The organism is Carboxylicivirga longa (assembly GCF_050589825.1).
GTDB lineage: Bacteria > Bacteroidota > Bacteroidia > Bacteroidales > Marinilabiliaceae > Carboxylicivirga > Carboxylicivirga longa.
This window is the reverse complement of sequence record NZ_JBNGOZ010000016.1, coordinates 1-57671: the sequence shown is the minus strand read 5'-3', so window position 1 is coordinate 57671 and position 57671 is coordinate 1. Positions and strand designations below refer to the sequence as shown.

General features: G+C 45.5%; 38 protein-coding genes and 2 riboswitches (1 of these 40 running past the window's edge). Of the genes, 21 read left to right on the top strand and 17 right to left on the bottom strand.

What is annotated here, in order from left to right; translation table 11 throughout:
• Positions 1 to 134, bottom strand: partial view of a mechanosensitive ion channel family protein gene (locus tag ACRD7A_RS13915; protein ID WP_430811792.1) — the start only. The gene continues 1729 nt to the left of window position 1, outside the view; the window shows 134 of its 1863 coding nt (coding positions 1–134); the start codon lies at positions 132 to 134; the stop codon falls past the left edge of the window.
• Between the two features lie 177 nt (positions 135 to 311).
• Between ACRD7A_RS13915 and ACRD7A_RS13910 the strand changes: the two genes are divergently transcribed.
• The gene (locus tag ACRD7A_RS13910; protein WP_430811793.1) at positions 312 to 3584 is read left to right on the top strand and encodes a UvrD-helicase domain-containing protein; all 3273 of its coding nucleotides are present in this window, start codon (positions 312 to 314) and stop codon (positions 3582 to 3584) included.
• An 84-nt stretch (positions 3585 to 3668) separates the two neighbouring features.
• Here ACRD7A_RS13910 and ACRD7A_RS13905 read toward each other — a convergent pair whose 3' ends face one another.
• From ACRD7A_RS13905 to ACRD7A_RS13885, 5 genes are all read right to left on the bottom strand, one after another.
• Positions 3669 to 5999, bottom strand: a complete 2331-nt coding sequence (locus ACRD7A_RS13905) for a glycoside hydrolase family 20 protein (RefSeq protein ID WP_430811794.1) — start codon at positions 5997 to 5999, stop codon at positions 3669 to 3671.
• Between the two features lie 375 nt (positions 6000 to 6374).
• The gene (locus tag ACRD7A_RS13900) at positions 6375 to 7703 is read right to left on the bottom strand and encodes a serine hydrolase domain-containing protein (protein ID WP_430811795.1); all 1329 of its coding nucleotides are present in this window, start codon (positions 7701 to 7703) and stop codon (positions 6375 to 6377) included.
• 109 nt (positions 7704 to 7812) lie between these two features.
• Positions 7813 to 8400 (bottom strand): thioredoxin family protein, encoded by a 588-nt coding sequence (locus ACRD7A_RS13895; RefSeq protein ID WP_430811796.1) that lies wholly within the window; start codon positions 8398 to 8400, stop codon positions 7813 to 7815.
• Positions 8397 to 8888 carry a TlpA disulfide reductase family protein gene (locus ACRD7A_RS13890; RefSeq protein ID WP_430817951.1) on the bottom strand — a complete coding sequence of 164 codons (492 nt, stop codon included), beginning with the start codon at positions 8886 to 8888 and terminating at the stop codon, positions 8397 to 8399. Before ACRD7A_RS13890 ends, ACRD7A_RS13895 begins: the two co-directional genes overlap by 4 nt.
• A gap of 44 nt (positions 8889 to 8932) precedes the next feature.
• On the bottom strand, positions 8933 to 10093 hold the full coding sequence (locus ACRD7A_RS13885; protein WP_430811798.1) for a lipoprotein N-acyltransferase Lnb domain-containing protein: 1161 nt from the start codon (positions 10091 to 10093) through the stop codon (positions 8933 to 8935).
• Between the two features lie 207 nt (positions 10094 to 10300).
• Here ACRD7A_RS13885 and ACRD7A_RS13880 point away from each other — a divergent pair, with 207 nt between their 5' ends.
• The 10 genes from ACRD7A_RS13880 to ACRD7A_RS13835 all read left to right on the top strand — a co-directional run bounded on the left by ACRD7A_RS13880 (position 10301) and on the right by ACRD7A_RS13835 (position 28698).
• The gene (locus ACRD7A_RS13880) at positions 10301 to 12784 is read left to right on the top strand and encodes a hypothetical protein (protein WP_430811799.1); all 2484 of its coding nucleotides are present in this window, start codon (positions 10301 to 10303) and stop codon (positions 12782 to 12784) included.
• Positions 12785 to 12842: 58 nt separating this feature from the next.
• A riboswitch (cobalamin riboswitch) is annotated at positions 12843 to 13056 on the top strand.
• 293 nt (positions 13057 to 13349) lie between these two features.
• Positions 13350 to 16124, top strand: a complete 2775-nt coding sequence (locus tag ACRD7A_RS13875) for a DUF5074 domain-containing protein (protein WP_430811800.1) — start codon at positions 13350 to 13352, stop codon at positions 16122 to 16124.
• Between the two features lie 419 nt (positions 16125 to 16543).
• Positions 16544 to 16756, top strand: a riboswitch (cobalamin riboswitch).
• Positions 16757 to 16861: 105 nt separating this feature from the next.
• A complete protein-coding gene (locus ACRD7A_RS13870; protein WP_430811801.1) occupies positions 16862 to 18901 on the top strand; it encodes a TonB-dependent receptor in 2040 nt (679 codons plus the stop codon).
• A complete protein-coding gene (locus ACRD7A_RS13865; protein ID WP_430811802.1) occupies positions 18898 to 20049 on the top strand; it encodes a YncE family protein in 1152 nt (383 codons plus the stop codon). Before ACRD7A_RS13870 ends, ACRD7A_RS13865 begins: the two co-directional genes overlap by 4 nt.
• A 149-nt stretch (positions 20050 to 20198) precedes the next feature.
• A complete protein-coding gene (locus ACRD7A_RS13860; protein ID WP_430811803.1) occupies positions 20199 to 21479 on the top strand; it encodes a hypothetical protein in 1281 nt (426 codons plus the stop codon).
• 33 nt (positions 21480 to 21512) lie between these two features.
• A complete protein-coding gene (locus ACRD7A_RS13855; RefSeq protein ID WP_430811804.1) occupies positions 21513 to 22952 on the top strand; it encodes a DUF5074 domain-containing protein in 1440 nt (479 codons plus the stop codon).
• A 128-nt stretch (positions 22953 to 23080) separates the two neighbouring features.
• A complete protein-coding gene (locus tag ACRD7A_RS13850; RefSeq protein WP_430811805.1) occupies positions 23081 to 24304 on the top strand; it encodes a DUF5074 domain-containing protein in 1224 nt (407 codons plus the stop codon).
• A 75-nt stretch (positions 24305 to 24379) separates the two neighbouring features.
• Positions 24380 to 25702 carry a DUF5074 domain-containing protein gene (locus ACRD7A_RS13845; protein WP_430811806.1) on the top strand — a complete coding sequence of 441 codons (1323 nt, stop codon included), beginning with the start codon at positions 24380 to 24382 and terminating at the stop codon, positions 25700 to 25702.
• Positions 25703 to 26385: 683 nt separating this feature from the next.
• Complete coding sequence (locus ACRD7A_RS13840; protein WP_430811807.1) at positions 26386 to 27942, top strand: BCCT family transporter; 1557 nt, start codon at positions 26386 to 26388, stop codon at positions 27940 to 27942.
• A 216-nt stretch (positions 27943 to 28158) separates the two neighbouring features.
• Complete coding sequence (locus ACRD7A_RS13835) at positions 28159 to 28698, top strand: hypothetical protein (RefSeq protein WP_430811808.1); 540 nt, start codon at positions 28159 to 28161, stop codon at positions 28696 to 28698.
• Between the two features lie 116 nt (positions 28699 to 28814).
• On the opposite strand, the gene ACRD7A_RS13830 is transcribed toward ACRD7A_RS13835, so the two are convergent.
• Positions 28815 to 30251, bottom strand: coding sequence for a hypothetical protein (locus ACRD7A_RS13830; protein ID WP_430811809.1), 1437 nt, complete (start codon positions 30249 to 30251; stop codon positions 28815 to 28817).
• A gap of 118 nt (positions 30252 to 30369) precedes the next feature.
• Here ACRD7A_RS13830 and ACRD7A_RS13825 point away from each other — a divergent pair, with 118 nt between their 5' ends.
• The gene (locus ACRD7A_RS13825) at positions 30370 to 31764 is read left to right on the top strand and encodes an MATE family efflux transporter (protein ID WP_430811810.1); all 1395 of its coding nucleotides are present in this window, start codon (positions 30370 to 30372) and stop codon (positions 31762 to 31764) included.
• A 136-nt stretch (positions 31765 to 31900) separates the two neighbouring features.
• On the opposite strand, the gene ACRD7A_RS13820 is transcribed toward ACRD7A_RS13825, so the two are convergent.
• A complete protein-coding gene (locus ACRD7A_RS13820; protein WP_430811811.1) occupies positions 31901 to 33205 on the bottom strand; it encodes a carboxypeptidase-like regulatory domain-containing protein in 1305 nt (434 codons plus the stop codon).
• Positions 33206 to 33334: 129 nt separating this feature from the next.
• On the opposite strand from ACRD7A_RS13820, the gene pepF reads away from it, so the two are divergent.
• Complete coding sequence (gene pepF / locus ACRD7A_RS13815) at positions 33335 to 35212, top strand: oligoendopeptidase F (RefSeq protein ID WP_430811812.1); 1878 nt, start codon at positions 33335 to 33337, stop codon at positions 35210 to 35212.
• A 75-nt stretch (positions 35213 to 35287) separates the two neighbouring features.
• Here pepF and ACRD7A_RS13810 read toward each other — a convergent pair whose 3' ends face one another.
• Positions 35288 to 35677 carry a hypothetical protein gene (locus tag ACRD7A_RS13810; protein ID WP_430811813.1) on the bottom strand — a complete coding sequence of 130 codons (390 nt, stop codon included), beginning with the start codon at positions 35675 to 35677 and terminating at the stop codon, positions 35288 to 35290.
• 134 nt (positions 35678 to 35811) lie between these two features.
• Here ACRD7A_RS13810 and ACRD7A_RS13805 point away from each other — a divergent pair, with 134 nt between their 5' ends.
• Together ACRD7A_RS13805 and ACRD7A_RS13800 are read left to right on the top strand one after the other, a co-directional pair.
• Positions 35812 to 36261, top strand: a complete 450-nt coding sequence (locus tag ACRD7A_RS13805; RefSeq protein ID WP_430811814.1) for an FKBP-type peptidyl-prolyl cis-trans isomerase — start codon at positions 35812 to 35814, stop codon at positions 36259 to 36261.
• A 10-nt stretch (positions 36262 to 36271) separates the two neighbouring features.
• Entirely contained in the window at positions 36272 to 37129 is an 858-nt protein-coding gene (locus ACRD7A_RS13800; protein ID WP_430811815.1) for an FKBP-type peptidyl-prolyl cis-trans isomerase, read from the top strand.
• Positions 37130 to 37337: 208 nt separating this feature from the next.
• On the opposite strand, the gene ACRD7A_RS13795 is transcribed toward ACRD7A_RS13800, so the two are convergent.
• Both ACRD7A_RS13795 and prmA read right to left on the bottom strand, forming a co-directional pair.
• The gene (locus ACRD7A_RS13795; protein ID WP_430811816.1) at positions 37338 to 41849 is read right to left on the bottom strand and encodes a hypothetical protein; all 4512 of its coding nucleotides are present in this window, start codon (positions 41847 to 41849) and stop codon (positions 37338 to 37340) included.
• A gap of 43 nt (positions 41850 to 41892) precedes the next feature.
• A complete protein-coding gene (prmA, locus tag ACRD7A_RS13790; protein WP_430811817.1) occupies positions 41893 to 42732 on the bottom strand; it encodes a 50S ribosomal protein L11 methyltransferase in 840 nt (279 codons plus the stop codon).
• Positions 42733 to 42823: 91 nt separating this feature from the next.
• Here prmA and ACRD7A_RS13785 point away from each other — a divergent pair, with 91 nt between their 5' ends.
• From ACRD7A_RS13785 to ACRD7A_RS13775, 3 genes are all read left to right on the top strand, one after another.
• Positions 42824 to 45097: a sensor histidine kinase gene (locus ACRD7A_RS13785; protein ID WP_430811818.1), complete on the top strand. Its 2274-nt coding sequence runs from the start codon at positions 42824 to 42826 to the stop codon at positions 45095 to 45097.
• A gap of 102 nt (positions 45098 to 45199) precedes the next feature.
• Positions 45200 to 45895 (top strand): 16S rRNA (uracil(1498)-N(3))-methyltransferase, encoded by a 696-nt coding sequence (locus ACRD7A_RS13780; RefSeq protein WP_430811819.1) that lies wholly within the window; start codon positions 45200 to 45202, stop codon positions 45893 to 45895.
• On the top strand, positions 45888 to 47216 hold the full coding sequence (locus tag ACRD7A_RS13775) for a zinc-dependent peptidase (protein WP_430811820.1): 1329 nt from the start codon (positions 45888 to 45890) through the stop codon (positions 47214 to 47216). Before ACRD7A_RS13780 ends, ACRD7A_RS13775 begins: the two co-directional genes overlap by 8 nt.
• A 10-nt stretch (positions 47217 to 47226) precedes the next feature.
• Here the strand turns inward: ACRD7A_RS13775 and ACRD7A_RS13770 are convergent, their stop codons facing one another.
• Positions 47227 to 47625 carry an RrF2 family transcriptional regulator gene (locus ACRD7A_RS13770; protein ID WP_430811821.1) on the bottom strand — a complete coding sequence of 133 codons (399 nt, stop codon included), beginning with the start codon at positions 47623 to 47625 and terminating at the stop codon, positions 47227 to 47229.
• A gap of 106 nt (positions 47626 to 47731) precedes the next feature.
• Positions 47732 to 49378: a diphosphate--fructose-6-phosphate 1-phosphotransferase gene (locus tag ACRD7A_RS13765; protein ID WP_430811822.1), complete on the bottom strand. Its 1647-nt coding sequence runs from the start codon at positions 49376 to 49378 to the stop codon at positions 47732 to 47734.
• A 323-nt stretch (positions 49379 to 49701) separates the two neighbouring features.
• Here ACRD7A_RS13765 and ACRD7A_RS13760 point away from each other — a divergent pair, with 323 nt between their 5' ends.
• Positions 49702 to 50916, top strand: coding sequence for a 6-phosphofructokinase (locus ACRD7A_RS13760; protein ID WP_430811823.1), 1215 nt, complete (start codon positions 49702 to 49704; stop codon positions 50914 to 50916).
• A gap of 227 nt (positions 50917 to 51143) precedes the next feature.
• Positions 51144 to 52139 carry a glycosyltransferase family 2 protein gene (locus ACRD7A_RS13755; RefSeq protein ID WP_430811824.1) on the top strand — a complete coding sequence of 332 codons (996 nt, stop codon included), beginning with the start codon at positions 51144 to 51146 and terminating at the stop codon, positions 52137 to 52139.
• A gap of 2 nt (positions 52140 to 52141) precedes the next feature.
• On the opposite strand, the gene ACRD7A_RS13750 is transcribed toward ACRD7A_RS13755, so the two are convergent.
• Together ACRD7A_RS13750 and ACRD7A_RS13745 are read right to left on the bottom strand one after the other, a co-directional pair.
• Complete coding sequence (locus ACRD7A_RS13750; protein WP_430811825.1) at positions 52142 to 52348, bottom strand: hypothetical protein; 207 nt, start codon at positions 52346 to 52348, stop codon at positions 52142 to 52144.
• 61 nt (positions 52349 to 52409) lie between these two features.
• The gene (locus tag ACRD7A_RS13745) at positions 52410 to 53003 is read right to left on the bottom strand and encodes an RNA polymerase sigma factor (protein ID WP_430811826.1); all 594 of its coding nucleotides are present in this window, start codon (positions 53001 to 53003) and stop codon (positions 52410 to 52412) included.
• Between the two features lie 200 nt (positions 53004 to 53203).
• On the opposite strand from ACRD7A_RS13745, the gene uvrA reads away from it, so the two are divergent.
• Positions 53204 to 56002 (top strand): excinuclease ABC subunit UvrA, encoded by a 2799-nt coding sequence (gene uvrA / locus ACRD7A_RS13740; protein ID WP_430811827.1) that lies wholly within the window; start codon positions 53204 to 53206, stop codon positions 56000 to 56002.
• A 35-nt stretch (positions 56003 to 56037) separates the two neighbouring features.
• Here the strand turns inward: uvrA and ACRD7A_RS13735 are convergent, their stop codons facing one another.
• The gene (locus ACRD7A_RS13735; RefSeq protein WP_430811828.1) at positions 56038 to 56499 is read right to left on the bottom strand and encodes a hypothetical protein; all 462 of its coding nucleotides are present in this window, start codon (positions 56497 to 56499) and stop codon (positions 56038 to 56040) included.
• 5 nt (positions 56500 to 56504) lie between these two features.
• Positions 56505 to 57431: a hypothetical protein gene (locus tag ACRD7A_RS13730; protein WP_430811829.1), complete on the bottom strand. Its 927-nt coding sequence runs from the start codon at positions 57429 to 57431 to the stop codon at positions 56505 to 56507.
• Positions 57432 to 57671 lie beyond the last annotated feature (240 nt).

Below are 57671 nucleotides of genomic sequence, written 5' to 3'. Positions count from 1 at the left end.
TCACGCAGTTGCTGCTGATAGTTCAACAGTAAGAGGCTATCATCATTATTACGTAAGCTGTCGTTTTGTGCATGCATTGCCACACTTAGTAAAAGCAAAAGCGCCAGTAGGCCATGTTTTTGGTGTAACACCATAATAAAAGGATTAGATCAATAAAAAACCTTGATCAATTTAATACTATTTAGCACATTTTACTGCCTTCACCCATAGAAAATAGGATGACCAAAGTGATGAAAAGCAATAGAATCCCACAACGGCAGGCTTCACAATCCCAACAAAAAACGTATTTTTGATAGCAAATACCAACGCGCATGTCAGAATTAAAAATATACCGGGCATCAGCCGGCTCGGGTAAAACCTATACCCTTTCGGGTGAGTTTATCAAGCTCTTATTCAGCGACCCCTTAAGCTACAGAAGCATCCTGGCCGTTACCTTTACCAACAAGGCTACGGGAGAGATGAAAAACCGCATACTGGAGAATCTCTATGCACTGGCCACGGCTCCCAAGCCTGACTATCTGGAGGATTTAATGAAGCTGCACCAAAAACCGGAAGCCTACATCCGTAAAGTGGCCAAAAGCCTGCTGATCAATATACTTAATGACTTCTCCAAATTTTCGATCAACACCATCGACAGCTTCTTTCAAAAGGTAATACGCTCCTTTGCCTACGAAGCCAACCTACCTGCAAACTTTAAGGTAGAGCTGGATGCCGATCGTATACTGGCGCAGGCTGTCGATAACCTGTTGCGCGAGCTGGAAATGAAGGGCAATGAGGAGCTCAAAGAGTGGCTTATTAAGCACACCCTATCTAAAATTGAGGAAGGCAAAGACTGGAATATTGCCCAGGAGCTGAACACCCTGGGACGCGAGGTATTTAAAGAAGAGTTCCAGAGTTTGTCGCCCGAAGCGCTGCAAAAGCTGCGTGATAAAAAACTACTGAACAGTTATCGGCAGACACTGCGAGCTATAAGCAATGCCTTTGAAGAAAGCGTAGAGAAGGCTGCTCAAAAAGGTATTGACGCACTCAAGTCACACGCCATCAGCTGGGACATTCTGCAGGGTAAATCACGATCGCCCCTGAAAAAATTTGAAAAACTGGTGAATGCCACCAAGGCCGCCGACTACCTGGAAATTGCCAAGCTGGCTCCCTTGGCCAATCACCCGGAAGATTGCTTTCACAAAAAAAATACTGAGTCGGACAACAGCCTCATTATCGATTGCTTTAATAATGGACTGAACGAAGCGTTGCTGGAGCTGAAGCGCTTATTCACCCACGAAAAAACCAACTATTTCAGTGCCAAAGCCATTCTGTCCAACCTGAATGCCCTGGGCATCATTACCGACATTGCCCTTAAGGTAAATGAGCTGGCACGCAACGAAAACCTGTTTCTGTTGGCCGACGCCAATCGCCTGCTTCATCAGATTATTGATGAGAACGACACCCCGTTTATCTATGAGAAAACAGGCACACGCTATCAGCATTATATGATTGATGAGTTTCAGGACACTTCTCGTCTGCAATGGAATAACTTTAAGCCCTTGCTGCAAAACAGCGTGAGCAACGGCAATATGGCCATGCTGGTGGGCGATGTGAAACAATCGATTTACCGTTGGCGCAACTCGGACTGGAAACTGCTAAGCGATCAGGTTAATAAGGATTTTATTCACCATGGCATTGAGGCCAAGACGCTGGATACCAACTGGCGGAGCTCTGAAAACGTAATCACCTTCAACAACATTGTGTTTTCCGGCGCCGCTCGCATGTTACAGCACGAGTTTATTAATTCATCGAAAGAAGCAGTGGATGAACAGGATCTTCCGGCCGAACTACTTACGAAAATAAGCACGGCCTACGATGATACTATTCAACAGGTGTCAGCCAAAGCCTTGGGCTCGGGTGGCTTTATACATGTTGACTTTGTGGAAGGGAAAAATACCGAGTTCAGAACCAACGCCACCAAGGCAGCTGTAATACAGGTGGAGCGCCTGCTTGATGAAGGTTATAACTACGAAGATATCTGCATTCTGGTGCGACGCAAAACCGAGGGGCAGGAAATAACAGAGGCACTGCTTTCGGGGCTTCATTCGCCTACCGGACGCAAGCACCCTGTTATCTCCAACGAAACACTGCTGCTAAGCAGCTCTCCGGCTGTTAACCTGGTGATGCAGCAACTTAAATACATACAGGCACCCGACAACGAAGTGTTTGAAGCATTTATTAAGCTTTACAGCAACTTCTACCAGCGTGATTCCTTCGACAGTGCTACTTACTGCGATACTGCCATTTTACATGAGGCCGATGATACTGCTTTTACCCAACTGTCGGAACAACTGCTTGCGCTTAAAGGACAGCCCCTGTTTGAGATGACTGAGACGCTTATACGCCGCCTGCCCAATGACCTGTATCAACATCAGTTTGTTTTCCTGCAAGGCCTGCTCGACAGCGTTCGTGATTATATTACTAAAGTGTCGGTAAATGCCCACGACTTTATCGAATGGTGGGATGAGAAAGGGAGTGGAACAGCCATTTCGGTGCCCGAGGGACAGAATGCCATCAATGTGATGACCATCCATAAATCAAAGGGGCTGGAATTTAAAGCCGTGGTAATACCCTACTGCAACTGGAACATTGACGACAAAGGGCGCGGCAGCCTTATCTGGAGCCAGGCTCAGCAGCCGCCTTTTGACGCCCTGGAATTAAGTCCTATCAACTACAGCGATAACCTGCTGCACTCCATATTTATTGATGATTACCTGAATGAGCGCCTGCATCAGTTTGTGGATAACCTGAACCTATTGTATGTGGCACTGACACGGGCCGAAGAAAGCCTGGTGATTATGGCTGAACAACCGGCAAAAACCGGTGGACTGAAAAACGTTTCGCACCTTCTGTTTCGAATTATCAATCAGTTTAACATGTTATCAGGGCTGGATGAAGACCTGATTAAAAACCTGGTGGAAGCCTGGGATATGGAGAAGCAGTGCTTTGAATATGGCAATATCCCCCCCCAACCAAGTAAAATAAACGAGGACATACCGCTCCGCGAGTCTTTTAAGACGAGCCCCTACGGTTCGCGCATTAAGATACACCCTGAGAGTGCGGCAATGACAAGCCCCGATAGCCTGAAACACATCACCCACGGTAAGGTAATGCACCGTCTGTTTGAATTAATTGTAACGATTGATGATGTGGATACGGCTATCACCAAACTAGTGCTCAACGGACAGCTGAAAACCACCGAAAGAGAAGCCCTCAAAGATTTTGTGATGACAAAGATTGACCAGGACAGAGTGCGTGAGTGGTTTAGCAAAGATGTAACAGTTATCAATGAGGGAACCATTATGGTAGCTTCGGGCACCTATCGCCCCGACCGTGTGATAATTAATGGCGACAAGGTAACGGTAGTTGATTATAAATTTGGCGAACACAAGCAGGAGAAATACGCGCTGCAAGTTCGGCGCTACATGGACTTACTAAAGAAAATGGGCTATACGGATATCAGCGGTTACCTGTGGTACCTGCGCGAGGAGGACGAAATTGTTAACGTTGGTGATCAAGCAATTCAAGGCAGTCTGTTCTGATTAAGCCATACAACAAAAAAAGAAGGTGTATGAAAATTTAATTTCCAACACCCTCTTTTTAATTTATTTCAGGACAGCAAAAACTTACTCCACAATAATCTCATCCACAAATAGCCAGGAGGCTCCTCCGGCAGCACTATGCCATTCAGGTACCAGAGCCTGATTAATAGCTTGCACCTTTACATAACGCGCTACGGTGGGCTTCATTTCCACTTGATAATCCATCACAAGTGCTTCGCTTTGCAAAGGTATATTATTGATGGTGGCACCAACCTTCTCAAAATGAACACCATCTAGCGAGCTGAGCACACGAATTTCTTTGGGAAGGAAAATCCACGAACCAGTTTCATGTAAACACCCCACGCTAACACGCCGTATTTCTTTCTCTTCTTCCAGATCAATCACAACCTCCATATCGTTTCCTTCGAAGCCCAGCCACTTACCATCGCTGAAGTTACGCGTACCCCGCAGACTATTCACCAGCGTCAGCTTACTTTTACCAGCATACTTTGAGTGAGGTGCCAAAGTAAACTCCAGGGGTTTAGCCGTAGCCTTGTGCAGGTTTAAATTCACCCGTGCATCTTTGCTCACCTTATGATCACCAATAAAAGAGGCCGCCACTACTTTCACCGAGGAATCAATACTAAAAGGTTCGGTATAAATCATAGACCCTTCATCCGGCGCAGTGCCATCCAAAGTATAGCGTATATCCGAATCGGGTATTTCTGTTGTAAGGGCCACAGCCACCGTCTTGGCCTTCTCATCAAACACACTCTCACACTGCACGGTGTACATACTCGTTGCATAATGCAAGCCCATTTTATCATAGTTATCAGTGAAAGCACTCATTCGCCCACTGAAATCGCGCCAGTCACGTCCCTCCTCTTTCGTCCATAAAGCCTCTGCGAGGGCTGCCATACGCGGAAAAGCCATATACTGCATGTGTTCCTCATCGGCTACATGCTCGGTCCACAAATTACCTTGTCCGCCCAGTATATGATTGACCTTATCAGGGCTTATCTGCTCGGGAATGGGGTTAAATTCATATACCCTTTTAAGTGGAAGATAGCCATTAAAGGCCACAGGCTCTAAATCCACAGGGCCCTGATAGTAATCTAGATAGCAATGCGAAGTGGGTGTCATAACAACATCATGGCCGCTATTCGCTGCTGCAATACCGCCTTCAAAACCCCGCCAGCTCATCACAGTAGCATTGGGAGCCAGTCCGCCTTCGAGTATCTCATCCCAGCCAATCAAAACGCGGTTATGGGCCGACAGATAATTCTCTACGCGACGAATGAAATAACTCTGTAAAGCATGTTCATCTTTCAGCTGCTCCTTTTTTATGCGCGCCTGACATTTAGCACAACGCTCCCATTCAGCTTTATTGGCCTCATCGCCACCAATGTGAATATATTTCGATGGAAAAAGTTCCATCACCTCACTCAATACATCTTCAATAAATTGAAAAGTCTCATCTTTACCCGCACAGTATATATCGGTAATGGGCCACAAGCCACCGGGCTCAACATAAAAGGGGCCAGGATTACAGGCATACTCAGGATAAGCTGCCAACGATGATGTGGTATGTCCCGGCATCTCTATTTCAGGCACTACAGTAATAAAGCGCTTTTGTGCATAAGCCACTACTTCTTTAATGTCTTCCTGGGTGTAGAAACCACCATAAGTGGCCTTCTCTCCTTCTTTAACGGCAGCACGGGCATTCCAGGGCAAGTGCTCACGATCAACACGCCAGGCACCCACCGAAGTAAGCTTAGGATATTTTTTGATCTCGATGCGCCAGCCCTGATCATCCACAAGGTGCCAGTGAAATACGTTTATCTTGTGATAAGCCAGATAATCGATGAGCTGCATCACTTCCTCTTTCGTAAAAAAGTGACGTGATACATCCAGCATCATACCCCGCCATTTAAATGCGGGCTTATCAGATACCCTAACCCCTTTTATGGAATAGGAGAAATGCCGCGCATCGGTGGGCTGTAAAATTTCGGCCGGACACATCTGCAACAAGGTTTGCAGGGCATAAAAAACCCCTTTAGCACTGGCGGCTTCAATTGTTACCTGCGCTGCTTCAACCCCAAGACGATAAGCCTCATCATCCATTCCTTCGTCGCGGCGAATTACAATGGCCGGTTCTTCTTCATCCCTTACTTTCTTCACTTCCAGTGGTCTGCCCACATGCCTTTCAATCGCTTCATTAAAAACGGCGACTCCCGCGGCCAACGCGGCCGACTCCACCACAATGGGTGTTTTATCGCGAAGCATAAAAGTCGAACCCTCATAATCAATAGCATTGGGTTGCGGAATCAAGGGGCGTTGCATTGCCGTAGGGGCACTGCAGGCTGCTAAGAGCCCCACAAGACAAACCATGACCAGTCCTGTCATTTGTTTCATTCGAATACAGTTTAATTGCTACTAAAACACGATCGGTAATGCACCGAAGCATCGGTCAACGACCATTAGCCGGGCACAATACAGTCATGTTCTTTTTCATTTTTTTAGTCAGTATAAAATTGAAAAAAAAACAGCAAGGACTAAACGGCTATTTGTTCAAGAAAGGTAAGGAGTGTTCAGCAGGAGATCATGAGAACATTCAGGATGTTCTTTGGAAGGTTAAAGGCGTTCAATAAGTTTTAAGGAACGATTCACTAATATATGATGCTTATAAAGAATCATTCCGTATTTTTTTTATTAAAATGGAACTTACTACTGTCCATGTATAAGGAAGCCTTCCATGTCCCCCCGGTGGAAACGAATACTTTGATGTGATCAGTAGATAAGCTGGGGTCGTCGGCGAGCCGATACCCATGTATGATCCATTTGAAAGAGGTTATAATCGGGCCACTCATCAATGGCATTGATGCCGCGGTTCATTACCCGAACAATGTCGTTGGCCAAAGATGGTCCCTTCCAACTGCCCGTGTTAAAAAGCACAACATAGGCAATACCGTTGTCCATACGTGCCATTAAAGCCGAGGTACCGGCCAAGGTACCGGTACGAAACCAGGTATTGGCCCGTATGCGTCGCCAACCCAGCGGACCATGATCGTTAATTTCCTTGTCCACCATCGCTGTAATGCTTTCCTCTTGCAATAAGTCGGGATAGCTATCAAAGCCATCAATAGAAAGCATCAACTTCATTAAATCCGTTGATGAGGCAATCCAACCACCGGCAGCCCCTAAAGAGTGCATATCATTACCACCGTACGTGCGCAGTACCTGCGTTGTATCACCCAGATAATCGGCTACATAAAAAGTAGGCCTTGGCTCGTAATATTTTACTTCCAGCTCAGCACGCTCATACAAATGACTACCGCCAATACGCATATCAAAAATACCCAATGGATATAAAATATTGGTTTGAATGTACTGTTCGTAGTCCATGCCCGATACTTTGGCAATGACCTCACCCAGTATCATATACCCCAGGTTGGAGTAATAAGAGGCCTGACCCGGGGTAAAATGCAACCTTTTATTCAATACAAATCGAATGATATCGCATTTACTAACAGGCAATGGCTTTTTAAGTGAGCGGGCGATCACGGTAGGCATAAACATCTGATCACCCCATCGGGTTGTCCAGCCCCCGCTGTGCTCCAAGAGGTGACGCACGGTAATATCCTCAACACGCTTGTCCCGATAATTAAGATATAGAGAATCATTTAAGACCCCCTGGGCACCAAACACTTTGGTATCGAGAGATAAGATGCCCTGCTCCTGCAAACGCATGATGCCGGCCGCCGTAATTAGCTTGGAGATACTAGCCACCCGAAACAAATGATGGGGCTCTGCCTCCACCGACAACTCCTTATCGGCATAGCCAAACCCCTTTGCATATAACAGCTTGCCATCCTTGGCTACAGCTACTGATGCACCCTCAAGCAACTCACGACGCATAAAACGCGTCACCTGCTTTTCCAAAGGGGCAAACACCTCATCATCCGACAGAAAAGCCGGCACATGGAAGGAGCTTGCAGCACTGCCCGGTGGCATAAAATCGCTACCGTAGGAATCCGATACGGGACTCACCATAGCCGATGAAATCCACAAGGAACCTGTTATGGCAACTGCCACTATAATTTTATACAGAAACTTCATCAATCATTTTATACGAAGCCACAAAAATAATGGTTTCATGACAGGAATAAAACCATTATTCCAGAAAAACACTTTGGGATGAAAAAACACACAGATACACAAAGCTGATTTACAACACAAAGGGCTTTATACTACAGCCAATAGCCTTGGTAAGCGAAGGATTAACATTTTTTCCCTGCTGCACCGCCTCGATGGCCGCTTCCAGGTACTTTTCCTCTACTTCATCAGCATCCTGCGGACTATCGTCGATGGCTCCAATATAGGCCACCCGAAAGCCTTCGTCTGTATTATTCAATAAAAAGACATGGGGTGTTTTGGTAGCACCATAGGCCTTATAAACACCTTTATTATCCAGTAAATACGGAAAATCGTATCCTTTCTTCACCATGTAGGAAAAACCATCCACCTCGTATTTTACCGAGTCGTTGGGGTTAATACTCACCACCGGAAAACTTTGTGGTGCATACTTTCTATGCAGTTGATTTATACGTTCCTCGTAAAACTTAGCATAGGGGCAGTGGTTACAGGTGAAAATAAGAATCACACCATCCTGCTGCTTGTAATCGCTGAGCGAAACAATTTGATAATCGGTATTCATCAAACTAAAACCGGGCGCTTTGTCACCCACTTTCACCTGCCCCTGCGAAGCGTTAAGGCTGACCATAAGGCCGAATAATAATAAAATAACCTGTTTCATAATGATGATTTTTGGTGATTAATAGTAGCTATTAGACTTTGCAGATGCTGAAGATCCAACTCCCCCTCATAAAATACAGAGACTCCGTTTTTGATTACAAGGGTAGCCGGAATGGCACCTGACCAAGCCTCATCAATACGGTCTATCCATACATTGGGATTACGCTCATCGAGCAACACCACCTCCGCCTCTACTGATCTGGATCTAAGGAAGGGTAATAATTTAGTTTCTTTGTGCGATTTAAAATCGAGGCTTACCAGTAACACTTTCAACGCAACATCTCCAGCATGCAACTCTTCCGATTCAAAAACAGGTAGCTCATCAACGCAGGGACCACACCAGGTAGCCCAAAAATTAATTACATAGGTAGTATCATTATTCACTTGAACACGCGCCAGAAGATCATCGGCCGACACCTCGGCTACCTTCTGCCCCATCATTGGCAGCCATGTACCCAACAGAAATAACATTGCAAGCATCTGTTTCATACTCTCTAAACAGAAAAGCCACAAAATAGTTCTGTTTCAGACCACTAAGCTTTATTATTCAGATAAAACCAAGTTGCATAACGACTCAACAGCAGCAGACACAGCGGGTAAACCATGGCGGGTAAGTACTGCGGTATAGCCCAAAAAAATAATATTGGCAGGGAAGCACACACCAAGAGGAAAATAAGGTAAACACCAAAGATCTTTGAACGATAAAACCAATTGGCCAGAAAAGCTACAAAAACATTAAATGGCATAGCCCATAGCATATTGAAATTCTCGCCAGTAACACTATGACGCGACAAAAACCAAAGAAAGAAGATGAGACAGCCCACCAGACCGCTAAGCAGCAGGAAGAATCGATTAAGCCAAACAAGAGGTCTTTGGCACCGTAGCTCATAATAAGCCAAAATAATTGACCCAATGAATAAGAGCCAGAAGAACAGGGCGGGAGTAAAAAAAACGCCTTCAAGAGGTTTATCAAAAGACAATACCGTATGCGTTTCGCCCAGCAATGGCAGTCCGGAGTCGGCACGCACCGCTCCCCCCAAATGCTTCATCAGATAATCGGGTAAAAACATCTGATCATGCTGATTAGCCGGGTAATCGGTTTTCATTCCCAAAATCAGATCCAGACCATCGGCTATCCATGGTTTATCGCCATCATACTGGTGCAGCATCTCACGAAAAGTGTATTCATCAAAAGCTGCATCATCGTACACCGGAGCAACATCCAGATTGGCAGTAATAATATCACGGATACGGGTGGCGCAGTTATCAAACAAGAAATCGTAGCGATAAAAACGGTTCTCCCCTTGCAGATTGATCATCAGTGCCTCAAACAGATCTTGCTTCTCCTGCGAAGACAGTATGAGCGGCTGCTCATAAACACTGCGCTTCTCGTAGTTATATATCGTTACAAAACGTGCATAGTCTCCCCTACTGAGCATATAGTTGAGATTACCATTGGCAAACTTCAGATAGAAATTGGGTGTATCAAAGTCGAAAGTGCCGTAATTAAACACCCAATCGAAACCTGCTACCGGGTCGTTCACTCTTATAGCACTGTGACCAAACAAGGCATACAACTCCTCACCCGGAGAACAGGTTATCAGTGAGATATGAGCCTGATCTGACAAACGCGCCTGCGCCTTCAGGGACAGCGATAAGAGAAAAGTTAGAACGATAAGGAGAATATAACGCATGAATATTTTTTTGCCGAAGATAAAAAATAAAAGAGTGTACGATATACATAATGCTTAAAAACTGTACCAGCAGCTGCATACATGCAGATCCGCAGCGTTTATTCTTAATGACTCTAATTAAGCTAATTATATACTACAAAAGCGGGAAAATTCGTATATTTAATTAACCGTGACTTTTCAGAAGGGTTAGAAACAAAACGTAGAGGTATGAGTCAGGTTTTAAGTCAACAAGAGAAAATCACTACAGCACACATAATCATAGAGTTGCGCCTTGCAATTCTTTTGATGATGGCACTGTTTTGCATCTCACTAAGCCATGCACAGCTAAGCACACAAGACACGGCCTTTCCGGCACCCCAAAAGTATTGCCTCTCCTGCCACAATGGAATTGAACCGACTCGCCCTTTTGCATCTGACATGATGCAAGAAATACTGCACAAGGGCGCTCAATGGGGCGATCCCAATGGCTGTATCGTTTGCCATGGAGGCACACCATCGGAAACCAATAACAAAAACAGAGCCCATTGGGGTGCATCACCCAACAGTGGACTTACTACATTTACTCCTGTGCCCGCCGCTCTTCCGGTCAATGACAACACCTGCGGCTTATGCCATCCCGATCATTGCTATAACGTTAAACGATCGATGATGAACACCGATGCCGGCAAGATGAAAGCCATCACCTGGAGCTTTGGCCTAAATACAGAGAACAAAAACCATCGCTACGGCGACCACGACATGAATGACCCCGATGGACCAACTCCACGCCTTGGCTCAGCAGCCTATAAAAATTATATGCTGGCACTGGCCAATGCCTATCCGGGTCAGTACCCCAATCAGCTGCAACAAATACCCGAAGTATCCCTCAACACCTTGCACAGCAACCCCGGTCAGGCTGCTTATACTTACCTGCGCAACTGTAATGCCTGTCACCTCAGCAATAAGGGCATGCAGGATCGCGGCCATCACCGGGGCATGGGCTGCGCTGCATGCCACAACCTCTACAGTAACGAGGGCTATTACGAAGGGGGCGATGCCGCTATCGATAAGGCAACACCCGGTCATCTGCTTGTTCATGCCATGCAGGGGACGCGGAAATCTAATATCACCGTCAACGGGCATCAATTTACAGGTATTCAGGTATCTACCTGTGCTGCATGCCACTCCGCCGGGCGCCGTATAGGTCATGCCTATCAGGGACTAATGGCCATGGGGCACAGTGATAACCGGGGGCCCTTTAACCTACAAGGCCAACCGCAAAAAACCAATGCCGGGTATGTATTCAAATATATACGCGAGGATGTTCACCACCGTACTATGCGAGATGGACAAACTTCTACCGGACTGCTTTGTCAGGATTGCCATGTCACAACTTCGATGCACGGCAATGGTAACATCGGTGCTACTTCACTGGCTACTCTTGAAATTGAGTGCAGCGATTGCCACGGCACACCCAACTATTTTCCCTGGGAGCTGCCCCTTGGCTATGGCGACGAGTTACTGGAAAACCCGGTGGGTAATGAAGGTCGCGGACTAACCACCCTGCCCATGGCGGTCACAAAAGAATTCGGAACCCAGCACCCACCACGCGACGGCTATCTTCTCTCTGCCCGTGGAAATGCACTGGGCAATGTGGTAAAAGATAAATACCGCGTTGTGGTTCACTCTGCCACCGGACTCGATCTTGAAGTGCCTTTACTAAAAGCAAAATCACAATCGGGTAAATGGCGCAACCCCAAGCAGGCACAAACAGCCATGGTAAATGTGTCAACACACATCAACCGACTGGAGTGCTATGCCTGCCACTCCACATGGGCTGCTCAATACTACGGTTATAAATATGTAATTGACTACACTCAATCGTCGATCGATTGGCTCTACTCTGCTGAGGACACCGATAAGCATGGAACCAGTGCCGATTACCGACAACGCCATGTCATGCAGCCTGGTGCCCCCACTTATGGCGATTACAGTCATGTACGATGGGCCTCGCCACCCCTGGGCATCAACGGAGAAGGCCGCGTGAGTCCGCTTGTAGGGGTGATACAGACAATCAGCACCATTATAGATACCGATGGACGTATAGTGAGCCCCAACCGTGTAGCGCGCGCAGCAGCAGGCTATAACGCCATGGAGCTTGCTCCTGTACAGCCCCATACCATCTCCACCGAGGCCCGAGCCTGCACCGACTGCCACGGCAACACAACTACCATGGGCTATGGGGTGCATCATGGGCTTTACGATGCAGCTCCCTACAAGGCTCGATATGCCGATGTAATCAACCAAAACGGAGAAATCGTAAGTCGCCACACAGAGGTACAGATACCCGCTTTACCCCATCTGCATGGTGATTTTGCGCAGCTCATCGACAGCAGTGGTAGACAAGTACAAACCGTAGATTCGCACTGGCCCCGTTCAAAACCCCTCACAGCCCGTCAACGCGAAGTACTGGCGCGTGATGGCACCTGCCTGGCCTGCCACCAGGATCTGCCCAAGGGAGCACTGCCCATACGCATGCTGGGGCAGATAGCTCATATGACAGGACTCAGCTTTGCTCCTGAAGAAGCACATAACGAACTATTGCGTGAAAACGACCTGCTTATCTCGTGGGTGAAATTCCTCGGTATCCTAACACCCATCCCACTGCTAGTCGTCGCCTTTGTACTTTTTAAGCTGAAGAAAAAATCATGAGTGCTCTTTTTTATTTCCACATATTTACAAAAAAGAACATCTCTTTATGAATATTTGATACCTTTGCCGTGCAATTGGTTTTCAGAACCGGATGATACCGGGGAGAAATTAAAAGGGAATGCCGTGTAAATCGGCAACAGTTCCCGCTGCTGTAAGTTCCGACCCTTTAGGGTCTGTTACTTTTAATAAAACACCACTGTTGAGCTCCTCTCAACGGGAAGGTATTAAAAGTAGGAATAAGTCAGAAGACCTGCCAAGTGTTACGATTTTACAGCCTGCGGCGAACGGGTATGCGATCATCATTCTTGCAACATCTTCTGTTGGCATCAATGCTGTAAAATCCATTTTATTAATGAATTTAAAATACAGCAGGATGAAACACTTCAGCCCCACATAACACGCACAAGCATAAAAAAAGCAGCAGGGTTCGCCAAAACTTACTGCTGCTTCGAAATACTACATTTTTATTAACATTCAATTGCTTGTGGCTACCTGATTCACACTCGTTCTCGTACAGAAAAACAGTAAGTGCAATAGCCTCTGTCAATTGAACAAATCAAATGCAATGAAGCAAATTTACTTATCTTTTTTGAATTTATTTATTGTCCTCTCATCCATAATGGGACAAAGCGTGTGGTTAAATCCACAAGAAGGCTATCTCTCTAATGATATCATTACAGATAAGGCATTTTCATGCCATGATATCCTGGGGAATAACCTTTATGCTATTGATAGCGATGGCTTGTACTGCTACGACTTAACAACAATGCAGCAGACCCATAATTTTGGTAAAGTGCCGGATTATAATGGCTGGATTAGCTTTGTAACGGCCGATCCGGATGGTACTAAAGTTTGGCTTGGATACACCAAATCAGGTCTAACAGACGACCGCATATACAGCGTTGATATTACCTCAGGCACATGGACACATGTAGCTACCTTTCCGGGTAATTTCGACATGGAAATAGCGAACGGCAACTACTACGTATCGGGCCTCAATACAGAAGGCTGGGATGGAGTAAATGATGTAAACTGCATCTCACTGCTAGATAAATCTGGGAATAATAACCATAAGAAAATCATTGAAGTAGGCGGTAATTCAACCGGCCTTGCCGTGGATGCCAGGGGAACAGTTTATAACGCCCAATACGACCCCACAGGCAATACCCTGATGTACCAATGGCCTGCCGAAATAGTCAACCCTGTTATCGCAGCCACCGATGGCAGTTTTCTCACACTCAATGACGGTACGGTTATTACTTCCATGCCGGGTAATGGTCCTTACGATTGCGAAGTAGATGATGCCGGCCATATGCTTTTCAATTGTAATGATTACTCAAGTGGGAGCTATGTAGCGCTATGGAATGGTACATCCGGAGAAATGCAAAACTACAAGAAAATCGGCGTGTATGGTGGATCTTCATTCGCATGGTTCAGCATGCTAAAAGCTGCCGGGGATATTACAGCCGGTGGCAAAGTGTACATGATTAATTTGGGCGATCCGATAGCCGAAGTAAGACTAAGTAACGGGCCTTCCATTAGCAATCCAATTACTGATAAGTTATTGTCGGTGAACACAGCTGAAACCGTAATTGAGTTAACGAATCACTTTACACCAAAAGATGGAGAGCCTGTTGATTACTCAGTTTCAACAACAAGCAACACTATTTTATCATCGGCTGCCATTGAAGGCACTACCCTCACCATTAATTATCTGAACGATGTTACGGGAACTGCTGAAATAACCGTTTCGGGTACTTCTAAGGGTGATGCTACCAACATTACATTCGCGGTTGAATTGCGCGATATTAATTATTCCAACGGCGCATTTATTGTTAACGAAGATTGGTTCGGGCACTCCAGCGGAACAGTAAACTACCTGACGGATGACGGTAAAATGGTTTATCGGGCCTATCGCCAGGAAAATACGAATAAAACGCTGGGTACTACAACACAATACGGCACAGCTTATGGCGATAATATCTATTTTATGTCCAAACAAGGTCAACGCCTCGTTGTGGCTGATGCAGCAACCTTAAAAGAGCAAGCGACCGTTCCTAACTTCGGAGTCGATCCTGATGGACGAGCCTTTGTGGGTGTTACTCCGGAGAAGGGTTATATAGGCACAAGCAACGGTATTTACTTGTTCGATATTCCCACATTAGGGGTAGGTAATCAAATCGATGCAACAAACGGCGAAGTCGGCAATATGCTGCGTGCCGGCAACTATGTATTTGCGGTTAAAAAAGATGCAGTTTGCGTGATTAACGCCAATACAGATGCTTTAGAACAGACTATTTCAGGCGCATCTTACAGCGGTGTAGTACAGGCCTTTGATGGAATGGTATATATTGGGGCAGGCACAAAGTTGCTAAAAGTGAATCCTTATACCTTAACACAGGAAGAAATAATATTACCTGCCGGCATTGAGGTGCCTTCGTCATTTGGCTTTGCATGGAATGCCAACAGCTTCTGTGCCAGTGCTACCGAAAATGCCTTGTTCTGGGCTAAACCCGGAGGGTGGTCAGGAAGCAACACGATTTACAAATACATCATTGGAGATGAAACTTCATTAAGCGCACCGTTTATTAGCTTAGAAGAAGGGATGGAACTTTATGGAGCGGGACTCCGCGTTCATCAGTCAACAAACCAAATATATGTTACCGGTGTTAAAAGTGGCTGGGGGCAAAACAGCATGACCAATACTTTATATGTATTCGATGGCACCGACGGATCAGAGGTTTCACGCACCGAACTGGAGCCCTACTACTGGTTCCCTGCCATGCCCCTATTCCCCGATGCACATGCGCCGGTGTTTAACCTGACTGATATGGATATAAAAGCTGGCGATGCCCCCACTAAATTACTATTGACCAATCTGGTATCGGACACCGATAACAATGATGCATCTATTCTGGTGAGTGTTATTGGAAATAGTGATAATACGGTAGCTATTGCGACAGTAGAGGGCAATCAGTTAGTTTTAACGCCCGGCAGCAAAGCAGGCAGCACACAAATTACGCTAAAGGCCACTTCTAACGGCAAAACAGTAACGGAAAGCTTTACGGTAACTGTATCACCGGCCACAGCCATTGAAGAGTCGACATTACAGCAGGTCAAGATTTATCCAAACCCCTGCAATGGTATTTTCCGCATTGACGAGCAGCAAAATACAACCCTTGATGTGCAAGTGTATAACATCACCGGCCGCCTCGTGTATGCCAATACACAATACAGAAGCACGAACGCAATTGACCTGAGCCAACATGGACGTGGGCAATATATTGTAAAAATCATTAATGATCAGTCCGTAACCACACGTGCCATCATTGTGCGATAAAGCAGTTTAATGCATAAATAAGGATATTACTGCCATAAAATATCCGTTTGTTTTTCAACCCGGATCCTGGTTTCAGGAGTCCGGGTTTTTTATGGCCTGACACCCCCATCCCCGTCTAGCGGCGTTACCCATCCCTAAAATGGGGAAGAAGGTTTTACATATTCAAGGCTAAAGCTAGAACTTCCCAATAACAGTCTAACAAACAAACTCCATGCTTGCTTCACTCTTCCCTTTTTTGCCCAAGCAAAAGGGGAAGTGTCGTGCCGAAGGCGCGGGGATGGGGAGCACGTATTTTATATACTATACAGCTCTGTTCATATAAAACTTAAGATCAGATGATACATTACTCCGCGCCCCCAATCTTAATTTCAGCTTACTTTATTTTTCGAAAAAAAGCGCTGAGTATTCAAAATAAATAATACTTTTGCGCTCTGTTTGGTTTCATTAACGGAATATATCCGTTACGAATTAAAAGGGAATGCCGTGAGAATCGGCAACAGTTCCCGCTGCTGTAAGTTCCGACCCTTATGGGTCTGTGGCTTTTAATGAAACACCACTGTTAAGCTCATCTTAACGGGAAGGTATTAAAAGTCGGAATAAGTCAGAAGACCTGCCAACAAGTACATAATTTTTAAACTTTCGGGGATTAAAGTTTAGAGATAGAGCAGCTCTTCCAAGGGCTTGTTTTACTCTTCTTCGTGTCTTTTCCTGAAAGTAGTAATATTTAGGAAAGACAAATGACAAACAGAAAATCATTTTCCTTATTACTGCTTTACCTGTGCCTGCCTTTGTGTATTAATGCGCAAAGTAAGCTGGACAGCATGCAGCATATTCTGGAAGTAGAAATCGCAGCACCGCGTAACAGTACTAAAGCCATCATTCCGGCACAGCAGCTGCAGGGTAAGCAGCTGAAAGCCCTCAACAGCCTGTCGGTGGCCGATGCCATCCGCTATTTTGCCGGCGTGCAGATAAAGGATTACGGCGGCATTGGCGGATTGAAAACCGTGAATGTGCGCAGCCTGGGTACCAACCACATGGGGGTATTCTACGATGGCATTCAGCTGGGCAATGCACAAAACGGACAGATCGACCTCGGTAAGTTTTCAATGGATAACATCGAGAGCATTTCCCTTTACAACGGACAGAAGAGCGATATCTTTCAGCCGGCACGTGACTACGGCTCTTCAGGCTCCATCTATCTAAAATTCAGACGGCCGCAATTTTCAGCGGATGAGAAGGAACACGTGAAAGTCACCTTTCGCACAGGTTCGTTCCATCTGGCCAATCCCTCAGTGCTTTACGAGCGTAAGATAAACGATAAGGTAAACGCCTCCTTCAATACCGAGTATATCTACTCATCAGGTAAATACAAGTTTCGCTACAAAAGGGTATTGCCCGGCAGTAGCGAGGTTGCCTACGATACCACAGCCACGCGTGAAAACGGCGACATCCATGCCCTGCGTCTCGAAGGTGGTTTGTACGGCCGCATGGACGACGGCCATTGGGAGCTAAAGGCCTATTACTACGATTCGGAGCGGGGTATTCCCGGTGCCATTGTCAATAACCGCTGGATGAATGCCCAGCGTCAGTGGGACAGCAGCTTTTTTGTACAGGGCGGCTGGCGCAAAAGAATCAGCGAGCGCTACGACCTGATGCTAAAGTTGAAGTATGCCAATGATAAGATGCGCTACCTCAACCCCGACACCACCCTGATGTACATCGATAACACCTTCCGGCAGCAGGAAAGCTATATTTCGCTGGCGCAAAAATACGCGCTGACCAACTGGTGGGAGCTATCTCTCTCGGCTGATATGCAGTGGAATTGGCTGCAATCGAATCAGCAGGGCACCGCCTACCCCACCCGACGATCCACCCTTGTAGCCCTGGCTACGGCGCTCAACCTGGAGGCGTTTAAGGCACAAGCCAGCCTATTGGGTACTTTTATCAATGAGCATATTGGTGATGATGCACAGGGAACCGCTGCCGCACCCAACAAGGAAGAGCTTACGCCGGCCATCTTTGTGTCGTACAAGCCGCTGCCCCATCACAACCTGACGCTCCGGGCCTTTTACAAGCATATCTTCCGCATGCCTACTTTCAATGATTTGTACTACACTGACATTGGTAATATCAAGTTGGAGCCGGAGTTCACCCATCAGTATAACCTGGGGTTTAAATACATCGAAAACCCGGGCAGGGATATTCTTAAGCAGTGGAATGTGCAGGTGGATGCCTACTATAATGAAGTAACTAACAAAATTGTGGCCGTGCCCAAAGGAAGCGGTATGTACCGCTGGATGATGATGAACCTGGGCAAGGTAGAGATACGCGGACTGGATGCTGTGGCAGCCACCACGCTTCAGCTGCCCCACGAGGTACTGCTCAACCTGAAAGGCACCTACACCTATCAGAAGGCACAGGATTTTACGCATCGTCGCAACCCGGAGCTGGAGGAAACAACCTGGGGAGGGCAAATTCCTTATATACCCTGGCACAGCGGTTCCTTTATTGCTGCAGCCACCTATCGTAGCTGGCAGTTAAATTACAGCTTTGTGTACGTGGGCGAACGTTACCATAACTCGGCCAATATACCCGAAAACTACGAGCAGCCTTGGTACACCAACGATGTATCGGTGTTTAAAACCATAGCCCTGAATAAGGGAAGCCTGAAGGCCGCGCTGGAAGTCAATAACCTGCTTAACCAGGACTACGAGGTGGTGCTGAACTACCCCATGCCCCAACGCAATTACAAATTAACCTTAACATACGAATTATGAGCCGATCACTAATTATCCTCACGTGCATACTGTTATTTGCCCTGCTGAGCGCCTGCCGCGACGACGTAGAACTTTTCGTATCGGAAGAGCTTGCCCTTACGCCACCCGACGAGACAGGAGGGTATCAAGGCTTTTACCTCTTGAATGAAGGAAATATGGGAAGTAATAAAGCCACCCTGGATTTCTATGACTTCGATACGGGTACCTACAAGCGGAATATCTATGCCGAAAGAAACCCCGATGTCCCCAAGGAGTTGGGTGATGTAGGCAACGATATTCAGATTTACGGGTCGAAATTATATGCCGTAATCAATGTATCGAACAAGGTGGAAGTGATGAATGCACAAACGGCCACCCGCATCGGACAGATTGAGATTCCCAACTGCCGCTTTATCCGCTTTCATGGTGCCTATGCCTACGTTACTTCTTATGCCGGCCCTGTAGAGATTAACCCTGACTACACGCAGCGCGGCTATCTGGCTAAGGTGGATACGGCTACCCTTCAGGTGGTGGATGAATGCCTCGTGGGCTTTCAGCCCGATGAGCTGACCATTAGCGGTGGTAAAATTTATGTGGCCAACTCGGGCGGTTACATGGGCTCCGGCAATACCGATAACTACGAGCGTACGGTCTCGGTCATCGACATAGAAACCTTTACCGAGGAGAAACGCATCGACGTGGCACCTAACCTACACCGCATTAGAACGGATCAGCAGGGTAACCTATGGGTGAGTTCCCGCGGCGATTACAAGGGGCTCCCATCGCGCTTGTTTTTTATCGATGCCCAAAAGCAAGCCGTTACCGACACCCTTGATGTGCCTGTGAGCAGTTGCTGCATGGTGGGCGACTCCTTGTATGTATGCAGTGTTTCGTGGAGTTACACCAGCTACAGCAACGAGATCACCTACGCCATTGTCAACACCCAAACCCGTAAGATCCTCACCCGTAATTTTATCACCGACGGAACGGAGGAGGAGATAGAGATACCCTACAGTGTGATGGTGCATCCGGCGTCGGGCTATATCTTTCTCACCGATGCGGGTAATTACGTCACCCCCGGCCTGCTCTATTGCTTCAACAGCGAAGGTGAAAAACTATGGAGCGTACGCACCGGCGATATACCCGCCCATTTTGCACTGCTGAAGTAGTTTTTAGCAAGTAGTGAGTAGTGAGATATAAGTAGTGTGTAGAACGACTTTTAAACCATATCTAACTCATCGGATTACTTAGACACCGAAAAAATAGTCATCCGATGAGTAATGCATCATAAAATCTAATTAAACAACAAAGTACTAAAATGAAGAAAAACTTATTATTCAGTTGGCTCCTAGTCTGCATGGCAGCCTTGAGTATGGTGGCTTGCAGCAACGACGACAGCCCCACTCCCAAAGGCATTAGCCTGAAAGACAGTTACACGGTAACACGATCAAGCGTGCTCAACATTCAACCACAGGCTCATGACTATGAGGGTGCCACCTACCGTTGGTATCTTACACAAACACCCAACAGCCCGGCTGACTCGCTGCTCCAGGAAACGGCAGAACTTGCCTTTATCGCCATCACACCGGGTACTTATGCATTAAACTTGGAAGTAAGCCACAACGGCAGCACGGAAGAGTTTAATACCGAAGTGATTGTTCAGCAGGAAGCCAAAGCTTTTAGTCCCTATATAGCCAAGGTACTCGAATACCTGCCCGGTGTGGGACAGTTTGTGAACATCATGCCCGAGTACGAAGCAGGCGACACGCCGGCAAGCATGCTGGCCAAAACCAATGCCCTGCTGGTTGGCGAGGCGGCTTCTATGGTTAACCTTGGCGGCTTTGGTGGCTATGTCACCTTCCGTTTCGACCATACCGTGGCCAATATGCCTGGCGTATGCGATTTTCGTATAAAAGGCAATGCCTTTGGGGCAGCCTCTAACCCCGAGCCCAACGCGCCCTTTGGTGGCAGCTGCGAACCGGGTGTTATTATGGTAGCATATGATGCCAACCAAAATGGCGTAGCTGACGAGGATGAGTGGTACGAGATAGGCGGTAGTGCCCACCAATCGGTTCGGGATGAGCCCTGGTATGCACTGGGCCTGAAAGCCGGCAATGATATGAAAGTGATTCGCGATTACGAAATCACCTACTTCCGTCCACAGCAGGAAACAGACCAACCCGCCGAAAACTACATCCGCTGGGAAGATAACCTAGGTAATTCAGGCTATAGAGCCAAGAATATGTTTCATACACAACCCTACTTCCCCGCCTGGATCGAAGGGGATTCCTACACCCTGCGGGGCACACGTCTGCCCCAGAACGGCATCGACGAGAGCGGACAAGGCAACTATTTTGTACTGTATGCCATGGGCTATGGCTATGCCGATAACTACCCCAACACCGATGACAAGTCGGCCATCGATATTGCGTGGGCCACGGATGACCAAGGCAACAAGGTGCACCTGCCGGGCATCGACTTTGTGCGCGTATACAGCGCCGTGAACCAGGAAAATGGCTGGCTGGGAGAGGCATCCACCGAGGTGGCCGGCGCTGAAGACCTGCATCTGTTGGGACAAACCATTGAAACCATAAATTAAGCATTCATACAAAACACCTAAGAATAAGCAATCATGCACAAAAAACTATTTCAGGGCTTACTAATAACCCTACTGGGCTTCGTGGCTGTTAGCTGTAACAATGATGACACACCGGCTCCCGTGTCGTTTAGCATCACCTCAACTATCGATGAGACAAGTCCCATCACACTCTTATGCGGTGAGACCATCACCTTGCAATACGAGGCGGCCAATACCCAAAGCATTTCTTTTGAAAACGCACCGGCCGGCTGGCAAACCACCGTTGACGAAGAAACACAGACCATACAAATTACCGCAGCCGAGGCAACAGTCGAAGCGCAAGGCGGTGCCTTTACCCTCAATATCATGGCCGATGGAGACAGCAATCCGATAACTGAGCAGCTGTCCTTATACTGGCTCAAGTCATTCGACGATGCCCGCGGCACCTTTGTGTTAAACGAGGGAAACATGACCAGCGAAAATGGTTCATTAATTTACATCACCCCCGAGGGCATCGTTATCGACAGTGTGTACAAACGCGTAAACGGTACCGAGCTGGGCAACGTAGCTCAGGACATGGTCAGTCGCGATGGTAAAATCTACATCATCTCGCAAAATGGCAATGAGAACCCGGCCGGCACCACCTTCGAAAATGATGGCATGCTAATTATCCTTAATGCCCAAACCCTGAAAAAAGAGAAAGCATTCACCAAAGAACAGCTTCCCGAACTTACCTGGCCTAGCCACATTGCCGTATTGGATGCACAGCATGTGTATATCCGCGATAATGGCACTGCTTCGGGTGATGCAGGCAATGGTCAAATTTGGTTACTCAATAGCGAAAGCGGCGAGCTAACGGTAGTTGAAGGATCAAGCGGGGCTCCCAAAAAACCCTTTGTGACGATGGATGGCAAAATTTACACTTTCAAAAGTGGCTTTGTCTATTCCTATGTCTGGGAAATCAGCCCGGAGGCAGCTGTTGTGAATCGCATCAAGCTACCAGCATACTGGAAAGGTGCGGAAGGCATACAGGCGGCAGGCAACGGTCAGCTGTGGGTGCATGGCACACAGTATGGTCCCGACTTATTTGTAAAATATGATTTGGCCACTCAGGAAGAGGTTTTAAGAAAGACAATCCTCAATAAGCCAGCTAATGGCTCATCGGGCCGCTCTTTTGTCGCCCAAGGCAACAACATCTACTACACATGGGAAGGCACCATCTGCCGACTGTCGTTCGATGAGGGTGCCCCCGAAAACGAGGAGGAACTGCTGGATATTTCCACGCTGGATAGTAATGCCCGTGAGTTTTACAACGGGCTGGGCGTGCATCCTGTTACCGGACATATTTATGCCAATACTATCAAAGGGGTAGGTCCGTTCTACACGACCAACCACATCTGGATATTCGACTTTGAGCAGAGCACAACGGAAGCGCTGCATCAGTTTAAGGATTTTACCCACTTCCCGGCCGGCATATTTTTTCCGGAACATTAGAATAGAGTGGGAACGTCTGAACCGAAGTACTTGAATCCCCCAATGCCACTGCCTTAGGCGGTGTGCTTCCCCTTGCTCTCTGGAGCAAAGGGAAGATAGTATAAAACAATCTCTTAAATCTAAATTTAATGAAACGTATTAAGTATTTATTATTTCTGATGCTCAACTCGGTGCTACTGCTGAGCTGCTCAGACGATAAGGTACTCAACAGTAAAGAAGAAGATGTAAGTCAGTTGGGTTATGCCCGTCCCGGTGGCGTTTTTGTACTGAATGGTGGTGCCCGCATGGTCGAAAACGGCTCCCTCACCTACATTGCCCCCGACGGATCGGTGGAAACCAATGTTTATAAGCAAGTCAATGGAACCGAGTTGGGTAATGACGCTATTGATATGTACCTGCACGGCAATAAGCTTTATATCTTATGCAACGACTTTATACAGCTGGATGGCCAACCCGGCGATGGTGCGTTGATTATTGTGGATGCCATCACGCTGAAAAAGGAAAAAGCCTACAGACTTAGTGAGCTTGTGTACGACCTGCCCGAGGGCATGCGACCCGAACATGAGGGCGGCATCATGTCATTATCAAATATTGCTGTGCTGGACGAACACAACATCTTCATCAATGATGCACAAGCCCTTTTTCGTTTCGATTCAACCACCGGCAAGCTTACCCTGGTAAAAGGCAGCTACCACATCGCCAACGCCGGCGGTACCATAGAAGGCAAAGTATCGGGTAAATCAATGGCCGTGGTCGACGACAAACTCTATATGGGCGTAGGCGGCTTTTGGTCCGATGCCGGGGTTTACGAATTCGTTAAAAATAAAGATGAGGTGAACCGAACCCTGAGCTTTGAAAGCTCCAACCTGATCGCTGGCCTTATCGCCGGTGATAATGGTGAAGTATGGGTAGGCACCTACAGTCGCCAGAATAAAAACAATAACCAGGTGTACAAGGTAAGCAGCGCAACGATGACCTTGCTCGACTCGAAAAATATAACGGCCGATTTCTCGCCCGGATACAACAATACATCGGGCTTATCCTTGGCGGGCGATTGGTTTTACCATGCCGGACAAAAGCCACGGATACATCGTTTCTCCTTTGCTAATGGCAGCAAGGAAATACTGGTTGATGCCCTCGCGGACGAACCGAACGCCAACTACCTAACAACCAACTTAGTAGTAAATTCCATCAATAACTATGTGTATGTGGCCACAGCTCAAGAGTATATGGAAAATATCATTACCAATAACAACCTGCTAATTTACGATTGCAGTGGCAGCGAGGCCAAGCTCATTGATAACATTGCCGGTAAAACCAGTTATGTAACCAATATTTTACCTGTTGATTAGTAAAAGAAGTGCCTTAGGCGATAACATCCGTCACAAACCATTGAATATCATAACCATTAATTAAAAAAAATAGAAATGAAAAACTTAAAACTCCTTGTCATTACAGCATTATCCTTGAGCATATTTGCCTGCTCTGAGGATACCGTATTACCCGATGCACCAGAGGTGACCATTGGTGTGAGTGATGGGCTGAAAGAAATTGCCCAAAACGACACCCTGGCATTGGTAGCTAGCATTAACAGCAGTGCAGAAGCCACCATCACCTGGAGAATTAACGATGAAGTAACCAAGGCGGGCGATACCTTATTTTTTGTGAAGAAAAACATAGGTGACTACCACATCAGCCTGGAGGCCGAGAATGCAGGTGGCAAACAAACTACCAGCCTAACGGTGCATGTTTTCGGAATGTTTCGCGATGGTACCTTTGTACTAAACGAGGGCAACATGACCAGTGAAAACGGAACACTTATTTTTATAAGCCCGAAAGGAGTTGCTACCGACAGTGTTTACCAAAAGGTTAACGGATCAGAACTGGGCAACTCGACTCAAGACTTGTTTATAGCTGATAATAAAATTTACATACTCGCTCAAAATGGCGATCGTCTGAACGGTGATGGAATGTTGGTGGTGGCCAATGCTGAAACCCTTGAAAAAGAAACTGCCTACTCTAATGATGATCTGGCAGAGCTCAGTTGGCCCTCTCATGTTGCCGTGATTGGAAATACGGCCTATATACGTGATAATGCGGGTGTTTACGCTCTGAATCTTGACACAAGAGCATTAACATTTATTGAAGGAACAAGTGGGGCTAAAAAGAACCGAATGGCGGTTGTAAATGAGCAGGTTTTCGTTTCTGCCGGTACAAAAATGCTGGTTTTACAAGAGGGTACACTTCAATCAGAAGTGACTCTTCCCGGCAACATCTCAGGTCTGGTACGCTCGACCGATGATAATTTATTGATTTCCTGCAGCGGCACTCCTTCTTATATCTTAAAGGTAAATGCAACGGATCATACCATCATGAAGCAAAATGAAGTAGCTGACTTCAATATCAGCGCCGGATGGGGCGTGAGCCCGGCTATTAGTGCCAAAGGTGATACGGTTTATTTTAACACAAGCACAAAAATCTGCCGTCACCTCCTCAGTACGAATGAAACAGCCGTGATGACCAATGTGAGTGACCATATAGAGAACGCTGGTATTGTCTATAACAATCTGGGTGTACACCCACTAACAGGTGAAGTGTATTTCAATACGATGAAAGGCTACGGATCGGATTACCTGATTAACAACATTACGGTCTTTAACTTTGATGGTGAAACACCCGAATTGGTGTATGATTTTAAAGACTACACGAATTTTCCGGCAGGTTTCTTCTTTACAGCAAATTATCGTTGATGAGTGCAGATAAAATACACGAGTGGAGTGTTCAGTAAGTTTTAGGGAACGATTCTCTAGCGTAAGATGCTTATAGAGAACGGTGCCGCAAATGCTTAATTAAACAGATCTTTCAGAACTTACTACCAGTTGGAAGAAGAGCAGGTCCTTACGGGCTTGCTCTTTTTTATATTAAAAACGCATTTATCCAGATTAAAATGAGTGTAAAACAGAGTATGTGCCATGCCCGGATTGCTCGTTGGTTTGAAAGTGACCGATGGCCTGCGTAATACCACTACCTCCTCCCTGAATCATTGCTAACCACTCAAAAGATATGACAGAAGCTATAATTTGTACCTCCAGGCGCACTTTCCCCGCCGGCACATTCAATCAAACACATTAGATTGACAGTCAGCTAGATAGGCAACTAAGAAAATTACATTTCGTTAATTAATTGATTAAAAGAAACAAAAGTTCGCATAGAAACTATTTGCCATTTCCGCATGTATCTTTTATATTTGCGCCCCTAAATAGGAAAAGCATACCACTTATTTCACCAGATTCTACAAACATCGATCAAAACTAAACACGACCAATCAGCACATGGGTCGTGAGGAATCATATTGCACTAACTCACACCAAGCTAGCACAATAAGAGATTATGAATCAAACTAAATAAGAGGGAAACAACCAAAAAACAATTGATGAAACAAAAGTATAAAAGAAGCGACAAGCGAACTTTTTTGGGTATCAAAGCCAACGGTCCCGTCTTTATTATCTCCTTACTAATAATTGCTGCATTAGTCGTTACAACCCTATGGATTGGCGACCCTATGGAGCAATACTTTTCACAAATTCAAACAGCAGTGGCCAATAACACCGGCTGGTTCTTCATACTGGTAATAAATGTTTTACTACTATTCGCTGTTTATATTGGCTTAAGCAAATTTGGAAAAATACGGCTGGGAGGCAAAGATGCACAACCTGAATTTTCAACAAAAGGATGGTATTCGATGCTTTTCAGCGCCGGCATGGGTATTGGCTTACTTTTCTGGAGTGTGGCAGAACCCGTTTTGCACTTTAACAGTAATCCTCTGATCGATAATGCCGATCAGGTAGAGGCTGCCAAATCAGCCATGGGCATAACTTTTCTGCACTATGGTCTGCATGTTTGGGGACTATATGCCATAGTAGGCTTGGCATTGGCATTTTTTACATTTAACCGTAAGCTCCCCCTAACCATCCGCTCGGTGTTTCACCCTCTCCTTGGCGATAAGATATACGGACCGATTGGCGATGCCATTGATATTATTTCAGTAATCGCTACCATTTTTGGTTTGGCCACAACCTTAGGCTTAGGAGTTCAGCAAGTCAATGCCGGGTTAGATCATCTATTTGGTATTGCCATCAGCACCAATACACAAATTATACTTATCATACTTATTACTGCTGTTGCTACCCTATCGTTAGTTCTCGGACTGGATAAAGGTGTGAGACGCCTAAGCGAGTGGAACATGCGATTGGCAGTGGGATTACTCATTTTTATGATTATTGTTGGGCCAACCGTATTTGTATTCAAATCCTTTGTGCAAAATGTAGGTCATTACATTAGTGAGTTCTTTGAACTCAGTTTCTGGACAGAAACCTACTCCGGTGTTAATGACACAAAACACTGGCAGAGCTCATGGTCAGTATTTTACTGGGCCTGGTGGATTGCCTGGTCGCCTTTTGTAGGTCTCTTTATAGCCCGCATCTCCAAAGGGCGCACCATAAAAGAGTTTGTTTTCGGCGTGTTGCTGGTGCCCACCATCCTTTCATTCTTTTGGATGTCGGTATTTGGTGGTAGTGCCATCTATCAGGAACTAATGGGAAGCCATCTTGTCACCGAGGCAGTCAACGAAAACGTAGCCACTGCCATTTATAAATTACTGGAACAGTATCCCATAGCCAACGCATCATCCTTTCTGGCCATCCTACTGGTTATCAGCTTCTTTATCACCTCCTCAGATTCCGGATCGATGGTAGTTGACACACTTACATCCGGTGGTAGGCACGATGCCCCCGTTGGTCAAAAGGTATTTTGGGCATCTATGGAAGGCATCGTAGCGGCCATACTTATTGTTGGTGGCGGTTTAACGGCCTTACAGACGGCATCAATTTTAACAGGCCTCCCATTTGCTATGCTGTTGATCGTACTCTGTTTTAGCTTTCATAAATCACTCAATGCCTATTATAACGAGCATTTTACTAAGCTAAAGTAGAAACAAACGCATTTATGCTTGCATAAACCTCCCCACCTATCATTCCGGAGGGGAAGGGTTTATGTCAATGACCCACTTACTAGAGAGACGTCATACTTATATGAAGATGATTAATCTGCTTTGAGCGCGTAGCATCAATATCCAAACAATTCTCAATCCTTTTCTGGCTTATCCAGGCTAAATATACCTTATCTTTGCCGGTAAAATTAAATTACCATGGGCAGCCGAAAAGAGGAAATAATAAACATGATAAGTGGCGGATGGCCCGGTGCTGCTTTTAAAGACCTGGCACACGAATTTCACCAGTCACCCCATGATATTCAGTTATTGTTTGAATTGAATGAGCATCCTACGCATCGCATTGCCTGGCGCTCAGCCTACCTGTTGGATACCATCCACGACATCAATAGGGACAGCTTGCGCAATTACCTGGAAGTCATTATTGAGCGCTGCCCCAGACTAACGAACGAGAGTATTAAACGCCATTACCTACGTATCCTTGCCCAATACGACCTGAGCAAACTAGCCGATGGCAGGCTACTGGACTGCTGCTTCCAATGGCTGCAAACCGCTGAAACACCCATTGCCGTTAAGGCACACTGTATGCAGATACTCTATGGTCTGTGCGCCCACTATCCTGAGCTGATACCCGAACTTAAAGCTGTTTTAACCGGACTACTGCCCTACGCCAGCAAAGGAGAAGCCAACCGGGCAAAAAAGATACTATCCCAACTGAATGCCTCAATAGAAAGATAAGCCCAATCCTAGTAGAAGGATCAATAAATAACATGTGACTTATCGGATGACTAAGTTATTGGTTATGTATTCAGTCATCCTATAAGTGATGCAATGAAATTTATATGAACGTACTACTAGTCACCGCTGTTCAGCAACTTATCCTCCCACTTTTTGGTAAAATCATCGAGAAAAGGAATGGAGATACCCACTATAAATCGCCAGCGATTCCATCGCACATCGGTATAGGCATCCGGATCGAGAATACCGGAGCTATCGCCCTCTGGAAAGCCCAGGGCTCTATCTATCCGATACTTGGTGGTGGCCAAAGTACCGCCAAAGGTGATTTCAGCACGCTTGAAATGCACCACCATCCCGGCACCAAAATGCTGAATATTAGAGTTAAAAGTGGAGGCATATGTTTTTTCCCTGAAGGCACTCTGCGTACTGCTACCTACAACTGCTGCTGAGTAATCTGTTGAGTAGCTGACATATCCGTACAGAGCCTCACTGAACACGAAATTATATCCTACTCCCACATTAAATACCGGATTAAGTTTATCCACCAGAAAAGACTGATACGCATTGCCTGAACTCTGACCATAGAATGGCTCACCATTCATCATGGTATATTCATCAAGGCCACCAAAGTATTCCACACTGGCATGCAGCGATCCTTTTGGGATAGTATAACCCACACCGGCTGCCACCGAAAGAGGTGTTTTAAGACGCATATCTAAATCATTTTGCCTGTCCCGCTCATAAACAGGCTCAAGCGAGCTAATGCCGGTGTACACATAATCATAGGTAAAAGAGCCTTTTCCTTTTATGGAAACAGAAGGGGTAGTGATGGTAATTCCCCAGGTGATGGGGTCATAGTCCCACGCCAATCCTATTTTCCACAGCATTCCGGTATGTGAATAATTATACTGGCTATTATTTCGGAAACTCTCCACATCCTCCGAAGCGGTGTAGGCATACATCTGGGTCTCATCGGTGGCACTTTGCTTTCTAATGGTCACAAAATTACTGACACCCAGACTAAACCGCTTATTGGGTGAATAAGACCAACTCAGCCCCAGCCACTCTTCATTAAATTTCTTTCGGAGATACACATCACCACTGAAATACTCATCGCCGGGTATGCTTGGAAAGATATCGCTATACGAACTGTTACTCTCGTCTATGTTCACATCCATGCGCCGCCGCCCCAGAAAAGAATAGGCAAAGGCATGTTTGTCCCAGCCCTTTATACGGTAGGTACCGGCCAGCAAACTGGGCGCACCGCCAAAGTCAGACTGACTACCTGGCGAGGTGCGCTGGTCGTCGGACTGTGTTTTAAAGGAGAAAGTACTTAGCTGATACACCTTACCACTGATGATAAAAGCATTGTCTTCGATCAGACTCAAACGCGCCGGATTGTAAAACACAGCACCTAAATCTTCAACACTACCCGACACCGAGTTACTCAGCAGCATTGAGTTGGTTCCATATTGTTCGGTCCAGTAATGCGCATCCTGACCATGCGCCAGTGCACTTAACAGTACGAGCAGTCCGATCAGTTTTATCTTCATACAGTTAAAAAATGTTTGGTAAAGCAAATTAGTAAATAAAAACGGACAAATAACATTAAAAACCCTACTGAATCACCACCTTTTTATACTTTTGTTGTTTACCATTGAAACAACCAACATGTCAAAGCTGGCACAAAATGTTAGGGCGCTGGAGTTTGAAAATATTCCAAGGCTGCTGTGGCGGTATTTCCTACCGGCTTTTGCCGGAGTCATCATTAACTCACTCTATAACATTGTCGATCGCATCTTTATCGGCCATGGTGTGGGTGCCATGGCACTATCTGGGCTGAGCGCCATCTTTCCCATCATGGTCATTATGATGGCATTCGGCATGCTCATTGGCATGGGCGCCGGAGTGCGCGTATCGCTCAACTTGGGTAAAAAGGATTTCGACAGGGCCGAGAAAGTGCTGGGCAATTCTTTTGTGCTGATGATTATTGTGGCACTGATGATTATGGGCATCGGCTTTGCGATAAAGGATCCGCTCCTTGAGTTTTTTGGTGTTAATGACCAAACCTTTGACTACGCCAACGAATACCTCAACATCATTCTTTTTGGAGCTATTTTTAATATTGTAGGTTATTCACTGAACAACCTGATACGCTCAGAAGGCAGCGCCCGGGTGGCCATGATATCCATGCTAATCAGTGCAGGACTCAACCTGATTTTGGATCCCATCTTTATTTTTGTATTGGACATGGGTGTTGCCGGAGCCGCCTATGCCACCATCCTGTCGCAGTTTGTTTTAATGCTGTGGGTTATAGCACATTTCAGAAGCCGCCGTTCGGTCATTCGCCTGCGGGTGCGTAATTTCAGGCTTCAGACCGACATTATATGGTACATCATCACCATTGGTTTTGCCCCCTTCTCCATGCAGCTGGCTTCAAGCCTGGTGTTCGGTACTTTCAACGTGCAGCTGGTGAAATACGGGGGCGACCTGGCCGTTGGTGCCATGGGCGTTATTATGAGTGTGGCCATGCTATTGGTAATGACCAATATTGCCATTAATATGGCGGCACAGCCCATCATTGGTTTTAATTACGGTGCCAAAGATTACAGCCGCGTGAAACAAACGCTGGTCATCAGTCTGATACTAGCCACCATTGTGTCACTTTTGGGTTTTACAGTCAGTGAGCTTTTTCCTCGCAGCATTATCAGGGCTTTTAACAGCGACAGCCGCGAACTGCTGAACATTGGTACGCGGGGGCTACGCATCTTTGTGATGGCACTGCCACTGGTGGGCTTCCAGATTATTACGGGTAACTATTTTCAATCAACGGGGAAAGCCGGACTGGCTGCCCTCATATCATTGCTGCGTCAGGTAATTGTACTGATTCCTGTGCTGATAATATTACCCAAGCACATTGGCCTGGATGGTGTATGGCTGGCCAGTCCCATTGCAGACACGGTATCAGCCCTGATAACCGGTTTATTTCTGATGCGTGAATTAAAACGACTGAATCGTGCCATTGCCTTCCAACAAAAAGAAAAAGGATCTAAAGGCTTCGCTTAAAGAGTATAAAACGCACTAAGGTGCGCAAAGATAAAAAAGTGCCAAGGTTTAAAGTTGTTGACATATGAATGCTACAACTTTCAACCTTGGCATTTTACTTTCCCAACGCAGGCTAAAGCTTGCCTAAAAGAATGACTTAATCGTGTAACTTATCCAGGTTCTTTTGAATTTTTTTAATCGCTGATTCGATTGATTTTTCAGGCTCAATTACGTTATAGGCTCCCCAAAAATCAGCATCAGCAAATCCCATCTCAGTATCACTCATCACAATGTTACGTTTCAAGCGCTCTGCTCCTTTAAAGGTCTTTTCATTGGTCTTCTCCCAATCGGTTACGGCCATCTCAATACCCGTATGATAATTGGTATTAAACAAACGTCGCTTCCAGTTAACCTTAAAAGTAATCTCGCCGCGCGAATAGGCATACATCCATCTGCCGCCCTTCTCACGGTAGGTTACCAGGTAAGTGGCATGGGTAGGATACACCTCGGCACCTGTGGGCTTACGCTTAATAAATAAATCGGCAACAGCCTTTTTATCCTCAGTATTCACATTGTAGGAGGCACTAACAATGGCCATGGTTTCCGAATCGATATAAAGACTGCCGTAGAACAAAGGTTCAGGAACCCATTCCTTCTGTTTGAAACTTAAAATATACAAAATACGGTCGTCCTGACGGGTGATATTGGCAATCTCAAAATCATACAAATCCAATTGATCATAACGCAATATCATGTAAGGGCTCTTCATAATATCTAACATCAGGGTTGAATAAGGACCGCCCTGCAGTTTAAACATCACGGTGTCCAACTTATCAAAGTCCACGCTTTTACGTCCCTTCATAAGCTTAACGGCATCATCACGCTGACTTGTGTAAGGATGCTTATACACCTCCACCACAGCCTCGGTAAGCGAGGCGTAGCTGCGCCCTTTCTTAATGGTTTCGCGATAAAAGGCCGTCATCAGATTCTGATCCTGCGAGTAATTATCCTTACGGTGATTCAGTACCGCTTCAATCAACAAGTTGGGATCTTTGGGAAACACAGTGATAGCACTCAGCGACACACTGAGAACCTCTAGCTTGATCTTATTCTTATCCGCCTTCAAATCCGAAACCGGCAGGGTCAATTTTTTATAACCAATGTATGAAAAGGTAACACTCTTGGTCAGCATTACGTTGGGTACTTTCAGTGCAAAATACCCTTCCGAATTGGTAACAGTGGCAATATTAGTACCTTCAATGCTTACGTTGGCAAAAACCAGCTCATCGCCACTATCTGCGGCCACCACTTTTCCTTTAAACTCCTTATAGTTGCCTTCTTCAAACACCCATTTCTCTTTTTTAACCAATTCGTTGGCCATTAAAGAGGTGGTGAGCATTGCCATCAGCAGAAGCAGAAAGAAGTGTGCCTTAGGTCGAAAACTCTGTTGTGTTGCTTGCATAATATGTTAGTTTAATGGTTGATAAATCACCTTGTCAGTTAAAGGACATCTATCCCACTCTTTTTCCCCTATCGAAAACCATTATTTTACTTATTTTGTAGTCGAAAAAATCATATAAACAGAAGATAAATGATGAAGCAAATAACAAAACAAGTGCTGCCGGTGCTGTTAATGCTGCTGACAGCCACCGTTTCTTTTGCACAGAAGGAACGCTCTGAGATAGATGAGCAATACAAATGGAACTTTAAGGATCTGTATACAAGTGATGCAGCCTGGACCGATGCCAAGGATGCCCTGGTGAAAGAAATGACCAAGGTTAAAGACTTTCAGGGTAAGCTGGGGAGCTCTGCAGCCGCACTGCTTGACTACATGCAGTACTCCGAAGCCCTGATGAAGAAAGGATACCAATTATACACCTATGCCTCTTTAAAGTCAGACGTGGACCTGCGTGATGCTGACAACACAGCACGGGTAAAAACCATACGTCAGGTTTTTGTTGAGTACGGTCAACAGGCCTCTTTTGTGGGGCCTGAGCTGGCGGCGATACCCGAGGCTACTATGAAGCGTTTCATCGAAGAAGAGCCGAAGCTAAAAACCTATCAAATGCAGTTGATGGAAGTATATCGCATGAAGCAGCACACCCTGTCCGCTGTGGAAGAGGCCATTATGGCCAAGACAGGCATGATTACAGGCACCGCCAATGCCACCTACAGCGTATTTACCAATGCCGAAATGCCCCGCGCTCGTTTACTAATCGATGGAGAAGAAAAGGAGCTGACACCGGCTACTTTTAGCGTAGCGCGTGCTTCAGCCGACCGCTCATTGCGTCAGGAGGCCACCAAAGCTTACTGGGATAACTTTCTGAAATTTGAGGGTACGCTGGGTGAGATGCTCAACGGCCAAGTGAAAGTAAATGTGTTCAGAGCCAAGTCGCGCCACTATGCCTCAGCACTGGAAGCATCCATGAAACCCAATAACATACCACTTGAGGTATACCACTCATTAGTAGAAAACGTAAATAACAACCTGGGCACTTTCCATCGCTATCTGTCGCTGAAAAAGCGCATGCTGGGTGTTGATCAACTGCTTTACTCCGATGTGTATGCCCCCACTGTGAAAGGCGTGGAGCTGAAATACGACTACGAAGAAGCCCGCGAACTAATTGTGAAATCTTTAAAACCACTCGGAAAGGAATACATTGACGTGGTAGAAAAGGCCTTTGACAATCGATGGATTGATGTGTATCCCACCCCCGGTAAGCGCAGCGGTGCCTATTCCAGCGGGTCGGCCTACGATGTGCACCCCTACATACTGATGAATTACACCGGACAGTATAACGAGGTAAGCACCTTAACACACGAACTGGGACATACCATGCACAGCTATTACTCCAACAAAACACAACCTTTTGCCACGGCCGATTACGCAACTTTTGTGGCCGAGGTGGCTTCCACCTTCAACGAGGTACTGCTGAACGATATGATGCAAAAGAAACTAAAGGACGATGATTTGCGCCTTTCGCTGCTCATGAGCATGCTGGATGGTTTCAAAGGCACGCTGTTCCGTCAGACCCAGTTTGCTGAGTTTGAGCTGGCCATAAACGAGGCCGCAGAAAAAGGAACACCGCTTACCGGCAAGGTATTAACGCAGATGTATGGCGACATCACCCGCAAATACTACGGACACGAAAAGGGCATTTGCAAAGTGGAAGATAATATAGCCGCCGAATGGGCAGCCATCCCCCACTTTTATATGAACTTCTATGTGTATCAGTACAGCACTTCATTTGTGGCATCACAAGCTTTGGCGGCCAAGGTACTGGCAGGTGATAAAGCAGCCACTAAGCGCTATATCGAATTCATTTCGGCCGGTGGCTCTGACTACCCCATCGAATTATTAAAAAAGGCAGGCGTGGATATGACTTCCTCAGAACCCTTCGACAAAGCCATTGAAGCTATGAATGGCATTATGGATGAGATAGAGGCTATTTTGGATAAGAAGAATTAGTCTGTAGATGATGACTTGAAAGAAAAAAGGTTACTCGTTTGAGTGACCTTTTTTATGAAACATCCGCCATGCGCTCTACTCCATTTTACCTTTGGTTTCAATCTGTAACACTCCAAAATGAATGCCCTTAGTGCCATATAGTATGGCCACACCATCGTTTCCCTGCACAAAGCGGTGACTGATAATATCTTTTATGGCAATATCCTTTAATTTATCCGGATCAAATGATTTACCATTAACCAAAATAACAGGCAGATGGAGATACTTGGCACTGTAGTTCTGATTACAATGAGTGATATAGGCATAGTTAAGGGCGAGGGAAAAAGCATCTTTGCCCATCAGCACCTCAAAGCCCTCCACCTCATACTCGGTATAGCCCTGATAAACAGGAAAACTATCCTTAATTTGCGCCCTTGCCGGCATTAGCTGAAAGAAAGCAAGAAATAATAGAAAACAATATTTCATGGGGCTATCAATTGATGGTTAAACCCCTAAACTACATATTTAAAAAGAATTGATCAATCACAAGCAACCTTTATCAATAAACACTATCTAACAATGGAATTGCAGGACTACCTGCGCTTATTAAATCTGAACGTATGAAGAATATAATGATGTTGAGCCTTCTTTTGCTGCTATTTAGCGCGTGCAGTAAAGATGATGACAATGTAGATTACGCGGCCATCGACAAAGAAATTATACAAGAATACTTGCAGCAGAATGACTTGCCGGCCGAAGAACACCCATCGGGTTTGTTTTACCACATTAAATCAGAAGGCAGTGGTTACAAGGTACCGCCCGGAGCCAAGGTATTAGCATCCTACACCGGCAAATTCCTTGACGGAAAAGTATTTGACCAAGGCCGGCTTGACTACTATCCCTTATCGCGACTTATAACGGCTTGGCAAATAGGCATTCCCCTGCTTAAGAAAGGTGGAGAAGCCACTTTCTACTGTCCCTCAGGCCTGGCCTATGGTAGTAAAGGAGCTGGCAGTATACCGCCCAACACAGTACTAATCTTTGAAATTAAAGTAATCGATTTTGAATAAAAAAAGAAGAATGAGAAAGCTAGCTTTATTAGTTTTGCTACTGCCCTTGCTGGCAGCTTGCTTGAAAGATGAGTATGTGGATTATACCGCCATTGATGAGCAGATCATCAGCGAATACCTGAGTACGCATAATATCGATGCCGAGCGACATGCTTCGGGTCTTTACTATAAAATTATTGATCCGGGCACCGGAACGCCCATTGGTGACAATCCGTCGGAGGATGAGAAGGTAACCTTCTCGTACAAAATGTACCTGACGACGAAAGATGAGCCGGTTATTGATACCGAAGGTAACAATATTACAGGGTACCTATCCGGTCTGCTTTTTGGTTTCCAGATTGGCTTGCCTCAGGTTAACCGAGAGGGGGAAATAGACCTGTACATGCCATCGGCACTGGCCTTTGGTGCCGGAGGAGGCAATGGCATACCGCCCAATTCAGTGGTTATTTTTAAGGTAAAAATGGATCGCGACCAGGATGATATTGATGAGGACATAATAGCTGCCTACCTACGTGACAATAGCATTGATGCTCAACACGATGATTCGGGTCTGTACTACCAAATCTTGAAAGAAGGCGAAGGCGATAACATACATGAGCACGCCTATGTTGACATTAAGTACACCGGCACCATCCTCGAAAGCGGTAAAGTATTTGAAGAAGGTGAACTGGATCGCGCTCCATTTCAGCGGCTTATTGAAGCCTGGCGTAACGGACTGCCCAAACTAAAAAAAGGCAGCAAAGCTGTATTATACTGTCCCTCGCAGCAGTGCTATGGCAGCAGCACCCGTTACGACGATAAAGGCGAAGTAAAAATACCATCCAACAGCATACTGATATTCCAGATTGAAGTGCTTGACTTTATCTAAGATTACTCATCAATTAAAAATTCTTTCTCTCCTATTCTGCCACTAAAGTTCAGAAGAGAAAGAATTTAAGACTCTACTTAGAATATAAAAACCCCGATTTACGGCTTCATGGCCACAATCGGGGTTTTCTATTTTGTATCTGTAAGAGTTCGTTACCAGGATGACCTTAAGCACCGGCTTCTATACTGATTATGCACATCTCATTAGATTACTCCTGCACTTTATCTGTCGACACGGACTCTTCCTGACCGGCTGTTTCATCCAAGTCTTTCTCTTGCTCCATATCATCATCAGACGCGCCAACAACACCAAGCCCTTTAAAACGAGCCACAAACTTCTTTTTCTTACTCTCGGGTGCCATAATAAAGGTATAACCCTTCTCGCCCAAACCAACTTTCTGCTTACGATCATCGGCATCCAGCTCTTTAATAATGGTATTGTATTCAGGGTTGGAGCACAGGGTTTGCATCATGCTGTTTTTATATACAAAATACACCCATGTCTGCTCATCAAACTCCAGGTACATCTCCAGAGAATTACCGCTTCGTTTGCGTGTGATCTCAGCCATCACACTCACTTCTTTATTAGCTACAAACTGTTTTAGGTAAGCCAAATCAGCCTTTCCGTTGGCAATAAAGGAGCGCTCGCCTGTGTCCCACACAAAATCAATACCGCTGAACAGCAGCATGGGCTGATAACTATTGGGCAAGGCCTGTCCTGCGCCGGTGGCACCCCGTTCTTCTGCGGCCTTAACAGCCTTTTTTGTTCCAATCCACTCGGCCAATCGCCGGGTAAATACCTCCTTACTCAAACCAGATGTTTTGGCTGATGAGGAAATTACTGAACGGTAAAGCACATCCAAGGCTTCATCGTTAAGGAAGAAGTCGATGCCCATCATGGTAGATAACACAATTTTATTATCATCACGATTATGAATGATGGTGCCACTGCTGCGTGTCTTCACCTGATCCAGGTCGATGCCCAGCTCAATATTACCATGACCCTGTATGTTACAAGCGGCTTCGGAGAATCGCATTAAAGCCCCGGTTGTATCCGGATTGGCCAGCTTCTCTTCTGAGGCAATGTCAAAAGCCTTCTCCTCATCGTTATAAACCAAGTAACCGGCTGCATTTATCATGGGTACATCGCTATAGTCTTTCCGATCTTCCACAAAAGATGAATACACATGAGAACTATCCTTAGTAATGAAAAAATCTTTGTAGATATTTTCGTACTCAAAATTCTGAAGCTCTTCACCAATAGGAATCTTAACATCCTTAGGGTCGATGGGTGCATCGAAACGAATATAAGTCTGTGGCCCCTTGGAGCAACGGTGCAACATTTGAGCACCTCCGCTAAAAGTCAGCAACTGATCGCTGGCCCTAAGGGTCGCATCACCCTGATAGGCAAAATGTGAGTCGAAGGTAAACAAATCGCCCGGCGCTATCTTTGTCTGGGCTACGGTCATCTCCTCCTTACCATACTCAATATTGTGCATATTCAGTGTCAGCTTCTTACCATCACCATTCAAATAATCGTATTTACCGTTGGCCTTATACTCGTAACGGCCGGTAACAAACACGCGGGCATCGTACAGAGTATGGTGCACCAACGAGTCCTTATCCAGCACAATGCGTACACTGTCCAAAGGATCCAGCTCGGCATCTTCGCGTATGGTCACCAAGCCATTGCTCAGTATCAGGTTGGCATCACCGGCCTCTATATTTTTCACCTCCTCGGCAAAGATGGTTTTCGACTCCACATCGTAGCGTGCCATAGGCACATAAAAGGCCAACGAATCCTGACGGCGATGGGTACTTACAAAACGGTTACCCTTTGATCCACGCGCTCCCATGTAGATGTCGTTTTTATCCATGTCCCATGAAAACTCACTGATGTAAGATACATAACGGTTTTCGGTAAATTCCACACGACTACCGCCACTGCGCGATTTAAAGGTACCCTGACGTGTCTCAAAATCAATACTCGAAATCAGGTTGGTGGTGGAGAAACTAACGCCTTCCACCTCGGCACCCGATAGGTTAAAGTCCGATGAATCGGCCAGTATAGCATGGTCGCCAAAGTCAAAGTCCTGTGACTTTACATTGGCACTGCGCATAAAAAAGGTACCCCCTCCGGTCATGCCATAGGGCGTTATCTTAACCTTTCCTTGCAACTGTGCCTCCTGGTTATACATGGTGAAATTCTCTTCCTGACTGGTGGCCAACAGCTCATCATCGTGAGGCAGGTAGTCCACATATACAAACTGTGATTTCACATCGGGGAAAGGCGGATTATCCAGCTGCTTATCCACCGTAAAATCATAAACCTGTCCTTTCACCCTATCGGGCAAGAACGTAAAATCTTCGGAGAAAGATGTTGAAGTAAGGTAATCGAGCTCACCATTACCCTTCAGTCCTTGGTTGCTCAAATCAATTACACTGGTAAACTGAGCCTTGCCACCATACACGGGATAGCCCTCGCCCGGCGTCTCCCGCTTGAAGCCCAGTGAATAATCCGGTCGAATGGTCAGGTTCTCACGAAAAGTAGGAAAAATATTGGATTCCAGCGCACCGCTAAAGTTAAAGTTGGTACGTTTAAGGGTGTTGATGCTATCCATCTCAAAAGGATCGAGCGTAAAGAAAAACTCATCCTTATGATAGGCGCCACCCTGAATAGACGGATCATCGAAGTATACATACGAAGCAATCTCACTATGGATAATGGGAAAATGCGGGTTGCTTCGGATACCCGATTTATTATCAGGCTCATCAATCTGAAGGTAACCCGATAACTGCGAAATGGTATTATTCACATCTTTCAATAGCGGCATACCAAAGTAATCGACCTCGCCCGACTGCACCTTCATGGTCAAGGAGTCGATGTTACTCATATCGATCCGAAAATCATCGTACAGAAACTTAAATCCATCGCCTGCCAGCTTCAGCATACCGGCATTAATAGTACCATTAAAAACAAAGTTTCGGTTTTCTTTTAAGATGATTTCCCGGTTACGCGGAAAGAAAACCACGTTCTGGTGATCACAAATAGAAATAGTCTCTACCCCTTGCAGATTCAGGTCGAAATTCATCAGATCGAGCCGTGCGTTCTTACTCTCGCTGTCGGTAAGTGAGGTAAAGCGAATCACATCATAATCCTTGTTGCCCATGCGAAAATCGAGATAGTCACGCAAACGCTGACGGATGGTTACCTCATCGGTATTGACATTATAGCCGATAAAACCAAAAAACGACAACTGTATTAACTGCTGACGCACCGGACTCTCAGGGAAACCCATAAACTTAGCATACTCAGCTGCCGTAAAAGGCTCATCGCGATAGTGCTTACTGCAATTCTTCAGACCCTGCAATGGGTGAATGGCATCCATGCCCTGCAGCTGATTATAAAAATCTTCCCGAAAATAACTGAGTGACTCAAAGAAAGCCTGATTCTGAGCCGCACCGGTAAGCATACGCAAATCCATGAACTGCTCACCCACCTTCCAGCGAATCAGCTCCACATCCATACTCACATTATGAAAGGTGTTGAAATAAGGACTGCGCGCCAGACCTTCGCCGTTTCGTATCAGGTGCACCTCGCCCAGCTCGGCCATGTACTTAAAAATAAGTCCCGGATGATAGATAAAGCCCCGATCCATTACAATATTCACCTCCGTATCATTACTAAATATCTGATCTTTGCGCAGTGAGAAATACAAGGAACTGGCGGTGATAAAAGTGGTATCGTTGCGCGATATTGTAATGGTAGCCGGATTCTCCTGTGTGCCGGCACCCAAAAACTTGGCTCCATTTTGTGCAAAGCCTCCTTCGTAGTCGATATTAGGATGTATCTGCTCAATGGTGAATCGCTGCTGTGTGGTTATGAACTTGGGATATATGGTGGACTCGGGCGAGCTAATCTGCATTACCTTATGCTCAAGCTTACCTATCAGCGGATAATCGAAATAATGACGGTTATAAAACTCCACACTGTCCACTTCCAGAACAGGTCGGTCCATTTTAATTTCATAATCACTAAAAGTGGCATATACCATATTTGCCTCAAAGCCGGAACGTACCCAGGTTACACGTCCCTGCCGGCCCTGCCATTTCTCCTCCAGCGGATATAAAACCCCAGAGGTGTTATGAATAACAATACTATCGTTTTTAGACACACACACGAGATCACCTGTACCCACCAGTAGCTTTAGCACCCCCTCGTGATACTCATAGCGACAATCGGCCGAACGAGCATACCATGTCAGAGCAGGCGTGGTGTACACCGCCTTTTGCTCCACCATATTCTTGCTCACCAGCAGAAAAGCCTTGAGGTGTCGCAGTGCGAAACGCCGCTCGTTAAGCAAATCGTTAACAGCAGCATGCCACTGATCAAAGCTGCCCTTATCATGCCCTTGGTTAATAAAGGCCATGATGGTGCTCAGATATGTATGGTAATCGGGATAAGGACGTGCCTTTTTACCGGCCATCTGCACGCAGGTTTCAACAATGCGTTGCTGAAGGGCCGCCTCCTGACTGTCCCAGAATAGTGTGAACCCCTCCACAAATTCCTTGGCCGCCTTTTTATCGGCTGCCACTTTAAAAGCTTCCTCTACCTCTTCTATAAACAGAGCCGGCTGACCACTGAAATTACTCTGTGCTATGCTTATAAACTCTCCTACACTACTAATAAAAAAAATTACGGCGAGTAGTCGTCTTATCATATAACTGCGGTTCTTCTGTTGCGATGTGTGTGAATTACTTCTCTTATTCGGCCTTTATATACGCAACCGCCGTCCAATTGTTATCAGTTTTTTGAGATATTAATGTTAAACCATGCTTACGTGCCTCAGCATCAATAACTGCCAAATCCTCGGTGTAGAAACCACTGAAATAAATTTTTCCCTTGTTTTTTAACACACGGGCATAGGCCTCCATATCGTTGAGTAATATGTTACGGTTAATATTGGCCAGGATACAGTCGTAGCTTTGATTGGTCAATAACTCAGCGCCTCCCATCAGCACCTCCATTGTATCAATGCCGTTCAGCTTCAGATTATCGAGTGCATTATTATAGGCCCATTCATCAATGTCGATACCGGTAATGCTTTTGGCACCCTTCATGGCACAGAGCATGCCCAGTATGGCGGTACCGCAGCCCATATCAAGCACCTGCTGTCCCTTAAAATCATTTTCCAGAATATGCTGTACCATCATGCTCGTTGTCTCGTGGTGGCCGGTGCCAAATGCCATGCGCGGATCAATTACAATCTCGTATTTACAGGCATGCTCCACCTCATGAAAGGAACTTCGTATAATACATTGATCACCAATTATAATAGGCTGAAAAAAATTCTCTTCCCATACCTTATTCCAGTTCTGATCGGCAATGGCTTCACTTGTACAACTAAACTCCACACCCTCAATAGGACAGCTTAGGGCATCCAATAATTCTGCCTGATAATCTTTTGCGGGAATATAGGCGTTAAAGCCTGTATCGTGCTCTTCAAAACTATCAAAGCCCATCTCTCCCATCTGCGCTATTAGTAGTTCACCCGCCACCACATTGGCGGGTTTCAACTGCACATTAACCTTTATGTACTCCATATTCTTTTTTTACAAAAGTATTAAAAAGCGTCATTAGTATATTCAATATCTTTAAGTATATTTAGCCTATCAGTACCAAGCCTCAAAACCAATGACTTTACGCCACAAACAAGCCATCGCCACTATACTCACCTTGTTTTTGCTGCCGTTCAGTACCCTTATGCGGGCCGAGAAACTGACCGAGCTTGTTGTGCTCCACTCCTACCATAACAACTTTCAATGGACGGCCGACATTAACCAGCAAATAAGGCAATATTACCACGCAGATGAGTCGGTGCGTTTGTTTTGTGAGTTTATGGACAGTAAACGCTTTCATTCAGACGCCTACTTCCAAACCCTCTATGAACAGTATTACCTGAAATACCACAATCACCCCATTGATGGTGTTATCTGCTCCGACAATCGCGCTTTTGATTTTTTCATGCAGCACGGACAGGAAATATGGGGGGATGTGCCGGCCGTATTTTGTGGTATTAACAGCCCCTCTAACAACCAATTGCACCCCATTGACAGTAGCAAAAATATTATAATTCACGAGCGAATCGACATTGGTGGTACCCTTAGCATGATTGAACAACTGCAACCCAATCTGGAAGAACTCATCGTCATCTCGGACAACACTCTGTCAGGAAAAATTTTTCTTTCTCAATTTAAGGACGCTTTTAATAATATCACGCGCAATTATGGCTATCGCATCATTGATAACACGCAGCCTGACACACTGCGAAAAACACTTAATGAACTACCCACCCAGCGCCGCGCAATCTATCTATTGAGCCTGTATACGCATCGAGCCGGTATCCCTCATGAGATGATGCGTGAAAGTCAGTTCTTCTTCAAAAATATAGATATCCCCATTTACAGCAATTGGGATTTTCTGATGCCCAAGCTCATTGTTGGCGGAAAAATACTCACTGGAGCTGATCAGGGACGCATGGCCGCTGTAGCCATGGATAGCATCCTCAGAAAGCAAAACAGCGAGCCTCATCTGCATGCTGCGTCAAGCGCCATTGTTGATGCAATGCAACTTAATCGCCACCGGCTTAATACCGATAACCTCACCACTGATCACCGAGTAATTAACCGCCCCAAAACCTTTGTTGAACGTCATCGATCGGAACTGATCATCATATTTACTATCTTAATTATCTTCACCTTTATTATTATCCAGTTAGTGTCGGTCATCATCAAACGGAAACGCGTGGAGATCAGCTTTATTGAAAGTGAAAGCCGCCTTGAGCTGGCCATTAGTGGTGCCAATGAGGGACTCTGGGATATCGACTTCTCTCACAAAAATATTTTTGTGAATGAGCAGTTTGCCCACTTAAATGGCTATAGGAGTACCAAAGATCTTCAAATAACGCTCCACAACTGGGAGTCGCACGTTGTAAAACAGGATCTGCCGCAGATGAAAGAAGCTTTTTACCTACATCAGAGCGGCAAAACAGATGCCTTTCAGTGCGAAGCCCGTTTAATAGACAAAAATGGCAGCTCGTCATGGTTTCTGATACATGGCAAAATAATGGAAACACTCAATGGTAAACCCAATCGGGTCACCGGTATCATACTCAATATTAATAGCCAAAAAGCCTTTGAACAGGAGTTGCAAAAAGCCAAAGAGAAAGCCGAGGAAAGTGACCGCCTAAAATCGTCCTTCCTGGCCAACATGTCGCACGAGATTCGTACACCCATGAATGCCATTCTTGGCTTTACAGACCTGATGATGTGCGGTAAGCTAAATACTGGTGATCAGCACAGTTACCTGAGTGTTATCAAGCAAAGCGGCGAAAACCTGCTGGGCCTGATTAATGATATTATTGACATCAGCAAGATTGAGTCAGGGCAGCTTAAAATAAATACAGGGCGGGTAGATATTGGCAGTCTGGTTGAGGAGGTGCACAGCATGGGTAGTAGCCTGTGTGCAAGCCTCAAGAAAAAGATCTCGATACGCGTAAACCACAACCCCAAAGTGCCAGCCGTTTATACCGACCGCCTGCGCATTTATCAAATACTATTAAACCTGGTATCCAATGCTGTTAAGTTTACCGAGCAGGGACAGGTTACCATCAACTACGCATTAGAGGAGAACAATATTATGGTGCTGAAAGTAGAAGACACTGGCCCAGGCATTTCTCAAAAGGATCAAAAAGTTATTTTCGACCGCTTTCGTCAGGGCGATGAATCAAGCAATAAGAAGCACGGGGGCACTGGCCTGGGGCTATCCATCAGCAAAAGCCTGGCCGAACTAATGTGCGGATCCATAGAGCTTATTTCCCAGCCGGGAAACGGTGCCCTGTTTATCGTTAAAATACCCGTTAAAACGCAAGTACTTTCGCCATCTGCCAACGATACTACCTGCACCTAAGCATTAAAATTTGTATTTTCAGGCGCCATTTACTCCGGCAAGCACTGTGGTGTTTCCTTCAATCGGCAATAGTTTTTTATCTTTACACCCAAACAATAATGTATGGAGCTATTTTACGATCCGGAATTTACCGGTCAAGGTATTTTAAATGAGGCTGAGAGCAAACACTGCATTAACGTATTACGCCATCAGGTGGGCGATGAGATAACCGTTGCCAATGGCAAAGGTCAATATTACAAATGCCGCATTGCACAGGCACACCCTAAAAAATGTGCCCTTGAACTGATCGAAACCACCCACTTTGACAAACCGACGCATTCCCTTCACTTGGCGGTGGCTCCCACCAAAAGCATCGACCGCTTTGAGTGGCTCATTGAAAAAGCCATGGAGCTGGGGCTGGATGAAATTACACCGCTGCTATGTCACCATTCTGAGCGCAAAAAAGTGAGGACCGATCGCATTGAACGCGTGGTGATAGCCGCCATGAAACAATCACTCAAAGCCCACTTACCGAAAATAAACGAACTAACCCCCTTCGACACTTTTTTGAAGTCCAAAGACAACACCACGGGCTATATTGCTCACTGCTACAATAGTGAAAAACAAGCCTTAAAAACCGCTTATCGACCCCATAGCGATTGTATTATTTGTATTGGTCCTGAGGGTGATTTTTCGGAGGACGAAATCGAAGCTGCCCTCCGCCACGAATTCATACCCGTATCCTTAGGACAAAGCCGGCTGCGAACAGAAACTGCAGGCCTAATAGCCTGTCATACAATTCATCTTATCAATGAATAAAGACCTTTTATACGGCATCCTGATATTTATTGGGGGCATGCTAGTTGCACTTGCCTTTATTGCGCATGCCTATTTCCGGTTTCAACAATCGCTTAACCTCAGCCTGAAGGTGGCCCAACAGTCGCCCAAGTGGAAAAAGATACAAAGAATACTAGAGCAATCCTTTGGCTATTATCAGCATCTGCCCGATTCGATGAAGGCTGACTTTACGCGTCGAACCTTGCAGTTTATGCGTCGCTGCCGCTGGATTTCCGCCGGAAGCACGCCTGTTAGCACAGAACAAAAGGTACTTATATCGGCGGCGGCCACACAGCTTACCTTTGGACTGAAAGAATCCTGCTTTGGCCGTTTCAAAACCATATTACTGCATGATGATGCCTACTATAACCGGCTTACACGCCGTTATCATCGGGGTGAAGTGAACCAGGGTGGCCTCATTGTGTTATCGTGGAAACACTTTGAAGAGGGTTATGCCGATGCGGGTGATAAGATTAACCTGGGGCTGCACGAAATGGCTCATGCGCTCGATCTGGCTCTTTTACTATCGCAAGGACGACGCTATAACATCCATCGACTGATGGATAAATTCCGACAGTCGGCCTTTGAGGAGATCATAGCCATGCGACACCGGAGTAGCAACTTCCTGCGTTCTTATGCTGCTACCAATCCCCGCGAGTTTTTCTCAGTGGCCGTGGAGCATTTCTTTGAAGCACCGGCTTTGTTCCGCGCTAAACTTCCCGATCTTTATATCGAAATGTGCCAGTTACTCAACCAGGATCCTTTCAACGCGGTGTACCGAGGTTATAAATCACCCCACAGCACGCTGTATAGCAATAGGTTTGAGAAACAAACCCTTCAACACACCAAACCGTCCCTACAGCTTAACCCTAATGCGCATATTGTCATTCCCTTTGCAAGCCTTACCCTACTCTTTGGTCTGAGTATCCCTGTTTTCAAAACGCTCACCCCCACTGAAACCATGCTTCCTGCTCTTACGCTTGGTATCATATACCTGGTAATGTTGATATTACTCTATAATGCCAAGGCCAAAAAACTACTGTTAGCCAGTCATCACCTAATCAGCTACAACCTACTCATTGGCAATCAACGCTTCAGTGTACACCTGAAAAACGTTATCAATATCAGCTTTACTTACATGCTCACCTACTACCGGGCAGAGATTAACTTTTTTGAAGGGGAAGAGATACGGAGCAAAAGCCTGTCGCTGTATTTCTCGCCGGCATGCATAAAAAAACTGGAGCGATTACTACTCCAGCAAAATCTTAAGATCAAACACAACAATCGTTGGCTTAGAAAATAAAAAACTGAATTTACAAATACTCATTCAGGTAGTGACTTTCCATGTATTGTTTGAATTCCCTGGTCATATTTTTCGATAGGTCGCCCAACATACATGAGCCGATGACACACTTAAGCTTATCACCCGGACAAGCCTGTATGGTAACTTTACCTTCAATGGCTTCATAAATCATCAGCAAGGAAATGGTAGCCGGGTCTTGTTTAATTACAAAGCCCCCGCTTGGCCCTCGGTTTGAAGCCACAAAATCCTCTTTGGCCAGTCGTTGCATCACCTTAGCCACATGGTGCTTGGAACTGTCTATTGCTTCTGATATTTGATTGACATTCATTTTTTTTTCACTTCTGGCAATTAACACCATCGAATGCAAAGCAATAGAAGCGGCTTCTGATAGAGTAACAATTTTAGACATATCTTACTTAAAAGGGAAATTGCTTACTTAAATAACTATTTATGTAAAAATAAATAAAAAAACCCGTAACAAAGCACTTGTTACGGGTATCTTTATCTAAAGATGCTTATTCTTGCTCGTATTTCAGTGTTTTGGTCGTAAGATCACAAACCTCAGATGGACCGAAGTACTGGATAGGACCAGGATATACGTAATTTGTTTGCAATGCCCATTCTTCACGGTTATCAACCAATTGCTTGAAAGGCGCGCCATTCAGCTGCACCAAAGCCTTCTGAATAACAGGTTTCATCTCACCATGACGCTTCTCCATGTTCATCATCATAGTTACAGGCACACCACCAGCAATCCACTCGGTAGAAGGCGCTGTTAGGTTACGTACTGAAGCCATATAACCGGTTTTACCTTCACCAATCAATAATGAAGCAGTATTACCCAATGAATAGCAGTAATCGGCATCGAAGTTAGAAGGCGCAGCACAGCGTCCTTCGTAACCAAAGAAGTGAGGCTGACCTTTGAATTTACCCTTAAACTCACCGGCTTTCTTCATCTTCTTGATTTTAGCCTTCACCATATCAATCAACATCTTCTCTGTCTCGATTAACGATACCTGCACGTTGCCGTGTGGGTCACGATCAAGCATCAGCTGATTGGCAATTGAGTTAGGCAAAGAAACGAATACCTCACGCGATTCGTCCGAGATACGCTCAGCCACAAAAGCACGCTTCTCTTTGTTTCCTTCCAGGGCATTCACCTCTTCCTCGTTGTGTGCCAGGAAATCGTTTAACTCGGCAATTAATTTCTTCATGGCTGGGATAAACTCAACCAATCCTTCAGGAATCAATACAGTACCGAAGTTATCACCATTCTGAGCACGAGTCACTACAATATTGGTAATATAGCTTACTACATCATCCAATGTTTGCTGCTTGGCTTCCACCTCTTCAGAAATAATAGTGATGTTTGGTTGCGTTTGCAGGGCACACTCTAAAGCAATGTGCGATGCCGAACGACCCATCAGCTTAATGAAGTGCCAGTATTTCTTAGCCGAGTTAGCATCGCGCTGAATATTACCGATCAACTCGCTATATACTTTACAGGCTGTATCAAAACCAAATGATGTTTCCACCATCTCGTTTTTAAGGTCACCATCAATGGTTTTTGGCACACCAATTACCTGCACGCCGGCATCAATCTTCTTGTAGTATTCTGCCAACACACAAGCGTTAGTATTGGAGTCATCGCCACCAATAATAACCAAAGCCTCAATGTTTAATTCTCTACAGTTTACCAAAGCCTGCTCAAACTGAGCTTCTTCTTCCAGCTTGGTACGTCCCGAACCAATAATATCGAAACCACCCGAGTTACGGTAGTGATCCACCACATCGGCAGTCAGTTCAATGTACTGATTATCCACCAATCCACCGGGACCACCCAGGAAACCATATAATTTGCTATCTGCGTTTAATTTCTTCAAACCATCAAATAGGCCGGAGATCACGTTGTGTCCTCCCGGTGCCTGACCACCCGATAGAATCACGCCTACGTTTTTAGCAGCATATGTTTTTGCTTCACCGGGCTCGAACGATAAAACGGGCATGCCGTAGGTGTTTGGAAACATATTTTTAATATCTGCCTGGTCAGCTACCGACTCAGTAGCATTTCCCTCAACAATTTTAACACCACCCTTTAGCGATGATGGTATCTTGGGCACGTAGCTTTCGCGTGCAATCTGAAGTGGACTTTTAATCATCATACTGTCTTGTATTGTTTTGTGTTTGTTCGCTTATTATAAAAATGTGTTTTACAACAGCTTTTAATTTTAAGACATGCAAATTTGCTCATATTTTTTTAAACAAGGAAGCTTCAATATTAACAATTTACAATCTTTAACTAATTTAGAACGATTTTCGAAAAAGTGCCAGAACAATCTCCGTGAATTCCATCATTTCATAATCAGGCATCGCCCCTTTCTCATCAATTGTTTTTTTTGTAATTGATGTTTTCCCGGCTTGATTTGCAGTTTTTTAGATAGTATCTTGTAGGTATTAGTAACCCTACTTTAACTAACATGATACTATGATTTTAAAAAAACACACCGCAAAAACCATTGCCATACTAACCGGCGGGGGCGATGTACCCGGCCTAAACCCGGCCATTAGAGCTATCACCATTCGGGCTACACGCGAAGGATTTAAGGTAATTGGCATTAAAAACGGATGGAAAGGCGTTATCTCCATTAACCCGCTCTTACCCCTCGAGGAGCAAAGCTATTGTATGGTGCTGAATGACCACATTGTTAATCGCCTGGGGCGCACAGGAGGCACTTTTTTGCATTCAAGCCGCACCAAGGCCGATCGGGTACCCCTTAACGATGTGCCCGATCACCTGAAGGCCTCGTATAAAGATGAATACAACGATCTGACAGCGGAGGCCGTAGCCAACCTTAAGCACCTGGGCATCGATTACCTGATACCCATTGGGGGCGATGATACATTGAGCTATGCCGTGCGGCTACACCACGAGGGAGTACGCACCATCGGCATCCCTAAAACGATGGATGGCGATGTACCAGGCACGGAGTACTGCATTGGCTTTAGCACCTGCGTAACCCGCACCATTGAACTAACCCATGCCCTCCGCACCTGTGCCGGATCACACGAACGCTTTCTGGTACTTGAGGTATTTGGACGTAACGCCGGTTTCTCGGCTTTACTACCCACTGTAGGAGGGGCTGCCGATCGTTGCGTTATTCCTGAACATCAAATTAATATTGAACAGCTGACTGCCTTAATGGTAGAAGACCGCAATAACAATCCAAGTCGCTATTCTGTAGTGTTGGTTTCGGAAGGGGCCAGCTACGAGGGGGGCAATCTGATCTACAGCAGTCACGATACCGACGCCTTCGGTCATAAAAAGCTTGGAGGCATCGGGGAAGATATCGGGGAACAGTTGAAGCGTCTGTCGCCCAAATTTAATAAGGGAAAACCCATCAACGTCATTAATCAAAAGCTGGGTTACCTGGTGCGTTCCGGTGTGCCCGATGCCTTAGACTCCATTGTACCGGCAGCCTATGCCAATATGGCCATGGATCTTATAATTAAAGGCATATCAGGACAGATGGTATGCATCAACGACGGCAAATACAATCATATTTCCATTGAAGCCGTGAAGAAAGACGCCAACGGCCAAAGTATTAAAAAGGTGAATGTCACCAAGTTCTACGACACCAATCGTTACCGACCGATATATGCCAACATAATTGGTGACCCCATGCTCATTTTAACACGTTAATAAAAGTTGCAATTTTATACATTTAAGCAACAATGAAACCCATTTAAATAATATCTAATAGTACGTTTACAAAGATTAAAACAACTCAAGACCCCTTATCATCGCTACACACATGATGATAAGGGGTTTATCTGTGGGATAATGTACATAAGAAACGACCTTTAACATTCAATAACCTTTTGCGATAACTTTATTTGCTATATTTGGTTTTAATTAAACTAACCAATATGCAATTTTCAGTAATTATTCCTATTTACAACAGACCTGACGAAATTGTTGAATTATTAGAGTCCCTAACCCTCCAGTCAGCCCGATCTGTGTTTGAAGTAATCATTGTTGAAGATGGTTCTACTCAGGCCTGCGACAAGGTGATAGAACCCTATTTCAGCCAACTGAACTTGCACTATTATACGCAGGAAAATCAAGGGCCGGGTCCGGCACGTAACTTCGGAGCAGCCAAGGCTCATGGCGATTACCTGATCTTTTTTGACAGCGATTGTATTATTCCGTCCAACTACTTTAACCATGTTATCGAACACTTATCCATTCAGGAACTCGACTGCTTTGGTGGACCGGATCGGGCACATCCTTTTTTTACACCTATACAAAAGGCGATTAGCTACTCCATGACCTCCCCCATCACTACAGGAGGAATACGCGGTGGCAAACAAAAAATGGATAAGTTCTATCCGCGCAGTTTTAACCTGGGCATTAAGCGGGAAGTATTTAATGCGGTGCAGGGATTTGCCGATATGCGTTTTGGCGAAGACCTGGATTTGAGCATCCGCACGTCCAAGGCCGGCTATCAGGTGGGGCTTATTCAGGAAGCACACGTCTACCACAAGCGACGCACACAGTTTATCTCCTTCTTTAAACAGGTATTTAACTCAGGGATCGCACGCATTGATTTATCCCTACTGCATGCCGGCACACTCAAACCGGTGCATATACTGCCCTCGGTGTTTACCATTGGCTACCCGTTATTATTGGTTTTGATTTTCAGTGCATCACCGTGGTTTTTGCTCCCCTTCTTACTGTTTCCACTCATCATCTTCACCGATGCACAAATACGTACAAAAAACACGTTAGTAGCAGTCCTTAGCACCTGGGCCTCTATGATACAGCTTACTGGATATGGCAGCGGTTTTATTAAGGCCTTTTGGGTGCGCATCATAAAAGGAAATGGCTCTTTTAACAGCTTTACCAAATCCTTCTACGATTAAAATTAATTGATTACTATACCTCCTTCTAGCTCCATTACATTGAGTGGCTGATAAGCGCGTGCAAAAGCCTTAACGTTAGCCAAAATAAGCTGATTGGGCAGGGCCATGGTATTTGAAAACAGCGTATCGGGTAAGGCGTCAAAAACCGACAACCAATAGTTGGCCTCCTCTTCTTTTACGACATAATCCTGGGTAGATAATTTGCTCATAGGCATATATTTATCAAGTTTCTAAAATAGAAACGCAATGCCTTTGCAAATATTGCATCTATTAGGCCAGGGTCAGTGAAATATTACGCTCCTCGGCCAATCGACGCAGATTCATCAGCGCATAACGCATGCGCCCAAGGGCCGTGTTAATACTCACATTTGTTTCCTCAGCGATCTCCTTAAAGCTCAAATCACGATAATGCCGCATTATCACCACTTCACGCTGATTATCGGGCAACAGATTAACCAACTGACCCACACTTTGCAGCACCTGCTCCTTCACCATCTCCTCTTCAATGGACTGATCAGAAAAACGGGGTGAGTTAAACAAATCGTAATCATAGTTATCATTGGAAATAACCGACTGATTTTTCTGCTTACGATAATGATCGATAATAAGGTTGTGTGCTATACGCATTACCCACGAAGAAAACTTACCCGTATCGGAATATCGCCCGTTTTTTAAGGTACGAATCACACGGATAAAAGCCTCTTGAAATACATCTTCAGCCAGCTCCTGCTGCTTTACACACATTAATATATAGGAGAATATCTTAGCCTTATGACGCTCAATAAGCACATCGATAGAACCACTATCACCAGCAACGAAACCTTTCACAAGTTGCTCATCAGAAAGCATAGTTTGCTTTTCCATACTACTAAATTTTAAACATCTCGTAAAGGTGCGTCGATAGGCAAAAATTTTATAAATGAATAGTCCTTGTTTGCGCCTGTAAAAAAAGTAAAAAAATGTTTAAAAACCAAATACTACTCGCGTACAACTTTCCATGTCACCTTTTGTTTCAATTGTAAAGCACAGAAACTATCTTTGTTAGCACTAAATTTTTCCAGATAATGCAGAAAGCAATCGTTGTTAAAGGAGCCAAAGTACACAACCTCAAAAATATAGACATACAAATACCTCGCAATCAGTTTATTGTTATCACAGGCGTTTCGGGCAGTGGAAAGTCATCGTTAGCCTTTGATACCCTGTATGCCGAAGGACAACGACGTTATGTTGAGAGTCTTAGCTCCTATGCTCGTCAGTTTCTGGGGCGGCTGGACAAACCCGATGTAGACTTTATCAAAGGAATACCGCCCGCCATCGCTATTGAGCAGAAGGTGAACACACGCAATCCGCGCTCTACCGTTGGCACCAGCACCGAGATATATGACTATATCAAACTATTGTACGCGCGTATAGGCAAAACCATATCCCCCATTAGCGGACGCGAAGTAAAACGACACTACACCAGCGATGTAGTTGAGTTCATTACCGGGCAACCCGAAGGCACCCGCTTGGCTATTCTGTCGCCCATTGCTTATACCGACGACAGAGCCTGCCACGAACAGTTAGCCATACTACTAAAACAAGGCTTTAGCCGCATTGAAGTAAACAACCAATTTATGCGCATCGAAGAGCTGCTGAATGAAGACCACCCAGTGCCCTCGTGCGAGGACAGCTATCTGGTGATTGACCGTCTTGGGGCTGCCAGCGATGAAGATACGCGCAGCCGCCTGGCCGATTCAGTACAAACAGCTTTTTACGAAGGTAAAGGCGAGTGCATAGTGAAAATATACGAAGAAAAAACGCCCATCAGTCACACTTTCTCCAACAAGTTTGAGCTTGACGGCATGACCTTTGAGCAACCCACGGAACACATGTTTACCTTTAACAATCCGGTGGGTGCCTGCCCCGAATGCGAGGGCTTTGGTAAGGTCATTGGCATCGATGAAGATTTGGTAATACCCAACAAGAGTCTGTCGGTATTTGAAGACGCCATCGTATGTTGGAAGGGCGATAAGATGAAGGCATGGAAAGAACAGTTGGTGCGCAGTGCTCACCACTTCAACTTCCCCGTTCACACACCTTATTTCGACTTAAGCGAAGAAGACAGATCCCTCTTATGGACGGGCAACCGCCATTTTAAGGGGCTCAACAGCTTTTTTAAACACCTGGAGGAAAAACAGTACAAGATACAGTTTCGCGTTATGCTTTCGCGCTATCGCGGACGGACCACTTGCCCGGCTTGCAAAGGCACGAGGTTAAAAAAAGAAGCCGGCTGGGTGAAGCTAGGCGATAAAAGCATACATGAACTGGTGGTGATGCCTATTGCTGAATTACATGCCTTTTTTGAAGCACTGCAACTTAAAGGTCACGACCTGGAAGTTTCCAAACGCCTGCTGCATGAAATAAGAACACGCCTTACTTTTTTAAGAAATGTTGGGCTGGGTTACCTCACACTTAATCGCCTTTCGTCTACCCTATCAGGAGGTGAGAGTCAGCGCATTAACCTGGCTACCAGCCTTGGCAGCAGCCTGGTAGGCTCGCTATACATACTGGACGAACCCAGCATTGGCCTTCACTCTCGAGATACTGCACTACTGATCAAAGTATTGCGTAAACTTCAGCAACTGGGCAATACCGTTATCGTGGTTGAGCACGATGAGGACATCATACGGGCAGCCGACACCATTATTGATATTGGTCCACTGGCCGGTCGACTGGGGGGCGAACTTGTTTTTCAAGGCGATTACCGGCAACTGGAGGCAGCCCAACAAAGCCTAACCACACAGTACCTGAATGGCACAGCCTGCATCCCCGTTCCCCCATCACGTCGCCCCCATAACGATTTCATTGAACTAAAAGGAGCCTGTGAAAACAATCTAAAGAACCTGAATATTAAGTTTCCTCTGAATGTAATGACGGTGATAACCGGCGTATCAGGAAGCGGTAAATCATCGCTGGTGAAGAACATCCTCTATCCTGCCCTGAAAAAACATCTGGGAGGCTATGCCGATACAACCGGCGCCTTCGACCTGATTGGGGGCGCCTTGAATAAGATTACCGATGTTGAGTTTGTGGATCAAAACCCCATTGGTAAAAGCTCACGCTCTAACCCGGCCACCTACCTGAAGGCCTATGATGAGATACGCAAACTGATGGCTGAGCAGCAGGCAGCTAAAAATAATGGCTACAAACCTGCGCACTTCTCGTTTAACGTAGATGGGGGCCGTTGTGAAGCCTGTCAGGGCGAGGGATCGATAAAAGTGGAAATGCAATTTATGGCTGACATTGTACTACAATGTGAGAGCTGTAAAGGCAAACGCTTTAAAGACGACCTGCTGGAAGTACGCTACCGGGGAAAGAACGTGTTTGATATTTTGGAGATGACCGTCAGCGAAGCCATTGACTTCTTTGGCGAAGGTAACAAAGCAAGTGAAAAACGTATTGTCAGGCGCCTACAACCCCTCCAGGATGTAGGACTGGGCTATATTAAGCTGGGGCAATCATCGAGCACCTTAAGTGGCGGGGAGAGTCAGCGCGTTAAGCTAGCCTTTTTCCTAGCCAACGAACGCAGCCAGCCCACCCTGTTTATCTTTGACGAGCCCACTACCGGTTTGCATTTTCACGACATAAAAACGCTGTTGGATGCCTTTTCGGCCCTAATAACCAATGGACACTCACTGATAATTGTAGAACACAACATGGACATCATCAAATCAGCCGACTGGGTAATTGATCTGGGCCCCGAGGGAGGCAATGCGGGGGGACACCTGGTTTTTGAGGGACATCCCGAAGCATTGGTGAAGTGCAATGAATCACATACCGGACATTACCTAAAACCCTACCTAATAAAAAAGAGCTCATAACTGAGCTCTTTTAATATTTCGGGTGTATCAATACACTACCGCTTCTTCTTCTTTTGATCACTCTCCATACCAAACAATACCGACACACAGCCACTCATCAAAGTATCTGATTCTGTGTCGTGCTCCAGCACTGTAAGTTCCACTACCAACATTTGAGTACTCACAATCCTGAAGTCCCAAACCAACACATAATCATGATCGGCATTATCAAACAGCACATTACCAGCCTGATCCAATATACGCAAACGAATATCGGGCAGCTGATCTACTTTGGCAACAGCAATACGGTAGCGCTGACTGCTAAAAAAAGTCTTGTACAACTCTGCCTTCTCTCCTTCCCCAAGCACGGTTGCATTATAGTTACCATCGTGCAGGTAATCACCCAACTGCTCTTTACCCACTTTTTTAGCAAAGGATATACACTGAGCACCAAGGTGCGTTGTACCAATAATAAGCAGCAAAATAGATACAGCAATAACACGTATAGAGGCTCCCATAAGCATTAGGAAATAAATTCTGTTCTTATCTCTTCTACAGTATCCATCAGCTCTTTAAATACAATGGGTGATATCACCGCTTCAGACTCGGCTTTGATAGTAGTAACGCGGGTTTCAGCATTGGTCTCTGCTTCTATTTTTGAAGTGTTATTAATCTCTACCTTCTCAAAAATATCGTTCAGAGTACTAATGCGTGCCAGCAGATAATCGATATCCTCATTGCCCTTATATTCCTCCAGGAGATTAATCACCGTATACAAGCTAAGTTTCTGATATACGATTCGATCAATCAGTCGCTTGTTGTTATCCACCGATCCGTTGGTGAGCCTTGTTGCAAGGTAGAGGCCTTCTACCCAACCACCCACAAGCACCATTACAGCGATCGCAGGCCGATCATTCTCAGTAAGATATGCATTGGAGGACATAAAAGTTTCCGAGATAATATCGAGCATCAGATCCCGGTTATCGATATTCTCCTCGAGCTTGCGCAACGTGCTTTCATCAATCACATCCATTATGCCCAAACCATCGGCCAACCGCTTGGCATTAGCCATATACTTAATAGAGCTCTGTGTTTGATCAAACAAACTCGTGTAACTTAAATCAGCTGAATAAATACCCAGATTAAGGGCCATCTGACGATTGGTTGAATATTTCTCAATATTGGCAAGCGGGTTCAGCAAGGCCTCGTTATAACGGGCACCGGCACGCTTAATCAGCATGGCAGTTTCCAGGGGCGATGGCAAAGAATAAAAAATCAGCTTCGATTTTTTAAAATCATCTACTAATTTCCCATCCACATTAACCGACTCCACAATCTCCTGCTCCGCAGACTTTTGTTTACGCTGTGTAAAATTACAGGATGTAAATAACAAAGCACCCAGGGCAGCTGACAATAGGTAAGTGGTAGATTTGGTCATTATACGTCTCATAATGAATGAATATTTTTACTTCTTTTTTTATATTAAATCAATGGATTCTTCATTGAAAATTAGTATAAAAATATTAAATAAAACGAATATGCTATGTTTTTAATGCAATAAATATTTATGGACCTCACTAGCCCATCAAATTCAATCGAAAGTCAAATAAAGAATCGTTAGTTTGTGGTTTACTAAATACGTATCAAAGTAAATAGTTAAACATGATTATTTACTTTAGGTATAAAAGCT

Bases quoted from the DNA above. Each gene is read 5' to 3' on its own strand.
- ACRD7A_RS13910 (WP_430811793.1), top strand. From the start codon at position 312: ATGTCAGAATTAAAAATATACCGGGCATCAGCCGGCTCGGGTAAAACC.
- ACRD7A_RS13905 (WP_430811794.1), bottom strand. From the start codon at position 5,999: ATGAAACAAATGACAGGACTGGTCATGGTTTGTCTTGTGGGGCTCTTA.
- ACRD7A_RS13900 (WP_430811795.1), bottom strand. From the start codon at position 7,703: ATGAAGTTTCTGTATAAAATTATAGTGGCAGTTGCCATAACAGGTTCC.
- ACRD7A_RS13895 (WP_430811796.1), bottom strand. From the start codon at position 8,400: ATGAAACAGGTTATTTTATTATTATTCGGCCTTATGGTCAGCCTTAAC.
- ACRD7A_RS13890 (WP_430817951.1), bottom strand. From the start codon at position 8,888: ATGAAACAGATGCTTGCAATGTTATTTCTGTTGGGTACATGGCTGCCA.
- ACRD7A_RS13885 (WP_430811798.1), bottom strand. From the start codon at position 10,093: ATGCGTTATATTCTCCTTATCGTTCTAACTTTTCTCTTATCGCTGTCC.
- ACRD7A_RS13880 (WP_430811799.1), top strand. From the start codon at position 10,301: ATGAGTCAGGTTTTAAGTCAACAAGAGAAAATCACTACAGCACACATA.
- ACRD7A_RS13875 (WP_430811800.1), top strand. From the start codon at position 13,350: ATGAAGCAAATTTACTTATCTTTTTTGAATTTATTTATTGTCCTCTCA.
- ACRD7A_RS13870 (WP_430811801.1), top strand. From the start codon at position 16,862: ATGACAAACAGAAAATCATTTTCCTTATTACTGCTTTACCTGTGCCTG.
- ACRD7A_RS13865 (WP_430811802.1), top strand. From the start codon at position 18,898: ATGAGCCGATCACTAATTATCCTCACGTGCATACTGTTATTTGCCCTG.
- ACRD7A_RS13860 (WP_430811803.1), top strand. From the start codon at position 20,199: ATGAAGAAAAACTTATTATTCAGTTGGCTCCTAGTCTGCATGGCAGCC.
- ACRD7A_RS13855 (WP_430811804.1), top strand. From the start codon at position 21,513: ATGCACAAAAAACTATTTCAGGGCTTACTAATAACCCTACTGGGCTTC.
- ACRD7A_RS13850 (WP_430811805.1), top strand. From the start codon at position 23,081: ATGAAACGTATTAAGTATTTATTATTTCTGATGCTCAACTCGGTGCTA.
- ACRD7A_RS13845 (WP_430811806.1), top strand. From the start codon at position 24,380: ATGAAAAACTTAAAACTCCTTGTCATTACAGCATTATCCTTGAGCATA.
- ACRD7A_RS13840 (WP_430811807.1), top strand. From the start codon at position 26,386: ATGAAACAAAAGTATAAAAGAAGCGACAAGCGAACTTTTTTGGGTATC.
- ACRD7A_RS13835 (WP_430811808.1), top strand. From the start codon at position 28,159: ATGGGCAGCCGAAAAGAGGAAATAATAAACATGATAAGTGGCGGATGG.
- ACRD7A_RS13830 (WP_430811809.1), bottom strand. From the start codon at position 30,251: ATGAAGATAAAACTGATCGGACTGCTCGTACTGTTAAGTGCACTGGCG.
- ACRD7A_RS13825 (WP_430811810.1), top strand. From the start codon at position 30,370: ATGTCAAAGCTGGCACAAAATGTTAGGGCGCTGGAGTTTGAAAATATT.
- ACRD7A_RS13820 (WP_430811811.1), bottom strand. From the start codon at position 33,205: ATGCAAGCAACACAACAGAGTTTTCGACCTAAGGCACACTTCTTTCTG.
- pepF (WP_430811812.1), top strand. From the start codon at position 33,335: ATGATGAAGCAAATAACAAAACAAGTGCTGCCGGTGCTGTTAATGCTG.
- ACRD7A_RS13810 (WP_430811813.1), bottom strand. From the start codon at position 35,677: ATGAAATATTGTTTTCTATTATTTCTTGCTTTCTTTCAGCTAATGCCG.
- ACRD7A_RS13805 (WP_430811814.1), top strand. From the start codon at position 35,812: ATGAAGAATATAATGATGTTGAGCCTTCTTTTGCTGCTATTTAGCGCG.
- ACRD7A_RS13800 (WP_430811815.1), top strand. From the start codon at position 36,272: ATGAGAAAGCTAGCTTTATTAGTTTTGCTACTGCCCTTGCTGGCAGCT.
- ACRD7A_RS13795 (WP_430811816.1), bottom strand. From the start codon at position 41,849: ATGATAAGACGACTACTCGCCGTAATTTTTTTTATTAGTAGTGTAGGA.
- prmA (WP_430811817.1), bottom strand. From the start codon at position 42,732: ATGGAGTACATAAAGGTTAATGTGCAGTTGAAACCCGCCAATGTGGTG.
- ACRD7A_RS13785 (WP_430811818.1), top strand. From the start codon at position 42,824: ATGACTTTACGCCACAAACAAGCCATCGCCACTATACTCACCTTGTTT.
- ACRD7A_RS13780 (WP_430811819.1), top strand. From the start codon at position 45,200: ATGGAGCTATTTTACGATCCGGAATTTACCGGTCAAGGTATTTTAAAT.
- ACRD7A_RS13775 (WP_430811820.1), top strand. From the start codon at position 45,888: ATGAATAAAGACCTTTTATACGGCATCCTGATATTTATTGGGGGCATG.
- ACRD7A_RS13770 (WP_430811821.1), bottom strand. From the start codon at position 47,625: ATGTCTAAAATTGTTACTCTATCAGAAGCCGCTTCTATTGCTTTGCAT.
- ACRD7A_RS13765 (WP_430811822.1), bottom strand. From the start codon at position 49,378: ATGATGATTAAAAGTCCACTTCAGATTGCACGCGAAAGCTACGTGCCC.
- ACRD7A_RS13760 (WP_430811823.1), top strand. From the start codon at position 49,702: ATGATTTTAAAAAAACACACCGCAAAAACCATTGCCATACTAACCGGC.
- ACRD7A_RS13755 (WP_430811824.1), top strand. From the start codon at position 51,144: ATGCAATTTTCAGTAATTATTCCTATTTACAACAGACCTGACGAAATT.
- ACRD7A_RS13750 (WP_430811825.1), bottom strand. From the start codon at position 52,348: ATGAGCAAATTATCTACCCAGGATTATGTCGTAAAAGAAGAGGAGGCC.
- ACRD7A_RS13745 (WP_430811826.1), bottom strand. From the start codon at position 53,003: ATGGAAAAGCAAACTATGCTTTCTGATGAGCAACTTGTGAAAGGTTTC.
- uvrA (WP_430811827.1), top strand. From the start codon at position 53,204: ATGCAGAAAGCAATCGTTGTTAAAGGAGCCAAAGTACACAACCTCAAA.
- ACRD7A_RS13735 (WP_430811828.1), bottom strand. From the start codon at position 56,499: ATGGGAGCCTCTATACGTGTTATTGCTGTATCTATTTTGCTGCTTATT.
- ACRD7A_RS13730 (WP_430811829.1), bottom strand. From the start codon at position 57,431: ATGAGACGTATAATGACCAAATCTACCACTTACCTATTGTCAGCTGCC.